This window comes from Limnobacter sp. 130 (genome assembly GCF_902506325.1).
Taxonomy (GTDB): domain Bacteria; phylum Pseudomonadota; class Gammaproteobacteria; order Burkholderiales; family Burkholderiaceae_B; genus Limnobacter.
In genome coordinates, this window is the sequence record NZ_LR732333.1 from 113,413 (window position 1) to 171,083 (window position 57,671).

Consider the following 57,671-nt stretch of genomic DNA (forward strand, 5'->3'; position numbering starts at 1 on the left):
GTGGCCATGGCCTTGGTCTGGCTTTGGGCTGTGGATGGGGTAAAGCCCACAGCATGGGACCTTGCAGGCGGAGCGGTCACTTTGCTGGGCATGGCCATTATTGTGGCTGGCCCACGTCATATTGCGTAAAAAAATGGGCGATGAGTACCTTATGATCCGATTTTTTCTAGTGCCAGTTTTCCTGGCCTTGGCTGTGTTTGCCATTTGGTGGTTTTCGCAAACGCCCAGCCACAATCGGCAATGGGCTGACGATGTAGCCCACATGCTGCAGGCCGATGTGAATGGCGACAAGGTCGTGCTGAAGAATGTGCGCAATTTTGAATGGCGCACAGAAACGGATTACACGCCGCGTTGGGAAACACGGGAATACGATTTAAAGCAGTTGCAAACAGCCGACTTGGTGCTGTCGTACTGGATGGGGCCGAAGATCGCCCACACCTTGGTGTCGTTCGGTTTTGCGGATGGGAAGTATCTGACTTTCTCGCTGGAAATTCGAAAAGAAATCGGCGAGAAATTCTCCGCATGGAAAGGTTTTTTTCGGCAGTACGAAGCCATTCTGGTGGCGGCCGATGAAGCGGATATTATTCGCACCCGGAGCAATGCGCGTGGCGAAGATGTTTACATTTACCGCATGGCGATTCCGCCTGAGCAACTGAAAACCTTGTTTTTGGCCTATATCGACCACGCCGAATCACTTGAAAAAACCCCCGAGTTTTACAACACCTTGACCAGCAATTGCACCACGGTGGTGTTTGACATTGCCAAGCGGATTGTGCCCGATTTGCCGCTGGATTATCGCTTGTTGCTCAGCGGTTACTTTGCCGAATACGCGCATGAGCAAGATGGTCTGGTGGAAGGATTTGGCTACGCTGAACTTCAGGAAAAAGGTTACATTGTGCCGCGTGCCAAATCCATGCAGCCCGGCGAAAACTTCTCGGAAGTGATTCGCCGTGGCGTGCCCGGAATGTAGCAAAGCACGCAATCCGATTAATCAGCAACCACCTGCCCAGCGTGGGTCTTTAATGCTGTAGCTGCGCGGTTTCATGTAGTCCACCGGGTCGCGCAGGTAATCCACTTCAGGTGGCTTCGGTAGTTTGGCTACTGCGTCAAGCCAGGTGGTTTCATAGGCTGAAGCACCACCACCAATGCCGGGTGTCCAGGCGTCGTGGTGCGTGGGCAAGGCCACCTTGGGTTTGGTCAGGGCCACATAAGCCAAGGCATCGCGGTAGGCGCTGGTCACCAGGCCAAAACCCACAATCGCATTTAACTGCACATCCACACATTCTGGAAGTTTTGAAAGGGCATTCGCTACCGCTTCGCTTTCCGCATTGCCTGCTTTCATGATGCCGGTGGAGTCGTGCCAGAACCACGCAAAGTCGCCCGCGCGGAAGTGGTAAGCCCAAGTGCCACCGGCAGGTTGACCCACGCCGCCATCATCACGCAGGGTGCCGACAAAGCGCAGTGCCTCGGCCATGCTGGTATTCAGGTAAGTGGGAAAGGTCAATACGTCGGGAATGTACACCAGCGGCATGCCACCACTGAGCAAGTCGGTAGGTTCGGCGGCCGAGTGGGTGTGTTGCACCACATGCACCGGGGCCACGTCTTCCCAAATCTGAATGGCTCGGGTGTTGCCGGCACCGGGGTTGGTTTGGTCACCCAGGTTCAGGCAGGGAAAGTTGTTGGCAATGCCTTCACTGGCCGCACGTTCGCGGGCAATGTCGCACACTGTGCTGCCTGCCACCAGCAGTGCATTGCTAAGGCCCGCCACATAGCCTGCATCGGCCGCGTGGTCAAAGTGCCCGTGGCCAATGAATATGGCTTCGGGCTGAATGGCCGCCAGTTCTTCCCTGCCAATGGGCACATAGTCAGCGTGCAGGCCGACAATTTCCCAAGCGTCCATCAAGAACAAATGGCCTTTCATGCTGACAATAAAGCTCGATACGCCCACCCACCAAAATTTCACCTGCTCTGGGTCCATGGCGTTTGCGCCCAGAATGCGTTCGCGTGTGGCTTGCAGTTCGGCACTGGGTGCGCGGGCCGCAGGCAGGGGTTTGAAGTTACTTGCTTCAAATACATTGGGGCGGGTTTCGCTGGGCGAGGTTCGGCCCGTGGCTGTGGTCTCTGAACCGGAGTCACCGCCCAAGCAGGCTGACAAAAGTGGTGCAAAAAGCAGGGCACAGGCCCACAGGCCTGCACGTGAAATAGAAGGTGTCATTGTTGTGGGTGTTGAATGTGTCTCCAACACCTTGTACTGCCAACAACGTTGTTTTAGATGCCCTTCACCAAGGGTGAGAAAAAGCGAATGATTTTGACCAAGTCTTCTTTGGCCTCGGGCAAAGCAATGTTCATGGTGGGCCAAATGTGAGGCATTCCAGGGCGAGTCAGCAGGGTGATCTGTCCGCCCACTTTGTCCACCGCGTCGCGCAGCAGCACGGAATCATCCAGCAGGCATTCGTTTTCACTGGCGGTTACCATCAGTGGTGGTAGGCCTTTCAGTTTGCCCAACAGGGGCGAGGCCCGCTCGTCGGCCGGGTCATGGCCGCACATGTACAAATTGGCCGCATGCTCGATCATGTGGGCAGACAACATGCTGTCGGTTTTGTCATTGCCTTCAATTGAAGGTGACAGGCGGCGCATGTCGGTGGCGGGGGAAATCAACAGGCCGCCATGGGCAGGCAGTTTGTTTTTAACCGCATGTTGCAGTACCGCCAAGCTTAGGTTGCCGCCAGCAGAATCGCCGGCCACGAAAAGGGGTTCGCCAGCGGGTGTGTCAGCCACCAAGGCTTCAAAGGCCGCAATGCAATCGTCGAGTGGGGCGGGGAAGGGGTTTTCTGGCGCCAGGCGGTAGTCCACCATGAACACCCGAAATCCCAAGGCATTGGCCAAGGCGCCGCAGAAGGGGCGGTACATGGGTGGGTGCCCAGCCACAAAGCCGCCGCCGTGAATGTAGAGCAATGCGCCCTTTGGATTAACCGGAATCAGCCACTCGCCGGGTACGCCGCCCAGTTGCCCTTTGATGTGTTTCAAGCCTTTGGGCACGGGCGCCAGCAAGTTGGATGCGGCGGTCACCATGCGAAACCTGCGTACAAAACCAGCACCATTTCCCCGGTAACTTTTCAGGGCAATGCTTGCAATTTTGTTCATCACTTTGGCTTGAATCGAGGGCATGGTTTTCCTTTTCGAAGGTGGGGTGAGTATTTATAGCACTGCCAGCGCTGCACAGTTTACCTTGAGTTTTCAATGCACTTGATAAATTCGGACAAATCCGGAGTCGATTCGCAAACGCTATTTTCAGGGCTGAAAAAATCGGCACAATAAAAAAAGAGAAAAACCAAACGGAGACACCATGGCGATATTCGACGAAGACATTTTGATCATTGGCGCAGGTTTGTCAGGCATTAGTGCCGCATGCCATTTGAAAAAGGAATGCCCCAACCGAAAGTTCACCATTCTTGAGCGCCGTACCACCATTGGCGGCACTTGGGACTTGTTCCGTTATCCGGGGATCCGATCCGACTCTGACATGTTCAGTTTCGGCTTCAAGTTCAAGCCTTGGAAAAATGCGCACTTTTTCTCGCAGGGCAATGACATTCGCAGTTATGTGCACGAAGCTGCCACAGAAAACAAAGTGTTCGATCACATTCGTTTTCAGCGCAAAGTAAACGATGCCAATTGGGACAGTGAGGCCCAACGCTGGGTAATCAATGCCGTGAATGAAGCCACTGGCGAGCCCGAGCAATACCGTGCCAAATTCATGATGGCCTGTGCAGGTTATTACAACTACGACCAAGGCTACCGCCCCGATTTCCCGGGCGAGAAAAACTTCAAGGGTTTGATTGTTCACCCCCAGCACTGGCCAGAAAACCTGGACTACACCGGCAAGAAAGTGGTGGTGATTGGCAGTGGTGCCACCGCGGTTACGCTGATTCCAAGCATGGCCGACAAGGTTGAGCACATCACCATGTTGCAGCGCTCGCCTTCGTATATTTTCTCGCTGCCCTCGGTGGATGCACTCACCAAGGTGTTGCAAAAAACCTTGCCTTCCAAACTGGCGTACAAGCTGAACCGCACGCGCACCATTGGCTTGGCGCACTTCATGTTCAAGGCCAGCAAAAGCAAGCCCGAGGTGGTGCGCCGCTTTTTGATCGCGATGATGCGCAGGCAACTGAAGGGCTCGAATGTGGACATCAAGCACTTCACACCCAACTACATGCCCTGGGATCAACGCCTGTGCTTGGTGCCCGATGGCGATTTTTTCAAAGCCCTGCGCGGCGGCAAAGCCAGTGTTGCCACAGACACGATCAAGCAATTTGTAGCCAATGGCATTGAATTGAATTCGGGTGAAGTGCTGGAAGCGGACATTGTCGTGACCGCCACTGGTTTGAATGTGCAAATGGTGGGTGGCATGAAAATTTCGCTGGATGACGAGCCAGTCAACCTCAGCGAAAAAATGTTCTACAAAAGCGCCATGTTGCAAGACCTGCCCAATGCCGCTGTGGTGCTGGGTTACACCCATGCATCCTGGACTTTGAAATCCGACCTGGTCAGCGGCTTTGTATGCCGCCTGCTGAACCACATGGACAAAAAAGGCCATGCAGTGGCGGTGGCCAAAACTGCGGATGTGCAGCCTGTTGAAGGTTTCACGGTGCTGGGCGGTTTGAATTCGGGCTACTTGAAGCGTGTGGCAGACCAGTTGCCGCGCCAGGGTGAAACCCACCCGTGGCACAACCGGCAAGATTTTTACCACGACACCAAAACTTTGCTGGAAGACCCGGTGGATGAACCGGGCATGATCTTCGAACCCGCGAAGGTCGAAAAAGCCAAACCAAAGTTGAAGGCGGTGGCTTAAATTTAATTGTCGCTGTCGACCAGGGTGAAGCGCTGGGTCATGCGCTCACCCACCTGTACCATTTCAAAAAACACGTTCATGGGGCGAGTCCAGGCGGTGTGTGCGTCGCCGCTCAGGGGGCGGTAAACCACCACTGGGCTCAAATCGCTTTCCTGAATGGCCTGGCAGATGATTTCATACAGCCCGCCTTTGTAGTGGCGGTAACGTTCGCCGGTTTTCACGCTGTGTGTTTGTTCTGGCACGTGACTCATGGGTGTCTCCTTTGTGGTTCAAAGTCATATTTCTTGAATATTCAAGGTCATATCGTTAAACTGTACGGCTGTCCTTGAAGAATTGAAAGGAGTTCCTGAATGCCTGCAAGCAAGCGAGCAACCGAGGAAACCAGCAAGCCGGTGAGCAAAACCGTGAGCAAGCCCGTTGCCAAAGCAGAGCCGTCTGAAAGTAAAGCGGCACGCCCTGTAGCTACAACCCGTAAACCATCCAAAACTGCGCTTTCACCCTCTGAGGTAACGCCGTTGGCCCTGCTTACGCCCAGCAAGCCTGCGCGTCGCCGCAGGTCGGGTGCTGCCAAGCCCAGAAAACTCAAGGGTGCCACAACCACTTGGCCATTTCCAACAGGCTCACGGCCTTAACCTGCTGAACGCTTCACTATGCTTCTAATCGATATTTTGCGCTTACTGCTGGAAACAGCCGCCAGCCTGCTGACCTTTTGTCTGTTACTGCGCGCGTTGATGCAGTGGGTGCGTATTCACCCCAGTAACCCCTTGTCGCCTTTTATTTTTTCGATGACCGATTGGTTGGTGAAACCGCTGCGCAAGGGTGTGCCCGGTTATGGTGGCATTGACTGGGCGTCCATTTTCGGTGCTTTTGTGGTCTCGTTTGTGTTGCACATAGTATTGGTGCTGCTCACGGTGGGGCTGTCCAGTGGCGGGCCGGGTGTGGGCTCTTTGATAACGCTGACCATACCCATTGCCATTTTCTGGGTGCTTCGCAATGTCGCTTACCTGCTCATGGGTATTGTGCTGATTCAGGTCATTTTGAGCTGGGTGAATCCGTTCTCGCCGATCGCCTCTATCCTGAACGAGCTTTCCCGCCCGTTTTTGGAGCCGTTGCGCCGGGTTCTGCCCACGATTGGTAACGTGGATTTGTCACCTTTGGCGTTTTTGCTGATTTTGCAAATCGTGATGATGGTGCTGCAAAGTTTGATGCCCGGGTTCTGATCGCGCTGCGCAGTCAATAAAAAAAGCACCCCACGGGGTGCTTTTTTTGTTTCAAGTGCTGGTTGTGAATCAGCGAGTTACCCGAGAAGTGCCACCGCCACTTACAACTCGAACCCGATCACCTGGGCGGAAATCTTCGCCAGCGGCATCCTGAACATAGGCGCGCAAGGTGCCGTTGTCCATTCGAACGGTGATTTCAAGACCTTGGCGCGTGGACGCATTGCGTTCAATGGCTTGGCCTGCTACGCCACCAGCCACTGCACCCACAATGGCACCCACTGCACGGCCGCTACCACCACCGACATTGCTGCCGGCAATACCACCGATGATGCCGCCTGCCGCTGTGCCCACACCGTTGGTGTCGCCTTGAATGGTCACTGTGCGTACGCTTTCCACTGTGCCTTGTTCGATAATTTGGGCGCGACGTGTTTCACCTTCGCGGTACACCTGACCCGAACTGCTTTGGGTGGCACAACCTGCAAGCGCTGAAAGCGCAATCAGGGCCACTGCGCCGGTACTTCTAAAACTGAACTGAATTGACTTGGCCATGACTAGTTTTTCCTTTCAAGTTACCAGGGTTGTTGGCCGAAAGCGGCTGCAAACCTGGATGCGATTTCTTCCCGGCTGTATTGGTAAGTTTGTGGGCCTTTGGCTGCAATTTTCAAAGAACCCATCAAGCTTGCCAGTTTGGCCGCATTGACTACGCCCATGCCTTCTGTAAGGCCATAGAGCAAGCCTCCGCGGTAAGCATCGCCGCAGCCAGTGGGGTCGGCGATCTGTTCTGCTTTAACGCATTGTATGTTGTGTCGTTGACCCTGTGTAAATACCCAGCTGCCTTCCGCGCCGCGTGTGACTACCAGTGCTTCCAGCTTCTCTGCGATTTGTTCCAGACTCAGGCCGGTACGGTCACACAACATTTTGGCTTCATAGTCATTGACCGCTGCGTACGTGGCAAGTTCCAAAAACCGGTCAAGTTCAGGTTTACCGAACATGGGCAGGCCCTGGCCAGGATCAAACAAGAACGGAATACCCGCTGCCGCGAATTGCTCGGCGTGTTGCATCATGCCGTCCCGACCATCGGGGGCAATAATACCCAAAGCGATGTCACCCGCATCGGCAACCTGGTTCAAGTGCGAGTGGCTCATGGCACCGGGGTGAAAAGCGGTAATTTGATTGTCGTCCAGGTCGGTGGTGATGAAAGCCTGTGCGGTAAATTCTTCGCCAATCTGCTTCAGGCAGCTGGTTTCAATGCCCAAAGTTTGCAAGCGTTGAAAGTAACCACCGGCATCGTGCCCAATGGTGGCCATGGGCACAGGTTTGCCGCCCAGCATATTCAGGCTGTAGGCAATGTTGCCGGCGCAGCCACCCCAGTCTTTACGCATGCTGGGTACCAGAAACGCCACGTTCAGAATATGTACCTGGTCAGGCAGAATTTGATCTTTGAAACGGCCTTCAAAAACCATGATGGTGTCGAATGCAATGGAGCCGCAAATTAAAACGCGCTTGGTGTTGGTGGGGGAATTCATGTGAAACAGTCCAGTAGTTAAAAATTGGCTTGGCGTTTATTGTTCGCTTGGGCCTTGGTCGAATAATTCAAGCCGAAAACCGGTTGCGGCGCTTTCGGGCAGTTGGGTGTTCAGCGTGCTCAGGTTCAAGTATGCCAGCACTTCCACTGTTTTTTTACCAGCAATTAACGGGGCTTGGCTGGCTGCGCTTTCATCCCGCAGCTGATAGTCGCTCGGGCTTAGCGATTTGCTGGCCAGTACCAGGCCTTGTGGGTCGAGTAGCTCTACTTTCAGGTGCGGCCACCGGGCTGGCAAGGGGAGCGGGTTGTGCAGTGTCAGGTCAACCCGCAAATTGTGTTCATCGAGCGCTTGCAAGCCGCTGCCCTCTACCTGTAAGGCTTGAGTAGCCGGGCTTGCAAACAGGCGCTGCATGCCTGGTGCGGCGGTGTTAATGTACGCAGCCAATTCTGGTGCCTTTTGCAGCAAGGGCACCCGTTGCCACCACAAAGCCTGAAGACCAAGCATGACAAGCAACGCCACGCAGGCGACTTTCTGGGCCGGGCTGCTGTGCTTGAAATTCAGCAATGGTTTTTTTGGGGCGGTGTTGGCAAACAATTCTTCAGAGCCGGTGCCGTCTCCACCGGTCAAGTTGTGATCGCTGGTGTAGCCGCTGTTGCCTTGCCGGGGACTCAAATCAAGTTTTTGCCATGCCTCAGTGTCAGCCGAGGTGAGGTGTTCAATACCCGAAAACACGGTTTGGCACTGCCCACAGCGCACCTTGCCTTCATGCAGTTGCAGTTGGCCAGAGGTCACTTTGAACAGCGTGTTGCAGTTGGGGCAGCGTGTGGCAAGGCTCATGGCGCTAGTTTAACCTTGCCGGACGAAGGGTTTGCCTTCAGTCGGCGGCTTTTTGGCCATGCAGGCACACCCAACCATCACGTTCAGCCCACACCGCCAGATTGATCCATTGGCGGTAGTGTTCAATTACTTCCTCGGCTTGCCGCGCCAATACACCTGAAAGCACCAGTTGCCCGCCCGCTTCAACATGGTTGCACAACGAAGGTGCCAGTACTTTCAGCGGGTTGGACAGAATATTGGCCACGACCACCGGGAACTGGCGCTTGGCCAAGGGGAAATCGGGCAAACCACAGGGCATTTCAACACCGTTATTGCTGGCGTTGTAGGCGGTGCTGTCTACAGCTTGGGGATCGATATCCACACCAATGGCTTCGGATGCCCCCAATTTAAGCGCAGCAATGCCCAAAATGCCGGAACCGCAACCATAGTCCAGCACGTTTTGGCCTTTCAGCGGAAACTCGCTGAGCCAGCGCAAACACAGGGCCGTGGTAGGGTGCGAGCCCGTGCCAAAAGCAAGGCCGGGGTCGAGTACCAAATTGATTCGGTCGTCAATGTTTTGGGGTTCATGCCAGGAAGGCACGATCCACAGGCGGGCGGAAATGGGAATGGGGTCGAATTGGGATTGCGTTAAACGAACCCAGTCTTCCTGAGGCACTTCGGTGTACTCAATTTCTGCTTTTCCCAGCAACTTGGCGGGGATTTCGCCGAAAATTTGTTCACCTTCGGCCTTGTTGCGAAACAGGGCCACCACATTGTTCAGGTTCCACGCCGCTGATTCAGGTTCCATGCCGGGCTCGCCAAACAAGGGTTGCTCGTCTTCGCTGTCGGCATTGGCGTCTTCAAGGCTGACGGCCAAGGCCCCCAACTCCATGAGCAGGTCCGACACTTCGTCGGCTTGCTCAAAGGGCAGGGTGAGTTTGGCTTGTATCAGCGGTGTGGCCTGTGCAGTCATATTGATTTACTTAAAGCGCGCTTCGAGTTTGTGCTCAAGGTAGTGAATGCTGGTGCCGCCCTCAACAAAGCGGGCGTCTTCCATCAATTCACGGTGCAACGCGGTGTTGGTTTTAATGCCGTCGACCACCAGTTCTGCCAGGGCTTGGCGCATGCGGGCCATGGCCTGCTTGCGGTCTTCGCCATAGGTGATCACTTTGGCGATCATGGAGTCGTAATGGGGTGGAACGTTGTAGCCGCTGTAAACGTGTGAATCGACGCGCACACCAGGGCCTCCCGGTGCGTGCCAATTCTTGATTGGGCCGGGTGAGGGCACAAACTTGAACGGGTCTTCGGCGTTGATTCGGCATTCCATGGCATGGCCACGGAATTCAATGTCGCGTTGGCGGAATCGCAATTTCTGGCCAGCGGCAATGCGAATTTGTTCCTGCACAATGTCAACACCCGTGATCATTTCTGTCACTGGGTGCTCAACCTGAACACGGGTGTTCATTTCAATGAAGTAAAACTCGCCGTTTTCATACAGAAACTCGAACGTGCCTGCGCCACGGTAAGCAATTTTGCGGCAGGCTTCTGCGCAGCGTTCACCAATGCGCTCGATCAGGCGGCGGGGAATGTTCGGTGCCGGCGCTTCTTCAATTACTTTTTGGTGGCGGCGTTGCATGGAGCAATCGCGCTCACCCAGCCACACGGCATTTTTGTGCTCGTCAGCCAGGATTTGAATTTCAATGTGGCGGGGGTTTTCAAGGAATTTTTCCATGTAAACCGCTGGGTTGTTGAACGCTGAACCTGCTTCGGTTTTGGTCATGGTGACCGCATTCAACAGTGCCGCTTCCGTGTGCACCACGCGCATGCCGCGACCACCACCACCGCCGGCAGCCTTGATGATGACCGGGTAGCCAACCTGGCGTGCAATTTTCACGATTTCGCGGGGATCATCGGGCAATTCGCCTTCCGAGCCGGGCACGCAGGGCACGCCAGCAGCGATCATGGCACGCTTGGCGGACACCTTGTCGCCCATCAGCAAAATGGATTCCGAACGTGGGCCGATAAATACGAAGCCGCTTTTCTCTACCCGATCGGCAAAACTGGCGTTCTCGGAGAGAAAACCGTAGCCCGGGTGAATCGCTTCTGAATCAGTGACTTCAGCCGCGCTAATGATGGCTGGAATGTTCAGGTAGCTTTCTTTGGAGCTGGGTGGGCCGATACAAACAGATTCGTCGGCCAGTTTTACATACTTGGCATCCACGTCGGCGGTGGAATACACCGCCACGGTTTTAATGCCCATTTCCTTGCAGGCGCGCAGAATGCGCAGGGCTATTTCGCCGCGATTGGCGATCAGTATTTTTCCAAACATGGTGGCAGCTCCTGTTCTATTCAATCACGAATAGAGCTTGACCAAACTCCACAGGTTGTCCGTTCTCGACCAGAATGGCCTTCACAACACCAGACTTGTCGCACTCAATTTCATTGAGCAGCTTCATGGCTTCAATAATACAAATGGTTTGGCCTTCTTTCACCGTGCTGCCAATTTCAACAAAATTGGACGCGCCCGGGCTGGGCGCACGGTAGAAGGTGCCGACCATGGGCGAGGTCACTTTGTGACCAGCGTCAACGGGGGCGGCGGCGGGCGTTTCCGCGGCAGGTGCTGCTGCGGGGGGCGCCATGGCTGCTGGCGCCTGCTGCATCATTTGCTGCGGCATGGCCATGGTGTATTGAGGCTGGCTTTTGACGATACGTACCTTGCCTTCGCCTTCAGTCACTTCCAGTTCGGAAATATCTGATTCAGCAACCAGGTCGATCAATGTTTTTAACTTTCTGAGGTCCATTTACTTGCTCCATCTAGGGAGGTTGGTTTTATATGGCAGTACCCAACCAAGCGCGAGGTGAATTGAGCCTAACTTCGCTTAGTGTGCACTGAAAATCAATTATTTTCCACCGTGGCGGGCATTGGTGAACCTTGCTTCATGGTTCGCCCAGATTTGGCGTTGCGTGAGCATACCCGATTTTAGCGTTGCAGTGCGTTAGTGATAGTACTCATCTGTATCCTGCCGGCTTCTGTGAGTATTTTATTACCATTTTCGTCCAAAATGACGGTAAATGGTAATCCTCCTTGTTGATTGCCAAGTGCTTTCCCCAATTCTGTGCCTGCCATCCCTGCAAGCACGATCGGGTAATTTACTGGGGTTTTTTGGAGAAATTGATCGACGTTAGAGGGGGAATCGATTGCAATACCAATCAACTCGATATTCTGCGCCTGCAGTTGTGGGTACAACTCGTCAAGTTCGGGCATTTCTTCCACGCAGGGTGGGCACCAGGTCGCCCAGAAGTTAAGCACCACAACCTTGCCTTTCAAGGCGCCCAGGTCGAGTGAGCCGCCCTGTGGGGTGTCAAATGTGTAGCCAGTCAGTGGGTAGTCGGGACCGTTTTGTGGCTTCAGACCAAAATACAGGCCAATGGCCAGGGCGAGAACTGCGGTCACAATCGGGATTAGTTTGTTTTTCATGGTGCTTCTATCAGGCGGGTCAAGCCCGCAATGTCGGTTTGAAAAGGGGTGTCGTCGGGTGCTTGTCTGTTCAGCAAGCCGCGGCGCTGTATTGGGCTGGCCACGCCCAGCTGGAACCAGCGCTGTTTCCAGCGAAAAGCCACAGCGGGGAAGGACTTGCCAGCCAGCAAGGCATCTTCACAGGCGTCGAAGTTGATGTTCTGGTTTAACAACCAATAGTCCACTTCTTTTTCATCGTCGGCAAACGCAATAATGTGCACATCCGAATGGGCGCTGCCTGTGCCGTTCACCGCTGCGCCATACACAATGGGCTCGAATTGCTGAATACCTTGCATGAATTGGAGGGCAACTTCGCGCAATTCGTTCAGTTCGCCAGGCTGGCTGTCGGCTTGAAACAGGGCCTGGTAGGCGCGTAGTTCGTCTTGAATGTCTTGATCTGAGGGAAGGCGTTCGCGGGGAACCCTTTGTTTTCCAAGCAGGGCTTTGATCGCCTGATTGCGTGCGGTGGGGTAGTCGAGGCCCTCCTCGGCGATCAGTCGGGCTGCAGTCATCGCAATTTCAATGCGAAGTTCGTCTTGCGGGGCGAAGAATTCTTCCATACCGGCAGTGTATCCAAATTCACAGGCACTACAATATGGGCTTGTTCTGAAAGGAAGAAAGAATGCACATCCACATCCTCGGGATTTGTGGCACCTTCATGGGCGGTGTTGCCCAGTTGGCCAAGGCCTTGGGCCACACCGTAACGGGCTGCGATGCCAATGTATATCCACCCATGAGCACTCAGCTTACCCAGGCGGGGATCGAGTTGACCGAAGGTTTTGGTGTGGAGCAACTGGCCATCAAGCCCGATTTGTGGGTGGTGGGCAATGTGGTGTCGCGCGGTAATCCGTTGATGGAAGCCATTTTGAACACAGGCTTGCCCTACACCAGTGGTCCCCAGTGGATTGGCGAGCATATTTTGCGCGGCCGAAAGGTGTTGGCCGTGGCGGGTACACATGGCAAAACCAGCACCAGTTCCATGTTGGCCTGGGTGTTGCAACAGGCTGGTTTGAACCCGGGTTTTTTGATTGGCGGCGTACCCGGCGGTTTTGGTGTGTCCGCGACCTTGGGGCAGGGCGACTGCTTTGTGATTGAAGCCGACGAATACGACACCGCGTTTTTCGACAAGCGTTCGAAATTTGTTCACTACCGGCCCGTGGTGGCCGTGCTGAACAACCTGGAGTTCGATCATGCTGATATCTTCCCCGATCTGGCTGCGATCGAAACTCAATTTCACCATTTGGTGCGCACTGTGCCTTCTGAGGGGCGGGTGGTGTGCCCGGCCAACACAGAATCGCTCGAGCGCGTGTTGAAACGCGGTTGCTGGACTCCCGTGGAGCGTTTTTCCGCAGAGGGGGCTGACGCGCCGTGGCAAGCCAGGGTTTTAGGTGCCTCTAAATTTGAGGTGCTAAAAAATGGCGAACTGAAGGGCCTTGTGGAATGGGGCTGGTCAGGTTTGCACAATGTGAACAATGCACTGGCGGTGATCGCTGCTGCCCATGCCATGGGTGTGAAGGTCGCTGATGCCTGCAAGGCCTTGAGTGAATTTCCCGGCGTGAAGCGCCGCATGGAATTGCGCGGTGAAGCAGCGGGCGTGAAGGTGTACGACGATTTTGCACACCACCCCACGGCCATCGCTACCACGCTGGAAGGCGCGAAAGCTCGAATGGCAGAAATTGCTGCAGCGGAAGGCAAACCTGTGGGCCGCCTGATTGCCTTGTTTGAACCGCGGTCCAACACCATGAAAATGGGAACCCTTGCACAGGCCTTGCCAGCTTCTTTCGACGAAGCGAAATTTGTGGTGTGCTACACCGCGGGCATTCAGTGGAATGTGCGCGACACCCTGGGCAGTTTGGGCTCGCGCCTTTTCACCAGCGATGAGTTGAGCGAGGTCATTGATCATGTCGTGGCGCAAGCACAGCCCGGTGATTGGGTGGTTGCCATGAGCAATGGTTCTTTTGGTGGTATTCACCAAAAGTTGATCGACGCCTTGGCCTTGGGAGTACGGGCTTGACGCCTTTCGTTTTCAGCAGCCCCGGTGACTTTGCGCGCACGGGTGGGGTGGCCGATCTGGTGGTGTATCTGCACGGGTTTCGCTCGTCGTCCAAGTCAGTGAAGGCACAAAAAATGATCGATGCCTTCGACCAAGCGGGTTTGAGTAGTCATTTGTGGGTGCCAGATCTGCCCGCGTCGCCTGCGCAGGCGTTGGCCTTGATTGAGCAGCACCTGGATGCCCGCCTGCAAAGCCAGCCCCATATGTCGCTGACCTTCATTGGTAGCTCACTGGGGGGCTATTACGCCACGGTGCTGGCCGAATTGCACACCCAGGCCTCTGTTGTTTTGCTGAACCCGGCCATCAAACCCTATGACGATTTGCAAGATCAAATTGGTAAAAAGAAAGTTTATTTTTCAGACGAAGAAATTGAGTTTGTACCCGCTTACCTGGGCGATTTAAAAGCCATGGAGCAAACCAGGCTGACCGATCCGCAGCGTTACTTTTTGGTCGCAGCCCGCGACGACGAGGTGCTGAACTGTGACACCATGCTGGCGCGTTACCGTGGAGCGCACCAATTGCACTTGTTGGGTTCTGACCATGCCTTGAGCGATTTCGATGAAATTTTGCCCTTTGTGAAATTGGCCGTGGGTTTGCCATGAGCGGTGTTGGTGCTTGGACAAGGCATTGCCCGCCAAGTTGGCCGGTGTGGGCCCGAAACTGGGCGAGCACCCCAGGTTCGCTCACCCAGCGTTTGGTGCGCCTGAACAAGGGGTTTAAAGTAGAGCCTGTTGTGCAGGGCAAGGTGTTGATTAAACACGGGCCGGGCTCAAGGGGACGCAGTGTAACGGGCCAAATGATGCGGCAACGGCTGGTTCGCCTGCATGTGGACAATGCGCCTGTGGTGTTGGCGCAAACATTGGTTGAAACCGATGGCCCTGTGAACGACTGGCATTTTTGGCGGGGTTTGGGCACCCGTTCATTGGGCACGGTGCTGTTTTCCGACCCACAGGTTAAACGTGGTGAACTTTTTTTTGCGCGGTTGCCTTTGCGGCAGCCGTGGGTGCAGCGGCTGCTGACCCCAGCCATGAAAGTCGAAATGAACCGGCATGGTTCCGGCCGTGTGTGGTATGCCCGTTGTGCGCGCTTTTCGCGCAAACCGAATCGAACACCGTTGTGGGTCATGGAGGTTTTCCTGCCCCAACTTGAATACTATCTTTAGGACTGTTGATGAATTTGTATTACGAAGAGGCCGGAGCCTTTAAAGTGGGCCGAGTGCTTCAAGAGCAGGGCAATGCCTATCAGGTGGAAACCTTGCATGGCAAACGCACCAAGGTGAAATCCAACAGTGTGATGCTGAAATTTGATGCGCTGGAATGTGCAGAATTCCACGCGCAGGTAGAGGCTTTGGCCAAAGAGGTGGACACCGAGTTTTTGTGGGAATGTTCGCCTGAAGGTGAGTTTGATTTCATGGCAATGGCCCTGGAGTATTTCGGTGAAAAACCGACCGTGGTGCAACAAGCGGCCACTTTGGCGGCCTTGCACGCGGCACCTATTCACTTTCACCGCAAAGGCAAGGGCATGTACCGTGCCGCTCCGCCCGAAATTTTGCAGGCCGCATTGGCAGGCCTCGAGAAAAAACGCCTGGCCGCCGAGCAACAGCAGGCGTGGGCAGATGCCTTGGTGCGTCGCGAACTGCCCGATGGCTTTGCCAAACAAGCTGCAACCTTGCTGGTTCGTCCTGATAAAAACAGCGCTGAATACAAAGCGTTGATGTTGGCGTGTACCGAGGCGGGTCGATCGCCCGATGTGTTGCTGATTGAGTGCGGCGCATTCAAATCAGTGCACGACATGATGCGAGCCCGCTTTGCCGCCATTTACTTTCCCAAAGGGCCAGAAATTGATTTGCCACCGCCGGAAATGCCCGCCGATTTGGCAGATCTGCCTGTCGCCAATGTGCGTGCTTTTTCCGTGGATGACATTTCAACCACGGAAATTGACGATGCCTTTAGCGTGGTTTGGCTGGATGAAAAACGTGCGCGCATTGGCGTGCACATTGCCGCACCTGCGCTGCTGATTTCTCGCGGAAGCCCTTACGACCGCGTGGCCCGTGAGCGCCTTTCGACCGTGTATGCCCCGGGCGATAAAATCACCATGCTGCCTGATCAGGTTGTGGAATTGGCCACGCTGGCCGAAGGTCGCACTGTACCGTCGGTCAGTATTTACGTTGAAGTGAGCACTGAAACTGGCGAGCTGATCAGTGAGCCCTACAGCGCCATCGAACAAGTGCCCATGGCTGCAAACCTGCGCCACAATCACCTGGACGCAGCCTTGTCCAAAGAAGTTCTGGAAGACCCTGAGTTGAATGAACTTGACGCGGTGGGAGAGTTTTTTCCAGCGTTGAAAATGTTGTGGAAAAGTTCGTGTGTGTTGCGAATGGAACGTGAAATTGTTCGCGGCCAGCCTGAGAAACACACGCGCATTGATTTCAATTTTTATGTGAGTGACGACGGCACGGTTGAAATTCAGCCTCGCCGCCGGGATGCGCCACTTGATTTGTTGGTCGCGGAGTGGATGATCTATGTAAACCGTGAGTGGGGCGGCATGCTTGATGAATGCAAGGTCACCGGCATTTACAGGGTGCAACCACCCATGGGCCGTGTACGCATGTCTACCCATGCAGCGCCGCATGTGGGTTTGGGTGTGCCCCAGTACGCATGGAGTACTTCGCCCTTGCGCAGGTATGTGGATTTGGTGAACCAGCAGCAATTGATTTCACTGCTGCGCCAAGACCCGCCCGTTTACACCGCAACCGACGCTGAATTGCTTTCTGCGGTGAACAGCTTTGATGTCACCTACAAAGCCTATGCCGAATTTCAGCAAAACATGGAACGCTACTGGTGCTTGCGCTGGATTCAGCAAAAAGGGCGAAAGCAGTTTGATGGTGTGGTGGTAAAAGACGAACTGGTCCGTCTGGACGACATTCCCCTGTTTGTTCGTTTGGTGGGTGTCACTTCGCCGGGTCGTGGTGTGCAGGTGGAGGTTGAACTGGATCAGGTGGACGAACTGACCCTGACAGTTTCATGCAAGCTTTTGGCATTGAAGAAAGGCACGCCCACTCGTTTGCTGGACGATGAGGAAGAAGAGGAGGGTGTAGAAACACCCGAAATGCCAGAAGCGCCAGTCGATGTCATCGAAGCCGGGGAATCCGAGGGTGCCAGTGCAGCGGGAGGCCCCCAGGCGTGAATACCCTGCGTGCACCTCTCGGCGACATTAACTTGAAGAAGGCACTGGTGTTGTCGGTGCTCCTTCATGCTTTGTTGTTGCTGGTGCATTTTTCAAAACCGCAGGCAGACACCGCATTCAGTCGTCCGCTGGAAGTGATTCTGGTGAATGCGCAATCGCAGAAAACGCCCAACGACGCAAAGGTGCTGGCGCAGGTGGCGCTTGATGGTGGTGGGCAGGCTGACAAGGGCAGGGCGACCACTTTGCCCGGTCAAGCCGAAGACAAAGTCAACCAGCGCGAGTTGATTGCCAGCCAGGATCGCTTGAAAGAGCTGGAGGCTTTGCAGCGCAATTTGGCGGGTGCAGAATTGCGCACCACACCGCAAAACGAAGTGCTGGACACACGCCCAGGCAACGACCCAAAAAGCCAACGTGCGCTGGAAATCAAAAGGTTGCAGGCGCAAATTGCCGACAACATCAAAAGCTACAACGAGCGGCCCAGAAAACATTTTTTCTCGCCGCGCACCTCGCCCTATGCCTTTGCCATTTACGAAGAAGCGTGGCGTGCCAAGGTGGAGCAAGTGGGCAATCAAAATTATCCCGATGAGCTCAAAGGGCGCATTTACGGCAAGCTGAGGCTAACCGCCTATGTGCGTGCGGATGGTACGCTTGAAGATGTGGAAGTGGATCGTTCTTCGGGGTCTGCTGTGCTTGATCGTGCCGCCTTGCGAATTCTGAGAATGTCCACGCCATTTCCACCTTTCCCTTCGGAAATGAGAAAGAAAGCAGATATTTTGGCGATTACCCGCACCTGGGTGTTCAGCCGTGACACCATCAGCACTGAGTATTAAGCCATGGAGATTCCTTGTTGAATGCGTTGAGTCGTCAAGCAGACCGCTACGTGGTGATCGGAAATCCGATTGCACACAGCATGTCGCCTTTCATTCATGCCGATTTTGCCGCACAGCTTGGTTTGCCCTTGCAATATGAGCGCGTGCTTGCACCGCTGAATGGATTCAGACAAACCGTGGCTGCACTTCAAGCAGCCGGTGTGAAGGGCGCAAATGTCACCGTGCCTTTCAAGCTTGATGCTTTTTCAATCGCCAGCGAGTTGCCCAATACACTGAGCACGGCGGCGATGTTTGCACAGGCTGCCAACACGCTGAAATTTAATGCTGACGGTACTGTGCTGGCTGACAACACCGATGGTGGCGGCTTGTGCCGGGACTTGGTACGACAACTCAAAACACTCGGATTGCGTCTGGATCAGTGTCAGGTGTTGATGGTTGGTGCTGGCGGTGCAGCCAGCGGTTGCGTGGCTGCCTTTCAAGCGGCTGGCATTCAACACCTGACTGTGCTTAACCGCACAGTGTCCAAAGCGCGTGAGTTGGCAGAACGTGCCGAAGCAATTGATTTGCCTGCAGCAGGCGGGGCGCTGGACACGCCGCCCTCGCATTTTGAAATACCGGGCGCTCCGGTGCTTATCGTGAATGCCTCGTCAAGTAGCCTGAAAGGCGATATGCCCGTTCTTCATGCGGATTGGTATGCGCGGGCGGTGTTGGTGTACGACATGATGTACGCTGCAAAACCCACACCGTTTATCCGCTCCCTGCACCACCAGGATTTGGCCTGTAGCGACGGTTTGGGCATGCTGGTTTTTCAGGCACAGTTGGCCTTTGAGGTGTGGACCGGGCAGTCGCCCGATGCACTGGAAACTTTGACCAAAGTTCGGCAAGCCTTGCTTGCCAAAGCAAAACAACAATGACCATGGCTCGCAGAAAATCTTCCAAAGGCGGTAGCAAGCGCAAGTTCAGCCTGAATCCTTTGGTGTGGATGTGGCGGATATTTTTCTGGGGCTTTTGTGCGCTGGTATTGCTTCAACTTTGGTACCTTGCACAAATTGCCGTGTGGACGCATGTGAACCCCAGCAGCACCAGTTTCATGCAAACCCGTTTGGCTGAAATACGCAAGACCGAACCCGGTTTTCAGTTGAAGCACGAGTGGGTACCCTACGACAAAATTTCCCTGAACCTGAAACGTGCAGTGATTGCAGCCGAGGACAGTGGCTTCATGACACACAAGGGCGTTGAAATGGAAGCCATTCAATTGGCAATCAAGCGCAACGAGCGGCGGGGCAGGGTAACGCATGGCGGCTCAACCATTACCCAGCAGTTGGCGAAAAACCTGTTTTTAACCAGCAAGCGCAGCTACATTCGCAAGGGGCAGGAGTTGGTCATTGCATTGATGATTGAGGCTTTGTGGGACAAACGCCGAATCCTCGAGGTGTATTTGAACGTGGTGGAATGGGGCAACGGTGTTTACGGTGCAGAAGCCGGTGCGAAACACCATTATGGTGTCAGTGCCGCTCAATTAAGCAGTTATCAAGCAGCCCGCATGGCGGGCATGTTGCCAGCGCCACGCTATTTTGACAAACGCAGAAACTCACCGTTTCTGGCACGCAAAACCGGTACGCTGCAAAAGCGCATGTACCAGGTTACTGTGCCCAAGTAAAAGCCTGGCGTTTCAGTTCAGCAAGGTTTCCCAAAGCGTTCGAATGGGTTTGCGCATCATCATCAGTGCAGGGTCGCTGGTTCTCGATTTGTCGTGTCCGGCCAGGCGCAAGGCGTGTTGCTTTGCGCGCAACTGCCGGTAAGCATCGGCCACATAGTTGGCCAAATCTGCAGGCAACAAACCAAGTTCTCCTGCCTTCTTCAGCAGCGCAATATTGCCCTTGTTTTTTGTCAGTTCCGGGTGCTTGTTCGCATAGCCCAGCACCAAAGCCTGCACCATAAACTCCACGTCCACCATGCCACCCAAATCGTGTTTCACATCAAACAGTTCACTGTTGTTGGGGTGTCCCTCCAGCATTTTTTTGCGCATGGTGATCACTTCTTTTTTCACGTCATTCCAGTCGCGGGGCAGTTGTAAAATTTCTTCCCGCAGCGTTTCAAACTTTTTACCTATTTCAGCATCGCCCACGCAGAAACGCGCTCGGGTCAAGGCCTGGTGTTCCCAAAACCAAGCACCCACGCCACCTTCACGGCGCTGGTAGTCTTCAAACGATTCCACACTGCTCACGAGCAAACCCGCCTCGCCATTGGGGCGCAAGCGAAAGTCAGTTTCAAACAAAGTGCCTGCGGCGGTTTGGGTGGTCAGCCAGCGGTTCATGCGCTTGGCCAATTGGGCATACAAATCGGGCGCACGGTCGTCATCGTCTTCGAACAGAAAAATAAGGTCAAGGTCAGAGGAATACCCCAACTCCTTGCCGCCGTGTTTGCCATAAGCCACCACTGCAAAACGCGGTTGTGCCCGGTGCCTTTTGGGAAGCTGATCCCAGGCTCGTTCCAGAATGATTTCAAGTGTGCAATCGGCCAGTTCAGACAACAGGTCCGAAACATGCTCGACTGTCAGCAGGTTTTCAAGGTCTTGTGTCAGTACCCTGAATAGTTGGGCATGGTGTTGTTCACGAATCAGGTCCATTTGCCGTTCAAGATCGGGCTGCCCGTCGGGCAACTTGGCTTGGTCCAGCAGTTCACGCAATTGCTGTTTCCATTGAGCAAAATCGGGGGGCGTCAACAAGGTTCGGCTGTCCAGCAATTCATCGAGCAGCAAGGGGTGCTTGATTAAAAAATTGGCAGCCCATGGGCTTGCGGCAAGCATGCGGCTTACCCGCATGCGGGCAATCGGGTATTCATCCAGAAGGCTTAAGTAAGCTCCCCGGCGCGACACGGTTTCGATCAAGTCGCAGCAGTAACGCCAGCAGGAGTCTGGCGCGGAAGAGGCTCCCGCGGCGGCCAGTAAAGTAGGCATCAGGCGGTCAACTCGCTCCCGGTGTGCGCTGGGCAAAGCCTGGTATCGGCTTGATTCAATCAGGTGTTGGTAGCGGTCTTGCGCCGCTTGCGGGTTGGTGAATCCCTGGGTGAGTGTGTCAGCCCATGGCAGTTCAAGACTGGGTGTTTCTTCGTCTTCCTGCTTGTCGCCAAACACCACGTCAAAATGGCTGGCCACGTAATTCATGTGGCGGTTCAAAGCCTTCATGAAATTGCCCGGATCTTGAAACCCCATGGATCTTGCAATGCGCAGCACCTCGGTGGGGCTGGCGGGCAGGCGGTGGGTTTGGGCGTCGTCTACATATTGCAGGCGATGCTCCAGGTTGCGCAAAAAGCGGTAAGCGGCCACCATTTTGTCGTGGTCTTCTTTGGTAATCAGCCCCAACTCCACGCACACTTCCAGCACATCGACTGTGCGCCGCAGCTGCAGCTTGGGTTCTCGGCCACCGCGAATCAGCTGGAAAGCCTGCGCAGTGAACTCGATTTCACGAATGCCGCCACGCCCGAGTTTCACGTGTACCGAGCCTGGGTGCTGGCTTTCGCGCTTGTTCACCTCGTTGCGGATTTGAACATGCAAGGCGCGCAAAGCACGTATTGAACCGAAGTCCAGGTATTTCCGAAACACAAAAGGCCGAACAATATTGTTCAGGTTGTCCAGGTTTTGCTGAAAGGCTGCGTCTTGCTCTGGGTCGACAGCCCAGTTCACCACGCGGGCCTTGATCCAGGCATAGCGTTCCCATTCACGCCCCTGCACCACAAAATATTCTTCCAGCATGTCCTGGCTTACCACCAGTGGGCCCGAATCGCCGTTGGGGCGAAGGCGCATGTCCACGCGGAACACGAACCCTTCGTCGGTCACCTCTGAAATAATCTTGATAACCCGTTTGCCCACTTGTGTAAAAAATTCGGCATGCGACTGTGTTTTCCCGGTGGGTCCGCCCAGTGTTTCCCCGTCCTGGTTGTACAGAAAAATCAGGTCAATGTCGCTGGACGCATTCAGCTCAAGCCCGCCCAGCTTGCCCATGCCCACCACCATCATGCAGTCGCCATCGGCGGGTTCGCCAAAACGATCCGCCTGCAATTTGTGGCTGAATTTCAGTGCAATTTGCACTGCGGCATCGGCCAGAAACGACAGGGCCTCGGTTACTTCGAACAGGTCGACCTTGCCTTGCAGGTCACGGCGCATGATTTCAATCATGCTGCGCTGTCGAACCAATCGAAGTTCGGCCATCAAGGCCTTTTCATCGCTTAACTCGCGTGCTTTTTCCAGCCAGGTTTCAACGCAGTTTAAAAGATGGTTTTCATCCTGCTCAGTGCTGTCCCATTCCGGGAAGCGATTCAACCAGCGTTTGGCGTATTCAGAGTGAGTGGGCCAAACCCGATGATAGAAATCCAGTGGGTCGTTCATGCGTGTCGTTATAAAGGGAAGCTTGGTTCTACAATAGCGTACTACAGGTGTTGACGATTATCGGGGCGGTATTTCTTGCAGGAAGGAACAAATCAGGCACTGGTGCAACAAGTCACGGGCAACCCCACGCTTCGGCGTGCAGGGGCGGTGTTGTTTTGGGTGTTGATTGCGGTGTATACCCCCCTGTGCATGGCTTTGCTGGCAGTTAAGTGGTTGGTGTTGCCTGAGGTGGATCGTTACCGCCCCGAGATTCAGCAGTTTTTACAAAACCAAACCGGCACCCCAATTGAAATTGGCGAGATACAAGCCAGTTGGCGAGGCTTTGGCCCCTTGCTGGTGGTTCAAAACGTTCGTTTGCCCCAAGCCAATGGTGTCCCCGGGTTTACTGCCGAACAAGTGCAGTTAACCTGGTCTTTGCCCAGTATTCTTGCATTCAACCCCCGCTTGAAAAACCTGGAAGTACAGTCGCCAGAACTCAGTGTGGTGCGCAATTCCCAAGGCATTTTTGAAGTGGCCGGCATTCCCATGCTGGACGACGGAACTGAAGGTAACCCTGGCCTGGACTGGTTGCTGGCACAACAACGCGTGTTGCTGACAAATGGCGTTTTGAACTGGACAGACGCCATGGGACAGTTTCCCCAGGCGCAAGCCATCGAGACTGAGCTGCTCATCGAGAATGGTATAAGTCGCCACCAGGCTGGCCTTACTTTCAAGCTGCCTGTGTTGGCCCAAACACCGGTCAATGCCCGTTTGAACTTTAAAACGCCCTTGCTTGAACGCCAGCTGGGCGATGTGAGCAAATGGAAAGGCAGCTTTTATCTCAATACGCTGGTGGACCAAACTGAACCGCTGGAGTCGGTATTCAAAACTTTTGGCCTGGATGTGGACTTAACCCAGCCACAGGGAAGATTGTGGATTGATTTTGAGGATGGTTTGGTGCAACGCTCACTGCTGGATGCGCGGGTGGGTAAATTGCGTTTTTCCAATCCCGAGGTGGATGCTGCGCCTTTTGACATGACCAACACCAGCGCGCTGATTGAAGTTCAGGGTCAACATGCATTGTTTGAACCGAATGCCATTTCGATTCGACAATTGAAGGGGCAGATCGCCGGTCAAAAGCAGTTCGGCCCCACCGACCTGTCGCTCAGGAAGCAAGCCAGCGCCGACGGGGTTGACTGGGGCATACAAATTCAACAGCTGGACGCGGCGCAGGCGCAGGCTGTGGTGCTGGAATTGGGCCCGCACTTGGGTCAACTTCAGCGGCTTGAAACCCTGAAGTCTTTTGAAGTGGCCGGAATGATCAACCGGGTGGCTTTGGATTGGAGAACCTCAGGGGACAAGCCTCATGAGGAATCCGTGTCGTTCAAGTCCGATGTTGATTTCAGCAAACTCACTGTGCTGTATCGCGACACTTCGCCAAAATCAAATGGCAGAATCACCGGTTTTAAAAACCTCAGCGGCACATTCAAAGGCAGTGACTCCAAGGGAGAATGGACCTTGGGGGGCAGTAATTCTGAGATTTCATTGCCTGAAATATTTGCAGCAGAAACACTCGCTTTCGACGCCATTGAAGGCCGGGGCGCTTGGCGAGATGTGTTCACCGCCAATCAGCCGGCAGAGTTTTCAGTGGAGCAACTGACGGTCAGCAACTCTGATTTGCAGGCGCAAGTTGAAGGCAGTTACCAGTTTCGCCGGAATGAATCGGACGTCATTGACATCAAGGGCACCCTGCCCATGGCCAATATTGAGCGGGTGGCCAATTATCTCCCCTTGGTGATTGGGGCCAGTGCACGGGAATGGCTGGCCGAGAATTTGAAAGCTGGCATGGCAAAGAATGGTCAGTTTGAACTGTCTGGCCGATTAAGCGACTTTCCCTTTGCAGATCCCAAGCACCCCGGTGTGTTCAAGATCGAAGTGCCTTTCGAAAATGGTGAGCTGACCTATGCCCCGGGTTGGCCGGGCATTCAAAAGGTGGACGGCAAGGCCACCTTCATTGGCAAGCGCATGTTGATTCAGGCTGATATTGCTGAAACTTCAGGGGTAAGTCTGAAAGCTGTTCAAGCCAGTATTGACAACCTGGATGCCTGGGAACCACTGCTGGAAATCAAGGGGCAAGGTCAGGGCGAATTGAGCAAAATGGTGGCTTTTGTGAATCAAAGCCCGGTTCGGGAAATTCTGAACGAAGCGCTGATTAATGCCCAGGTTGAGGGCAATGCCAATCTTGATTTGCGCCTGTCCATTCCAATTGCAGCTCCCGAGAAAACCCAGGTGAAAGGAGATTTGCAACTGAAGGGCAACTCCATACGTGTGGTGCGGGGTATGCCGGTGGTCAGCAATGTGGATGGGCTCATCCAGTTTTCCAACAAGGGTTTGTTCATCGACCAACTTCAAGGCCAGGCCTTGGGTGGCCCGGTTGTGGTCAAAGGCACCACCGACGCCAACGGACGAATGGAAATCAGGGCCAATGGCACAGCGCGTGCCAAGGGACTTGCCCAATATTTGAACCCGTTGAGCGAACCTTATTTGGCCGGTAGTGCACCGTATACGGTGGTGGTGGCAACACGCGACAATGGTGTGGCAGTTGATGTCAACAGTCAGTTGCAGGGGTTGGAAGTGAAGTTGCCAGCGCCTTTTGCCAAAAAGGCAGATGCCCGCTTGCCATTCAAGCTGAACCAAACCGCCACTGCGCAGGGCGAACGTTGGCAAGTTGATTTGGGTCTGGATACCAAGCCACTGGCACAGCTGCGTGCCGCAGTTCTTGATGACGGTGGTCAAGCTGGTATTGATTCCTTGCAGTTTGCGATCGGCGCGCCTTTGGCTGCTCCCACTGCTGGCATACAGGGCGATATTCGGGTGCCGACTATTGATTTGGACACGTGGCGCACCATTTTCAACGACATCACCTCGGCATCTGGCAACACGGGCTTGATGGGCGAACTGATGGGTGACCCCACCACCGAAACCAATGTGAAACTGAAAGTTGGAATTCGCACAGAGCGTTTGAATGTGGGCAGCAAATCATTCGAAGGCGTGTCAGTGGCCGCGCGCACCGTTGAAAAGCGATGGCAGTTTGATGTGAAGGCCAAAGGTGTCGATGGTTATCTTTCCTGGATTTCAGACAAACAACGCCCGGATGGCGCTGTGTTGGCGAGATTTAAAACCCTGGTTATTCCGAAAACGCTGGACAGCGGTATCCGTGATTTGGTCGAAGAACCGGCTTCCAGTATTCCAGCCCTAGATGTGCAGGTGGACAATTTCAGTTTGAATGACCTGGTTTTGGGTAGCCTTAAATTGATCGCGGTGAATCAAAGCCGTGAGGAACAGGCGCGTGCGGTGCTGGGGCAACGCCCAAAAGAATGGAAGCTGGAAGAACTCCGCATAGAAAACCCCGAATCGATTATTCGGGCAAAAGGGGTTTGGCAGTATGGCGAAAACCTGAAGAATCAGCGCACCGACATTGACGTTGACCAAACCGTGAAAAATGCGGGTGGGTTGTTAACCCGACTTGGCATGGCTGGGGTTTTTCAAGGTGGTGAGGGTACGCTGGTTGGGCGATTGCGCTGGGATGATGCCCCCACGAACATTGATTACGGCAGTTTGAGCGGTCAATTCAAGCTGAAAAGCAGCAAAGGGCAGTTTTTGAAGGCGGATCCCGGTGTTGCCAAATTGCTGGGCGTGCTTTCACTGCAAAGTATCCCGCGCCGTTTTGCACTTGATTTCAAAGACGTGTTTTCAGAAGGTTTTGCGTACGACACCATGGAAGCTGATGTGACCCTGAAAGAGGGCATTGCCAGCACCCAGAACTTCAAAATGACCGGGCCCAGCGCCACCGTGTTGATGGATGGCAAGCTGGACCTTGAAAGTGAAACCCAAAACCTGAATGTGGTTGTGTTGCCTGATCTGAATCCAACGGGTGGTTCGCTGATTTATTCCGTGATCGCGGCCAACCCCGCGGTGGGTATTGCGTCATTGATTGCCGATTTTGTACTGAAAGACCCGCTGTCAAAGATTTTCTCGTTTCAGTACAAAGTAAGTGGTCCATGGGTGGCCCCGGTCATTGAACGGGTTCGAAAGGGCGACCCTGTAACGCCGCCCACCAATGACTCCAACACAAGGAATTAGCATGAGCAAGCCCATGATGGTTGCCAGCCTGCAAATGATTGCCACCCCCGACCTTGAGCGCAATCTGGATATTGCGCAACGCCTGATCGGGCAGGCGGCAAAGCAGGGCGCACGCATGGTGTTGTTGCCTGAATATTTTTGCCTGATGGGTCACAAAGACACGGACAAGCTCGCGATCGCTGAGCCCTTCGGCAGTGGCCCCATTCAGCAGTTCCTGGCTGATCAGGCCGCAGTCCGAAATTTGCACATTGTGGCGGGCACCTTGCCAATTTCCAGCCCGGTGGATGGCCGCGTGTACAACACCAGCCTGGTGTTCAACCCGCAGGGCGAATGCACAGCACGCTACGACAAAATTCACCTGTTTTGTTTCACCAAAGGGCAGGAAAGTTACGATGAGGCCCGTGTGTTGCTGCCGGGGAACACGCCAGTGGTGGCGGATGTGGATGGCTTCAAAATCGGTCTTTCAGTGTGTTACGACCTGCGATTTCCCGAGCTTTACCGCGCCATGGGCAAAGTTGATCTAATCGTGATGCCCGCTGCATTCACCTACACCACCGGCCGGGCGCACTGGGAGGTGCTCATGCGTGCCCGCGCCATTGAAAACCAGTGTTATGTGCTGGCCTGTGGCCAAGGCGGCCTGCACGAGAACGGACGCCGCACCTGGGGCCATTCCATGTTGGTGAACCCGTGGGGCGAGGTTGAGAATGTGCTGGAAGAAGGCGAGGGGGTTGTGCTGGGTCAGCTCGACCCTGCTAAGATAGTTGATGTGCGAAACAGCTTGCCCGCGCTTACGCACCGCGTGCTTTAAAGGATTCAAAATGAAAGTAGTAGACCCCGCCATTTCCAACCTGGCCACCGCTCAAAGCCTGTTGTGGACCCCCTACGGTATCGATGAGGGCCACATTCAAAAGGCCTTTGGTGAAATTTTCTCACACAAGGTAGATTTCGCCGATTTGTACTTCCAGTACGGCTGCATCGAAGGCTGGTCGCTCGACGAAGGCATTGTGAAATCGGGCAGCTACAACATTGAACAAGGTGTGGGCGTGCGTGCCGTGAGCGGCGACAAAACTGCTTTTGCCTATTCCGACGACATTGCATTCAAACCCATTTTGGCAGCTGCCAAATCGGTGCGTGAAATTGCAAGCCTGGGAAAAACCGCCAACCGCAACCTGAAAACAGGCAAAGGTTTTGCGGGTGCTGAAAGCAGGGCGCTGTACAGCCCCTTGAACCCCATTCCAACGCTAACCTCCACTGAAAAAGTGGACCTGCTCAAGCGCCTTGAACAATTCGCCCGCAAACGCGACAAACGCGTAAAGCAGGTCATGGCCAATGTTGTGGGTGCGTACGATGTGGTGCTGGTCGCCCGAAGCGACGGTGTTCTGGCCGCGGATGTACGCCCCTTGGTGCGTGTGAATGTGAGCGTGGTGGTTGAGCAAAAAGGTCGTCGCGAGACCGGATCATCGGGCGCAGGTGGTCGTTATGACTTTGGCCATTTCAACGACGCATTTTTAATGCACCATGCGCACACCGCGGTTGATCAGGCTTTGATCAATCTGGAGGCTCGCCCTGCCCCGGCGGGTACCCAAACCGTGGTGCTGGGTTCTGGCTGGCCCGGCATTTTGCTGCATGAAGCGATTGGCCACGGCCTGGAAGGCGATTTCAACCGCAAGGGCAGCAGTGCATTCTCCGGCATGATTGGTCAGCGTGTGGCGGCCAAAGGCGTCACCATTGTGGACGATGGCACCCTGGCCAGCCGCCGTGGTTCGCTGAATATCGACGATGAAGGCAACAAAACCCAGTGCACAACCTTGATTGAAGACGGTATTTTGAAGGGCTACATTCAAGACATTACCAATGCGCGCCTGATGAAAATGCCGGTGACTGGCAATGGTCGCCGCGAAAGTTTTGCTCATTTGCCCATGCCCCGCATGACCAACACCTACATGCTGAACGGCGATAAAACCCCTGAGGAAATTATTGCCAGTGTCAAAGATGGTGTGTATGCCGTGAACTTTGGCGGTGGCCAGGTAGACATTACCAGCGGCAAATTTGTGTTCTCGGCTTCGCTGGCCTACAAAATTGAAAACGGCAAAATTACCTATCCGCTTAAGGGTGCGACCCTGATCGGCAATGGCCCCGACTCGCTCACCAAAATTTCAATGGTAGGCAACGACATGGCATTGGATGACGGCGTGGGTACCTGTGGCAAAGAAGGTCAAAGTGTACCCGTGGGCGTTGGTCAGCCCACCTTGCGCATCGATGGACTGGTGATGGGCGGTACGCAGTAAACTAGCGTTGGGGTGCGTAGGGGGCGATTGCATCATCCTCTTGCGCCCATTCCGCATGCAAGGCCAAAAGGTTGCCTTGATCTGCGGGTTGTGGGCCTAGAAGCACGCCAATGTCACCCGTTAGTCGGTATAACAGATTGACGTCAATGGCCTGCTTCGACAGAGACCAGGGGCCCAATGGCGTCGCTACCAGCAGGTTGCTCGGACCACGCTCAAGCAAATGGCTGGCGACTTCGAGCGCCTCGAAGCTGTTGTTGTCCAAGGACATGGCCAAACGAGTAACCTCTCTGGCGTTGTGCCGCACTTCATCAGTGCAATTCTCTAGTTTGCGAAGAAAGTCCGCATGACCCTCATTGGGTTCCAGGAAGGTGCTTTTGAGTTGTTGTAAAGCGGACGCGGCAACAGCCTGCGCCTGTGGCAACATCATCCACGATGTGCAGATATTGTTCACCAAGGGAATTAAAATTGCGGTCTGCGCTCTGATTTGCGTGGCCAAGGCCCTGACCGCTTCCACGGTGGGGCGTTGTTGGGCCTGCTGGGGTGCAGGGGCAATATTCAATGGGTTCATTTGAATTGGGTTGATTTCGTTCATGCTCATGAGTGTTAGGTTGGTGTATTGAAATTGAACGCCTGAGTGAACTCAAAGCTGTCAAAGTTCCTTGTTTTTCAGTGGGATGCCAACCACATCCACCTGTGACTTGCTAGAATTCCGTTCAGCGCGCTTGCACAGCGGCCATGAATTGATTACATTTAAAAGATGAACACGATTTTCGCGCACTCTTTTTATGCTTTTTTTGGCTTCTTTGCCTGGTACGGGCAAGCGGCGGAAGAGGGTTGTGCGTAAAAACACATAGTTCAAATGAATCCCAAAACCGCCAGGCCCTAAACCCCTGGCGGTTTTTTTTTGAACCGACACTTTGAACAAAAAGCGCGCCAGCATTCAGGAGAATTGGCATGAACACGGTAACAGACGACTTGAGAATCAAAGAAATTAAAGAACTGATCACCCCGGCGACCTTGATCGCAGACGTGCCCGTTACCCCTGCAATTGCAGACACAGTGGCGGGTTCTCGCAATGCCATGCACAAAATTTTGCATGGTGGCGACGATCGCTTGATCGTGGTGATGGGCCCATGCTCAATTCACGATGTGAAAGCCGCCATGGAATATGCCAACAAGCTGAAGGTGTATCGCGAAAAATACGCGGAAGACCTGGAAATTGTGATGCGCGTGTATTTCGAGAAGCCACGCACCACTGTGGGCTGGAAAGGGCTGATCAACGATCCCAATCTGGATGGTAGCTTCGAGATCAACAAAGGGTTGCGCATGGCCCGTGAAGTGCTGTTGAACATCAACGGCCTTGGTTTGCCAGCGGGTACCGAGTTTCTCGACATGATCACTCCCCAGTACATTGCTGATTTGGTCAGTTGGGGTGCCATTGGCGCCCGCACCACTGAAAGTCAAATTCACCGTGAGTTGTCTTCTGGCCTTAGCTGCCCGGTCGGTTTCAAGAACGGTACCGACGGCAATGTGAAAATTGCCGTGGATGCGATCAAGGCTGCGCAGCACCCACACCACTTCCTGAGTGTCACCAAAGAAGGTCGAAGTGCAATTGTCAGTACCTCTGGCAACGAAGACTGCCACATCATTCTGCGTGGGGGCAAAGGCCCCAACTACGACGCAGCTTCTGTTGAAGCTGCCTCTGCAGACATCGGCAAAGCAGGCCTGGCTGCCCGCATCATGATTGATGCAAGCCACGGTAACAGCAGCAAAGTGCCCAAAAACCAGGTTGGCGTGTGTGAAAACATCGCCGAGCAATTGGCTGCAGGCGACGCACGCATTATGGGTGTCATGGTTGAAAGCCACTTGGTGGAAGGCCGCCAGGATCTGGAACCCGGCAAGCCATTGACCTATGGTCAAAGTATTACCGATGGTTGCATTGGCTGGGACGACAGCCTGCAAGTGCTGGAGACATTGGCCCAAGGTGTGCGCAAACGCAGGCTGGCTCAGGTTGCCTGATATCAGGGTTTAGCTGCCGACAACTGTTGGTTAAGAACAAAGAATCCCGCCGGGTTTAAAACCCCGAGCGGGATTTTTGTTGTGCAGAACGAGTTTTGCTGAGTAATAAGTTGAACTTCTATTGTGCAGAGTTAACAGACTTATCCTTTTGTGACTTTGTGGACTATTCAATATGTATTCAAGTTCTGTTTACACTAGCAACCCTGTGGTCGAACAATTCAACTTTAACAAACAAAATTTGAGCAACTTAAAGCGAGACATTTCTCCCTTGGCCAGTGCAGCTTTGGCGTTGGCCCAAACTGCAAGGGAAATGAAAGCGCATGTAGCAGCCACGACCGGTAAATCCAAAACCTTGTTGTTTGCCCCTCAGGGTGGGTCTATTCAGTCTAAAGATTTGATTAAACTCTTGGGTGATGCCAAAGACACACTCAAGGATTTCGCATCAAAGGCACAAAGCCTTGATCAAGAAGTCGATTTTTTTTCGAATCATCAAGAGGTTTTGTTTCGAGGTAATCTTGCAGGTATACCTCAGGCTGACAAGGTGAATTGGTGCACTGGTCAAGTTGAAAAGATACAGAAACGAGCAAGTAGATTGGGCGCGGATCAGAGCCCCAAGGTGAGTGCGGCAATCAGTAAGCTTAAAGTTGCAGCGCAATACACCCAACGAAATATCCAGTCCGATCTGGACACAAAAGTGATTGCTTTGAACAGAAATCCTCATTGATCTCGAATGATTGACTGTTGTTGGCGCATGTCTTTGCAGAACGGTTGTATCGAGGAACCATATTTGCGTGATTCTCCACGAAGCGCTCCTTAACTGAATCAGGAGCGCTGACCCAATGCAAAATTCGACCTTAAATCTTCATGCCCAGTTGCAACACAGCACTGCCGTGCTGGACGGTTTTATTTCTGATGTTCAAACCTTGAAGAAAGAATCCAGCGAATTGACCAAATCAGTCAATTCGCTGGCTAAGGTATATTTGAAGCAATGCAAGCGTTTTGCTACACCGCCCTGCGTGGCCAATCCCGTACTTCAGAAGCTGGAGAATCTGCATGTATGCAGTAGTCTGGTTCATGATCAGGCTGACAACCTGAAAGTGTGTCTGGATGCTGTGATGAAAAACAGCTACAAACCCGACTTGAAGCGTGCTGACCAAGGCAAGCCTACCAAAGTGTTGGTGCAGGCTGAACAAGAGGCAGCCACTTTCGAGACGCATATTCGCTTGGCTGAAAGTTTGGTCGCCTCAGTTTTGCCGCAGCATGCGGCACCTGCTTGCTACAACGCCTTGTCATCTGAATACCGTAGTTTGGGAAACCTTGTTGATGCTTTTGAAGGAACCCAGGGTTTGATAAACACGAGTATGCGCACGCCGTTGCTCGGCGAATTGAGGGTGGGAACGCTCAAAGCTGCAGCCCTGCACCTGCGTGATCAAGTCGAGGCCCCCAGCGTGCGCCAACGAGTTCCACCAGCAACCTGCAGTCTCTAATTCCATTTTCACAATTTCGGCCAAGCAGGCGGGTTTAATCCACGTTAAGCCCATCTCCCCCAGTACAATCAAAGTCATGTAGCAACTGGTTTACCTGCAGGCACCCCATGACTAGCAAATCAAAAAAAGATCAAAATTCTCAATACCTAGGTAACGTAATTCGCATCAAGGGTGCCCGCCAGCACAACCTGAAAAATGTCGACATCGACATTAAAACTGGTGAAATCACAGTGTTCACTGGTGTGTCGGGTAGCGGTAAAAGTTCGCTGGTGTTCGACACCCTGTACGCCGAGGGTCAACGCCGCTACGTTGAAACCTTCTCGCCTTACGCGCGTCAGTTTCTGGACCGCATGGACAAACCCGATGTAGACAGCATTGAAGGCGTGCTGCCTGCCATTGCAATTGATCAGGCCAACCCCGTGCGCACCTCCCGCAGCACCGTGGGCACGATGACTGAAATCAACGACCACTTGAAGTTGATTTATGCCCGCGCCGCTCACCTGCATTGCCGCCAGTGTGGCCAGTGGGTGCGTGAAGACACCGTGGCCACCATCAAGCAATCGATACTGGACAAAGCGGCTGCCCAAAACGACCCGCGCCTGGTGGTTACCTTCCCGGTGCGTGTGCCTGCAAAATTCACAAACCAGGAAATTGAAGACTTTTTAAGCGCGCAGGGCTACACCCGAATTCACCGTGAAACGCCGATTAAAAAAGGCCGCAGCGTGGTGGAAAAACTGCTGGATGTGGTGCAAGACCGCTTCCGTGTGGCTGGGGTTGAGGAAAGCCGTTTTAGCGACGCTGTGGCAAGTGCTTTGCACCGGGGCAAGGGCAAGGTGAATGTGTTTACCCTGCATGAAGAAGACGGTGCGGAACAGGAGCCTTGGCGCTATTCCGAAGGCCTGCATTGCGCCACTTGCGACCTGGATTATTCAAGCCCACTGCCCAGCCATTTCAGCTTCAACTCCCCCCTGGGAGCCTGCGACACCTGCCGTGGATTTGGAAGGGTGATTGGTATTGATTACGGCTTGGTGATCCCCGATGAAAACAAATCGCTGGAAGAGGGCGCCGTAAAACCCTGGACCACGGAAAGCTTCAAAAGCTGCCAGAAAGATTTGGTGAAGTTCGCCAAGAAGCGCGGCATAGCCACTGACATTGCCTACAAGCACCTGCCCGAAGAACACAAGTTGTGGGTAATAGAAGGTGATGCAAATTTTGACGGCAATTGGGACGGCCACTTGTTCTATGGCGTGGCCCGTTATTTTGAATGGCTTGAAAGCCGCACCTACAAAATGCACGTGCGGGTCATGCTTTCCAAATACCGCAGTTACACACCCTGTGGCGATTGCAATGGCGCACGTTTAAAACCCGATTCCCTGTTGTGGAAATTGCCCAGCGAAACAGCAAAGTACAGCATTCATGAAATCATGCAAATGCCGCTGCTGAAAGTGGCGCAGCTGTTTAAAAACCTGCAACTGCCCGGCGCGTTGGACGAAGCCAGCGATTTGGTGTTGCAAGAAATTCGCACGCGCTTGGGCTTCTTGATTCAAGTGGGTTTGGGTTATTTAACTTTGGACCGGCAAAGCAGAACGCTCAGTGGCGGTGAAGTACAGCGAATCAACTTGACCACTGCGCTGGGCAGTTCATTGGTGAACACCTTGTTTGTGCTGGATGAGCCCTCGGTTGGCCTGCACCCCCGCGACATTGCACGCGTGGCCCAAGCCATGCAGCGCTTGAAAGACGCGGGCAATACTTTGGTTGTTGTTGAACACGACCCGCAGTTGATGAATCAGGCGGACCGGCTGGTGGACATTGGCCCCGGCCCCGGCGAGGCGGGGGGCAACATTGTGTTTGATGGTGCGCCTGCAACAATCGATAAATCAAACTCGCTCACAGCGCGCTACCTGAAAGGCGAGCTGAAAGTGGTGGACAAAATCAAACCGCTCGGTGACTCGAAAGAACACATTGTGCTGACCGGCGTGCGTGCCAACAACCTGCAGAACATTGATTTCAAATTGCCATTGAACAGGCTGGTGGTGCTCACGGGTGTGTCTGGTTCAGGCAAAAGCACTTTGGTGCAAGACGTGCTGGTTCCTGCGATTAAAAAAATCAAGGGCGAGCCCACTGAAGCACCCGGTGAGTTTGATTCTTTGGACGGTGTTGAGCACATTGCGCAACTGGCCTTTGTGGATCAAAGCCCGATTGGCAAAACCACGCGAAGCAACCCGGCCAGTTATGTGGGCGCATTTGATGAACTGCGCAAACTGTTTTCCAAAACAAAAATTGCAGTAGAACGCGATTACAAGCCGGGTTTTTTCAGTTTCAACAGTGGCGATGGCCGCTGCCCCATGTGCGGTGGCAATGGCTTTGAACACGTTGAAATGCAGTTTCTCAGCGATGTGTATTTGCGTTGCGGTGAATGCAATGGCACACGCTATCGCCCGGAAGCGCTGGAAGTAACACTGGAGCGCAAAGGCCAGGTGTTGAACATGGCGCAAGTGCTGGAATTAACAGTAGACCAAGCACTGGATTTGTTCGACAAAGACGCTGCCTTGATGAAGGCACTGCAACCCCTTGCACAAGTGGGTTTGAATTATTTACGCCTTGGCCAACCTGTGCCCACCCTCAGTGGTGGTGAAGCACAACGCCTGAAACTGGCCGGTTTCCTGGCCAATTTGAAACCCACCGCAAGTGGCCAGAAAGTGGCCAAGCGCGGCGACTTGTTTGTGTTTGATGAACCCACCACGGGCCTGCATTTTGATGACGTGGCCAAGTTGATGCGTTCACTGCGTTTGTTACAAGAAGCCGGGCACAGCGTGCTGATTGTGGAGCACAACCTGGACGTAATTTGTGCAGCCGACTGGCTGATTGACCTGGGCCCCGAAGCGGGTGAATACGGTGGTGAACTGGTGGCCCAAGGCACGCCAGAGCAACTTGCAAAAAACAAGGTTAGCCACACGGGTATTGCAATCAAGCAGTACCTTGCGCAAACAAATTTGCTGCATGCAGCTGACTTGAATAAAGGCAGTAACGATCATTTGGTGGCTGAAGCAGCGGCACTGTATGGTTTGAACACAGCAGTCAGCAGGCGCGGGCAGACCGACGGCATTGAAATTCTGCATGCGCGTGAGCACAACCTGAAAAATGTCAGCTTGACCATTCCGCGCGAAAAAATGACCGTGATCACCGGGCCTTCCGGCAGCGGAAAATCCACGCTGGCTTTCGACATTTTGTTTTCTGAAGGGCAGCGCCGCTACCTTGAAAGTTTGAATGCTTACGCGCGCCAGTTTGTGCAGCCTGCTGCCAAGCCCGATGTAGACGCTATTTTTGGCATTCCACCCACAGTGGCCATTGAGCAGCGCACCAGCCGGGGTGGCCGCAAAAGTACGGTTGCAACGGTCACCGAGGTGTACCACTTCCTGCGCCTTATGTTTGTGAAGTTGGGCATTCAGCACTGCCCCACTTGCGAAGTGCCCATTGCCCCGCAAAGCATGGACAGCATGCTGGCGCAAATCATGCAGCACTACAAAGGGCAGGAAATTACCTTGCTGGCCCCACTGGTGCAGGGTCGCAAAGGCATTTACAACGAAATTGCCAAATGGGCTGTAGACCGGGGCTATGAGCGCCTGCGCGTGGACGGCGAATATGTGCCCACCAACCCTTGGCCCAAACTGGCTCGTTATCAGGAACACCACATTGAATTGCCTGTAAAAACCTTGAGCATTCAAGCCAAAGGCGAGAAAGAATTGCGCGAGGTGTTGGCGCTTGCACTGGAGTACGGCAAAGGCACGGTGATGGTGGAGGCACCCGGCAAGAAGGGCGAAACACCTTCCATCCGTTTTTATTCCACCAAACGTGCTTGCCCCAGTTGCGCGCGCAGCTTCCCGGAACTGGACCCACGACTGTTCAGCTACAACAGCAAACACGGTTGGTGTGCCAGCTGCTTTGGGGTGGGCGAGGAAGTGGAAGGCTTCGATGCGGAAACCACCGGCGAAGAAGGCAAGTGGCTTTCCGAACAAGACAAAAGCGCGGAGGAGAATGATGAGGGAACCTACCTGCGCGAGAGTATGGTGTGTGGCGCTTGCAATGGTCAGCGCCTGAACCCCACCGCATTGGCCGTGAAATTCAAGAAAAGCAACATTGCTGAACTGGCCGACCAAACCGTGAGCGACGCACTGCAGTGGGTGGATCAGCTTGAGCTGGACGAACGTGAATCGGTCATTGCGAAAGACATTCGCATTGAAATGGCGGGTCGTTTGAAATTTCTGAAACAGGTTGGGCTGGATTACCTGCACCTGAACCGCAGTGCGCCCACACTCAGTGGCGGCGAAGCGCAGCGCATTCGCCTGGCAAGTCAACTGGGAACCAACTTGCGTGGCGTGTGCTATGTGCTGGATGAACCCACCATTGGCCTGCACACCCGAGACAATCACCGACTGTTGGATGCGCTTGAAGAATTGCGTGCCAAGGGCAATACCTTGGTCATTGTTGAACATGACATTGACACCATGAACCGTGCAGACCGCTTGGTGGACATTGGCCCAGGCGCAGGCAAACTGGGCGGTGAAATTATTTCCCAAGGCTCTGTGGCGGAGGTAACGGCGGACAAGAATTCGCTGACAGGGCGCTATTTGAAAAGCCCGATTCCGCATCTTGCAAGCCCCAAGCGACCCGTTGAAAAAGACACACCGCGCCTGTGTATTAAAAGTGCAAAACTGCACAACATCACCGGTTTGAATGTGGACATTCCACTGGGCCGTTTGGTGGCGATTACGGGTGTTTCTGGCAGTGGCAAATCCACTTTGGCCCGCGATATTTTGCTGGCCAATATGCGCCAATATGTGTTGAATCAAAACAAGAAAGGCAAGCCGGTTCACAACTGGTTCGCTTGCGAATCGATTGAAGGCGCTGAACAAGTGGCGCGCGTGCTGGAAGTGGACCAAACCCCGATTGGTAAAACACCGCGCAGTTGCCCAGCCACGTACATCGGTTTCTGGAACCGCATACGCAATGTGCTGGCCGACACCATTGAGGCCCGCATGCGTGGCTTTGCAGCCAACCGCTTCAGTTTCAATGCAGGGCCAGGCCGCTGCCCGGTGTGCGATGGCCAAGGCATGCAAACCATTGAAATGAACTTCCTGCCCGATGTGAAAGTGGTGTGTGAAGCCTGCCGCGGCAAACGCTTCAACCCTGAAACATTGCAGGTAACCTGGCGCGACAAAACCGCTGCTGAAATTTTGAATATGAGCTGTTCAGAAGCCGCTCCATTCTTTGAGGCTCACCCGGCCATAGCGCAGGCGCTGAATTTGTTGAACGATGTGGGTTTGGGTTACCTGACCATTGGCCAACCCAGCCCCACGCTGAGTGGAGGCGAGGCACAGCGAATCAAACTTGTGACTGAACTGGTGAAGGTGCGCGAAAACAAGGCGGGTGTGCAGATGAGCCCACCCACTTTGTATGTGCTGGATGAACCCACGGTTGGTTTGCACATGAACGATGTGGAAAAGCTGATCGCTGTGTTGCACCGTTTGGTAGATGCAGGCCACACCGTGGTGGTGATTGAACACGACCTGGATTTGATTGCACAAGCGGATTGGGTAATCGACATGGGCCCGGAAGCGGGTATTGGCGGTGGGCAGCTTGTGGCACAGGGCAGCCCACAAGACATGGCCAAAGCCAAGGGAAAGAAGGCTGGCCACACTACCGTAGCCCTGGCGCAGTTTTATACCAATAGAACCTGAATTTCACCAATTGCCGGAGGAACTTTCTGGCCGCATTTGTTCCTTAAATGAAAGGGGATTTTTCCCCTGTCGTTTTGCTAAGAGTTGAGCAAGGGGAATATATGCCGGACAGTCTCTCCGGAGTTGGGAGTTCAGAATCCTTAACTCCTCAAGATATTGTTGCGCAAAGCGCTGCTGGTCTGCCTGTAAGCGGCAGGTCTGAGAGCGATGCTGGCATCTCGAAAGCTGCACTGGCCATTTGGAACAAGCTCAGTGCAGATCTTGTAAAAAATCCTGAGGCAAACTGGAATCAAGCACTGAGTACGGCCGAAGAACTTGCACGCTCTGTTTGCGGCCAAGACCTTGCTGCAGATTTGCAAGCAGATTTGCTCGGCAATTTCAAATTACTTGAGCAAACCTTGAGTGGACTGAAAATTATGCCCACTGATGATCACCCAGACCCTGCCTCTTACATCAAGAACAGGCTTTTGGTATTGAAGCTCAATATCGTCACTGATTCTGAGGATCTCCGAAAACTCCAAAGCCTCAAAACTCCAACCGAATTAACTTGAACTGAACCATCGGAGTACTTCGTCATGACCAATTCAACGACTATATCCACACCTGTGACCACTCGAGGTGCTGGCTCAGATTCTTCCGCGGCACCCCACAAAGACACTTCAATGTCACCCGTTGTCACGTCAGGTTTGGCTGCCACGCAGCTGAATGCCAACTTTGGGAAGGTACCAGGTAAGCAACCCCATGTCATCGACCTGATTAAAGAGTGTTACGAATTCAATGGTAGAGGGGAGATCAGCGACGATTTGTGCAAAGTTATCGATGATCTGGTAGAAAAAGCAGCGTCGCACTGTGAACAAAAACCAGATGAAATCAAACGCACTATTGTTGAAATCATCAAGAACACCAAGCCAGAGCCAGCCAGCGCTTCAACGGCCTCTACCGCGTTGTCTGTTTTATCGCCTGCACTTGCATCCACACCTGAACCGGTGGCGACCGTCCCTGGTGCGCTGTTGGCAGCCTCCAAGGCAAGTACCGAGCCAGCGACCCAGAGAAAGCGGCTTAATGTAGACTTCGTGAATAAGTTACTTAAAAAAAACGAAGTTCTGAATGCTTTGCAGGAAGTTGAGGCTAAGCAGGGTGTGCCGGAAAAACTCATTCAATACAAAAAAGAACTAGAGTCGACAAAGCGCCAAGCATTGTTGGAACAACAAATTGGTGAAGCAACCGCCAATATTGAATCGCTGCCCGATCTGGATACACTTCAGAACGCACTGGTTCATACAGAGTCCAGCGTCAAATTGCTGGTGAAAATCGCATCGTCGGAAAAGAAAAGTCTTGTTGATAACCTGCGAAAAACTGACCTGACCAATCGGGAGCAGGATAAATCAGTCGCAGACCGACGCATTCAGCACTCAACCATTGAGGCTTTTGCCGCTGGCAGAAAGCCTGAGTCTTCCACTGAAGCATCTGTGCACCCCGAAAAGTCATCGGTGCGAAAAATTGAAACCCACTGGTCGAACAGGGTGAGGGATCAGAAAGCCAAGCATGAGGCTGCTGTTCCCGGTTTCAAAAAACTACAGTCTCAATTGGCTGCATCAGTGAACAACATCGTGATACCTGTACTGGAGCCCCAGGCCGAGCTGAACGCCGCCAAGCTGAATGCCCTTGCTGAAAGGGTGAATGCGTTTGAGAAGCTGGAGAAGGAAAAACTGCCAGATCTGGAGTCAAAGCGAAACGATGCAAAAAAAACAGGTGATGTTAAAGAACTCGAATCACTGCTAGGCCAAACCACAGCATGCGAAAAGAATATCAAGACGATTGAAAATCAGAAACGGGAAATTGCGCGACTTCAGCGCATGGTATCGGCGGCGGGTGTTGACTTGATCGCCATCAGGGAATTGAATCTTCAGTTTGGAATTGCGCGTAATAAAGCCAACGTACTGCCTTTTAATCTAGACATGCTTGGAAACGGAGTTGAGTCGCCATCGGTCAACGATGGATTCAGCTTGAATCAGGCTTTGGAATATGGGCGTTCCGGAAGGAGCAATGACGTGATTTCCAGGTCGGTTGCTGTGCGAACTCACCTGGCAGAGTTTGGTTCCAACTTTAATGCGTATGAACACTCAAAAGATCCGACAGTCGACACGGTGCGTGGCGACCGACGTTCATTCCTCAGTGAACTGGGGGGTACTTTGCGTGCGGCGGGTAGTGAGCGTACAAACAAGGTACTCGATTTTCTCAGCACCAAAGAAGGCAGAAAATACATTCATCGACTGTCGGCTTGTAATGTAACAGCCGCAGGTTTTAATGCAGAAACCTTGCAGCTTGATGCGCCGTCTTTGGCCTACAAGGTTGAATCTGGATTCAGCCCACTCAAGAAGTTCATGGTTGGCCGTGCCGGAGTGTATGCGCGAGACCCCGGGGAATATGTGGGTAAGCGCTTGTCATTTTTAAGTCATTTGTCGACCATCCTGCAGAAAGAGATATTCAGGGAAGCACAGCCAGTAACTCTCGAGCATGTCGTCATTACGCCTCAACATGCGGTTGAGGCCTCTTCATTGATTCTTGCCGCATTACCCAATGATTTGTTGGTCGGCAACCATGTTGAGGTGACTCGTTTCATGAAATCGCTGAAACAATATGAAGGCGAGATTCAGCTCTCAGAAAAAAACAAACAGCCAGTCAGTGCCGAGAAGCAACTTTTATTCAAACAGGTGTTGATTGAGTTTCACAACAACGCGGCTTCGTGGGTTGCGAAAAGAGAAGCTGGAGGTGCTGACAAATCGATTTCGGTGGCAAGGAATAACTCAGCGGAAATTGCAGCGAATGGACGCAAAGGTATCTTCCGCAGGGCTTCAACCTCTGTGGGGCATTTTATTAATCTCGCTGGTGGTACTGCAATTCGAGAGGGTTGGTCGTCACTGCAAAATTATTTGTCGAATATTAGCCAGAAGGAGCGCCTGCGTCAGCAGTTTGATCGACCAGAAAACCTTGTACTTATTGCGGATTTGAAGCGTCAGCTGCAGCCACTGACCCAGTCGAAAAACATGACCGATGTGAGTAATGCGCAGGCCCTGATCAAATACCTGGGTGGCAAAAGTTTGACTGTTGAAATGAAGGGCGAATTGAGCCCTCAGCTCAAGAGAATTCTTGTTTCTACAGGTAACTTCTTGAACACGGCGTGGGAACCCCTTTCCAAGGAAAGACCAATGCCGAATGTGATTGGGCTGTCTTCAGTCCAGACCAACAGTATTCCGAATTACGCAACAACACACTTGAGTAAATTTGCGGTGAACACGTCTTCTGAAGCACCGCTTAAACCTGTGGTGCCTTCTTCGGTACCTTTGGTTCGCACTGCTTCAGTACCCCCAGCGGGTGCGCCGCCAGTAGCGTCGAGCAATCAATGGATTTCTAATCTGTGGGGCGGTGTTCTTAATGAGGGCTCAAAAAACCCGACCCAACAACTGACCAAGTTGAAGACTGAGTATCTAGAAGCTTTTCTAGTCAATTATCCAGAGGGAAGTTCTGCCTTCTCGGATCAACAGGTAAAGGCTTATTTTAAAGATCTTGAGTCATTGAATGAAATCGCTGTATTTGCAAATCGGAATGTCAACGACATTCCAGCGCGGATCTTGGAGAAGATGAAGGAGCTAGCGCCGACTTTACTGAATATTAGAAGAGGCGCTGCATTACAAAACCAACTTACACCGCTTGGCGCACGCACACTTCAAAATGTTTCTGGTGACAAAGCAAGGTGCTGGCTTCGGTCGTCGTGGGGGGCTGCTGTAAATGCGCTCCCCAAAGACGAATTCATGGCAAGGGTTGGGTTGGTGGCTCAGTCCATGAACGATGAGTTGGGTTCGCGCAATTTAACTTTCACTGAAATTGGTCAAATCTACGATCAAATCAAGGCGGATCCACTAAACGGTTTACAGACCAAACCAGATCTCGAGTACAAGCAGCGAGCCCTGATGATTTCATTAATGGATCGGGCAGATGATGGCAGCTGGAAGAAGGGCAATACGCTGGCAACGCTGAATCAACTGAAGAAGGGTGAAAATCCGCAAACAGAGGGTGATTTCGGGGTTCTGTTTTTCAAGGCCTTGGAACTTCCATTGATCATTCACAATGGAAGTGACACGGTGCCAGATTTGTATTTGCCGGACAATTACAAAGTGGAGCAACACGGTCACCCGGATACTTGGCCTACCTTGCGATACGATGGGACAGGCGATAAAGGCCACTGGCAGTTTTACGAGAAAGCAGCCGTGGCTTAAGCATTCTGATCAAGAAAACAACATTGGCGCTTAACTTTTCTTTTGACCAATCTTGCTTTCTTTGCCTGCAATCAGGTTGGCAATGTTTTGTTTGTGCCGGTAAATCAGCAGTGCCGACATAATGGTAATTGCTGCCGCTTGTCCGTTAATACCGAACAGCAGCACGTTGTAAAACACGGCAAACAGCGCGGCAATGAGCGCAGCCAGCGATGAATAACGGAAAAAGTAAGCAATCACGACCCAGGTCACTGCGGTGGCAAGGCCTAGTATCCAGTTCAGGCCAAGCAGTACACCCAGTGCGGTGGCAACGCCTTTGCCGCCTTCAAACTTGAAGAAAATCGGGTACAAATGGCCGATGAAAGCGGCCAAGCCTATCCAGGCAATGTCGGTGCGGCTGTAGCCCAACTGGTCTTGAAAGTGAAAGGCCAATGCAACGGCCGCAGTGCCTTTTAGTGCATCCCCAAGCAAAGTAAGAACAGCAGCTTTTTTGTTGCCACTGCGCAGCACGTTGGTGGCGCCGGGGTTTTTTGAGCCATAAGTGCGGGGGTCGGCCAAGCCAACGAATTTGGAAACAACCACTGCGAACGAAATAGAACCAATCAGGTAGGCGATTAGCAGGCCTGCGGCGAAATTAAGCAAAGGTGTCTCCTTGTTATTGGGCTTTGGCGTCGATTTTAGCGACTTTTTGAGCGTGGGTGGCTTTGATTCAGCAAGGTGTGCAGGTGTTCCTTGGCCACATGGGTATAAATTTGCGTCGTTCCAATGTCGGCATGCCCCAAGAGCAGTTGCACCACTCGCAAGTCCGCGCCATGGTTAATCAAATGCGTGGCAAAGGCATGGCGCAACACATGCGGGCTTACTGGGGTTTCAATGCCTGCCTGCAAGGCGAGCCGCTTGATATTTTTCCAGAAACCTTGGCGGGTCATGGGGGTGCCAAAATGGGTTACAAACAAAAAATCACTGGTTTTGCCCTTCAACAATTCACCGCGAGCCTGCTGCAGGTAAAGCTGAATCGCCAACCTTGCGGGTTCGCCCATGGGTACCAAGCGTTCCTTGTTGCCTTTGCCCAGCACCTTCACCGCGCCAACATTCAGGTCAACGGCTCGCAGGGGCATGTTCACCAGTTCACTCACGCGCAGGCCGCTGGCGTACATGAATTCAAGCATGGCTTTGTCGCGCTGCCCTGCGGCATGGCTTAAATCGGGTGCAGCCAGCAGGTTCAGTACTTGTTGTTCGCTCAACGTTTTTGGTATGCGCAGGCCACGTTTCGCGCTTTGTAACTGCGCGCACGGGTTGTCCTCGCGTTGTTTGCTGGTGATTAGCCACAGGTAAAAACGTTTGTAGCTGCTTAGTTTTCGGTTCAGGCTGCTGGGCTTCAATTCCAGCAAATCGTGTACGTGGTTTCGGATGTGTTCGCTGCTGACCTGCAGCAGGTTTTCAGCAAATTGTTCTTCAAGCCAGTTGCCCAGTTGCTGCAAGTCGCTGCGGTAGGCCTGTAGCGTGGCTTTGGCCAATCCTTCTTCAAGCCACAAAGTGGTGCAGAATTCGTCAATCAGATCGGCATTGCTCTTCATTGTGGTGCTGGCAGCATGTGAAAATAAAGGTCATCATACCTTTAGCAGCACCAAGGAGTTCCGTTTTATGTCAATCGCAGATCTTCGAAAAGATTACACCCAAGCCACGTTGAATGAGGCCGATGCATTGGCCAATCCATTCGACTTCTTCAAGCTTTGGTTTGATCAAGCATTGAACGCAGATTTGCCCGAGCCCAACGCCATGACACTGGCCACAGTGAACGCCAAGGGAAGGCCATCGGCGCGTATCGTGTTGATCAAGGGGCTCGATGCGCGTGGCATTACTTTTTTCACCAATTACGAAAGCCGAAAAGGCCAGGAGCTGGCGCAGAATCCGCATGCCGCAATTCTGTTTCACTGGACTGAACTGGAGCGGCAAGTGCGAATCGAGGGCCGGATTGAGAAGTGCAGCCCTGAAGAGTCTGATGCGTATTATCTCTCGCGACCAGCGGGTAGTCGCCTGGGTGCGTGGGCTTCGCCTCAAAGCCAGGTAATCAACTCTCGAGAAGTGCTTGAAGCGCGAGTCAAGCAGGCCCAGGAAGAACAACAGGGCGACCCGCAAACCCGGCCTCCATTTTGGGGCGGTTACCGTCTCGTACCCGATTTTTTTGAGTTCTGGCAAGGGCGGCCGTCGCGACTTCACGATCGCCTGGCTTATACCTTGCAAGGTGATTCTTGGGCAATGTCCCGATTGGCCCCTTGAGGATGAGTACACCCATTCATGGAAAAGAGTAAACCCGGCAAAGCCGCCACACCGCCACTGAAAGTACTGCTGGTTGACGAGGAACCAGGCCGTGCTGCCATACTGGAACGCGCCTTGCTAGATGCTGGTTATGTGTTGGTGTCCCGCCTTAGTTCAGCCGATCGGTTGGCTGAACACGTGGCGGTGTCTCAACCCGACATCGTGATTGTGGACATCGACTCACCCGATCGCGATTGCCTGGAAAACATGGCGGTTTTGTCGCGAAGCAATCCCAAGCCTGTGATCATGTTTTCTGATGAAGACAATGAGGACACGATCGCCAGCGCGATCAAGGCTGGTGTAAGTGCCTACGTGGCCGACGGCATGAACCCGGATCGGGTTCGCCCCATTGTGCAGGTGGCCGTGGCGCGTTTTCGTGAATTTCAGGCGTTGAGAAACGAGTTGCAGAAAACCCGTGATCAGCTGGCGGACCGCAAGTTGATTGACAAAGCCAAAGGCCTGTTGATGAAGCACCGCAAATTCAATGAAGACGAGGCCTACCACGCCATGCGAAAGCTTGCCATGGAGCGCAACCAGCGCCTGGTAGACACAGCCCGCAATGTGATTGAGGTGTTTGAAATGTTGGGCGGAGGTGGTTTGTAATGCAACAGGAAATTCGCATTGGCGTCATCGCACTCACCGACTCCGCTCCATTCGTGGTGGCCCAGAAAATGGGTTTTTTCGAGGCCGAACATTTGTCTGTAGATCTGGTCAGGCAGGCATCCTGGGCCACGCTGCGCGACAAGCTGGCTTATGGCGAAATTGAAGCCGCTCACATGCTCTCGCCCATGGCGATCGCCTTGCAACTGGGTTTGGGGGGCTCTCCCAAAAAAGACGTATTGGCACCGCTGGTGTTGAATCGAAGCGGCAATGCCATCACGGTTAGCAAGCCTTTGGCCGCGATGATTGCCGGGCTTGTTGAAGGTGAAACGCTGGGTTCAAAATTGCGTGCAGCAAAATCCCGGGAAGAACGTTCCATGGTGTTTGGCACGGTGTTTCCGTTTTCCATGCACACTTTGCAGCTTCGCCGCTGGTTGCGTTCGAATGATGTAGACCCGGATCAGGATGTACGTTTTGAAGTGGTCCCGCCGGTTCGCATGGTGGCCTCGCTTCAAGCTGGTTTGATCGATGCATTTTGTGTGGGCGAGCCCTATAACTCCCTGGCGGTGAATGAGGGGCTTGGCACCATTGTGGCTACCTCCAACAGTTTGTGGCCCAAAGCCCCTGAAAAAGTATTGGGCTGCACGCGCGCCTGGGCGTCTGAGAACCCTGTTGCCCTGAGTGGTTTGATCAAGGCGCTTCGGCACGCCTGCAATTGGCTTGAAGGCGGGGTCGAGAATCGAAGCAAAGCAGCGGGTTGGCTGTCTACTTCGGATTACGTGAATTTACCCGGCTCTGTGCTTGAAATGGCTTTGTTGGCCACCATCAAAGGCGGAGCCGATCCGTTTATTCAGTTTGACGGTGCCGAGTTGACCGAAGACCAGCGCCCGATGTTCGAGTCGCTCGTGGTTGAAACCCTTGCATTAACAAACGCTCGTCCTTCGGACGCTATTCAGTTCGACAGTGGCTTGAGACCCTTCGGTTTTTAGTTCGGAGAGAAGTATGTGGGGCGCACATGTGAGAGTTTTGCGATTCGCCTGGATTGCACATTTGGGTTTTCTGTTTTTTCATTCTGGCGTGCAGGCGGCCACACGCACTGACATCGATCATGCAATTGTGCAGTTGGGCAAAGCAGTGCCCAATATGAAACTTGAAGTTGAGCTGACGAAAACATGGAGCCGGGCCTATGTGTCGGATCGCATCGAGGGTGCTTTGCTTACCATGGACCCCGATTTTTTGAATCGCTTAACGCCCGATGGTGTGTTGTTCGTGATTGCCCATGAGTACGCGCATGTGCACTTGGAGCATCAGAAAAAGCTGGGCATGAAAGCCATGGAATTGGCTGGTATGCCAACTCCCGACATGGCCTTTGATGCGATTGAGCGCAACCCGGCCACCATGGAAAAGCTGCACGCCATGAATCGCCAGTTTGAATTGGATGCTGACGAGGCAGCCACCAAATGGCTGGCCAGCTTGAACATTGTTGCCTGCACCGAGGATGTGCTGCGCAGTATCGACGGTGCTGACATGATGATGCCGGTGGTGCCTTCACACCCCGGTTATTACAGTCGCAGACAGGTCATTTGTCGAAAGTAATGCAGAGCGCTTGTTTAAGAGATGAACTTGCCGGGATCCAGATTCAATGATTTCGCAATGGCTTCAAACTGTGATTTGTCTTCTGGGCGAATGTAGCTGCCAACCATGTTTGAATCGACGTTCTGAAAGCCGCGGTCCCCACGCGCTACATGTTCCAGCAAGGTCCATGCACACAAACCTTGCTGCCTGTTATTCAAAAGCCCTGGGTTTTGAATTTGCTTATTGACCAGGTAAGTTGACAGCGCTTTCCGTGTCTCGACCCGAATCATCGGGATGTCCCGGTCGATTGCATTGCAGCGGAAAATAATTTCCCGGGCCTGTTCGTTTCTTAGTGTATCGCTCGCGATTGCCAGCGTGGCTTTTTTTGCAGGCCGGGCTTGTTCTTCAAGGCTGACCTGGCTTAATACCCTGGTTAATGAACTGGTTGGGCGGGTTGCGCCAGCGGGGGTGGTGTTGTCGATAGTCATGGCGTTGGATGCGTTGAAATGAAAAGGACCACTTAGTGAACGTGTGGTCCTTTCAGTTCCATGCCGTGACAAATTACTTAAACTGCTTGTGCAACCCACTCCACCCAGTGGCGAACATCCACTGTTGCATCGCTTTCCAAATGCCCCAAACAACCAATGTTGGCTGATGCTATGGCTTGCGGTTTGCCCGCCATCAGGTTGGCCAGCTTGCGTTTTTTCAATTCTTTCGACAACTCAGGTTGCAGCACCGAATAAGTACCGGCTGAGCCACAACACAGGTGCGAATCGGCCACGGGTGTTAATTTAAAGCCCAGGGTGGTCAGCACGTTTTCAATTACGCCCTTGATTTGTTGGCCATGCTGCAAGGTACAAGGTGGATGAAAGGCAATGCTGCCAGGGATGCGCTGCTGCTCGATGGCGGCTTTCACCTTGGTGCCCAAGCGCGCTAGCCCGTCTGCATTTTGTTGGGTGATGAACTCGCCAATGTCCAGGGTTTTCTCGCTGACCAGTTTGGCCTTTTCCGCGTACTCTGGATCGTTTTCAAAATGGTGGGCGTATTCACGAACTGTGACGCCGCAGCCTGATGCATTCATCACCAACGCCTCGGCCTCGCCGCTTTGCAGCAAGTTGTACCAAGCGTCGATGTTGGTTTTCATTTGAACCAGACCGCCAAGGTGGTCGTTCAAGTGAAACTTTACGGCGCCACAACAACCCGATTCCTGAATCACCATGCTTTGAATGCCCAATGCATCGAGAATCACGGATGTTGCAGAATCAATCGACGGCATCATGGCGGGCTGCACACAGCCTTTCAGCAAGATCACTTTGCGTGTATGCGCTGTGCTGGCAAAGGGCAGGGTGGGGCGTTTGGCCGGCACTTTTTTCTTGATACTTTCTGGCAGCATGCCACGCACCGCTTTGCCCATGGCCATGCCCGCTGTAAACATGGGGCGGTTGGTCATCAGCATTTTCAGGCTTTCACGGGTCAGCTTTTCAGCCATGGGGCGCTCAACACGCTCATCCACAATTTTGCGGCCAATGTCGATCAACTGGCCGTACTTCACACCGGAAGGACAGGTGGTTTCGCAATTGCGGCAGGTTAAGCAGCGGTCCAGGTGTTGCTGGGTTTTGCGCGTAACTTGCTTGCCTTCCAAGACCTGTTTGATCAGGTAAATGCGACCACGCGGGCTGTCCAGCTCATCGCCCAGAATTTGGTAGGTGGGGCAGGTGGCCGTGCAAAAACCGCAATGTACGCATTTGCGCAGAATTGCATCGGCGGCTTTGCCATCGGGGGTGTCTTTGATCCAGTCGGCGAGTTGGGTATCCATGCGTTCTACTTACAAAATGGGTGACAGGCGGTTGATGCTGAACACACCAGCCGGGTCGAATTGTTCTTTCAGGCGGCGTTGCAGTTTCAGCATGACCGCATCAGGTTGCTGGAATGCGTGCACGCGCGCGGCGTCGTTGCCTGTGCGGTACAGGGTGGCGTGGCCACCCACGCGTTTGGCGGTGGCGCGAATTTGCTCGGCCGTTACGCCAGCATCGGCACGAAGCCAGCGCAGCCCGCTGCCCCATTCGTGCACACTTTGACCATGCATGGCCAAATCAACGGTGGTGGGCGGCACGGCCATGCGCCACAAATCGCCTTCGGCTTTGAAGAATGCATGTTGCTGGTCGCGCACGCTGGTCCAGAAGGCTTGCGCCTGCCGGCTTTCCATTTCCTGCCCGCCCATGTTTTTGGTGGCAGCCTGTACCGCTGCGCTGGCACCGCGCAGGCGAACTGTCAGCTTACCGTTGTCGAAAAACGTGGCAGAAATTGGAAGGGGTTTCGATAGCCATTCATTGCTTTGAGCAATCGCTTTGTTCACATCCATGTCGAACTGCAGTGTGGCTTCGGCGGGCGCAACCGGCATGACCTTGATCGACAATTCGGTTGCAATACCAAGCGTGCCCATGCTGCCGGGAATTACGCGGGCCACGTCATAGCCCGCCACGTTTTTCATGACCACACCGCCAAAGTGCAGCAGTTGACCTTTGCCATCGAGCAGGGTGCAACCCAGCACATAATCTTTCACGCCACCTTTACTCAGGCGTGCGGGTCCGGCAAGGCCGCTGACAATCGCGCCGCCAATGGTGCCGTTGTCACCGAGCCTGGGTGGTTCAAATGCCAGTTCCTGCTTTTCAGCAGCAAGGGCAGCTTCCACTTCAGCCAAGGCAGTGCCCGGCTTCACCGTGATCACCAGTTCCGTGGGTTCATATTCCACAATGCCGGCCCATTGGCGCATGTCCACTTCCTCGCCTTGCAGGGGGCCACCGTAAAAATTCTTGGTGCCGCCGCCCAACGGGCGAAGTTGTGTCTTGTTGCGGGCAGCCAGTTCAACCTGTTTGCACAGGTCATCGATAAAGTCGCTCATGATCTCGTTCTTTTAAAAGCGGGGAAGGTCTGCGAAAGGCACCTGGCCGCCATGCACATGCATGCGACCATATTCCGCGCAACGGTGCAGCGTTGGAATGGCTTTGCCGGGGTTGAGCAAACCGGGTTCGTCGAAGGCTTTCTTCACCGCGAAAAATGCATCCAGTTCAGCACGCGAAAACTGCACGCACATCTGGTTGATTTTCTCGATGCCCACGCCATGTTCACCGGTCACTGTGCCGCCCACTTCCACGCACAGTTCCAGAATTTCTGCGCCGAAATCTTCAGCACGTTTAATTTCTTCAGGCTTGTTCGCATCGAACAAAATCAGTGGGTGCAAATTGCCGTCGCCTGCATGAAATACGTTGGCGCAGCGCATATCGTATTTCTTTTCCATCTCGGTGATGGCGTTCAAGACTTTGGCCAAACTGCGGCGGGGAATGGTGCCGTCCATGCAGTAGTAGTCGGGCGACACGCGGCCAGCAGCCGGAAATGCATTCTTGCGGCCGGCCCAGAATTTCAGGCGTTCGGCTTCGCTTTGCGACACCTTGATGGCGGTGGCACCGCAGCCGTTCAGCACGCGGGTCATTTCCGCAATTTCTTCGGCCACTTCTTCGGGTGTGCCATCGCTTTCCAGCAGCAAAATGGCCTCGGCTTCGGTGTCGTAACCTGCTTTTACAAAGGGCTCCACCATTTGGCTGGCGCGCTTGTCCATCATTTCAAGCCCGGCTGGGATAATGCCTGCGGCGATCACGGCTGCCACTGCATTGCCTGCATTGGCCACGTCGTCGAAGCTGGCCATAATCACCTGCGCCAAAGCGGGCTTGGGTACCAGCTTCACGGTCACTTCTGTAACCACAGCCAGCATGCCTTCTGAACCAATCACCAGGTTCATCAACTCAAGGCCGGGAGCATCGGGTGCTTCGGAGCCGAATTCAACGATTTCGCCTTCGATCGTGATGGCGCGTACCTTCAACACGTTGTGCACCGTGAGGCCGTACTTCAGGCAGTGCACGCCACCGCTGTTTTCGGCCACATTGCCGCCAATGGTGCAGGCAATTTGGCTAGAAGGGTCGGGCGCATAGTACAACTGGTGCTGGGCCACGGCCTCGGAAATGGCCAGGTTGCGCACGCCGGGTTGCACCACCGCACTACGAGATTGCACATCTACTTTTAGAATTTTGTTGAACTTGGCCATACCCAGCAAAATGCCGTGCTTGTGGGGCTGCGCACCGCCGGACAAACCGGTGCCCGCACCGCGTGCCACAACCGGTACGTTTAGTCTGTTGGCCAGCTTCAGTATTTCGATAACCTGTTCTTCGGTGTCGGGCAAGGCCACCACCATGGGCAACTGGCGAAACAGGCTTAAGCCGTCGCATTCATAGGGTTTGGTGTCTTCTACCTCGTGCAACACAGCGTGGGCGGGCAGAATCTGGTTCAAGCCCGCGATCACTTCCGCGCGTTGGGCGGCATTCAGTACAAAGTCTTCAGTGGGCGCATTCATAGGGGTACCTCTTTGACAGCTTTCAAGCATACTCAATTATTGTATGAATGGTAATTGGTGCTTGCCCGAAGCAGTTTTGCTTGTTAGTCAAAAGTGAATTGCCGGTTTGTTTTGCCAACTCGGCATGGGTTACTTGTGTCGCATGTCATTGGTGACTTTTGATCTGAACTTGAAGGGTCACCGCTAGGGTTTTTTACTAACTCGACGCGTGTTACTTGTGCCGCACTGAAAACCGCTTGATCCCTTTCTGAATTTATTCTAGCTCACCGAGCTCGGCAAAAAAGCGGGCCGAGTCTCGGTGTCGGCTTGAAGCCGAACGCTGCGAATAAACTCAAACGGGGCGGTTTCCTTGAAGTGCGTCCCAAGCAATCCCACTGCCGAGTTGGCCTAAACCTCCCGTGCGCGACCACTTGCAGGTTCAGCTCCGAGTCACCGCTGGGTTCAACGCCCAATCGGCGGCGGTTTTTCGATCGCCTCGCCTTCAAGAAAACCTGCCCGTTTGAATTCAACCGCCACGGTCGGCCATGGGCCGGCACCGAGACTCGGCCCGCTCTTTTGCCGAGCGAGGTGAGTCAGGGTGAATCTCAAAAAGGGAAATACAGGTTTTCAGGCGAGAGATTGAAACCCAAGCCGATCGGGCTGTGAACAAGCTGACTGAGTTATCTACACCAGCAAGTGAGCAAAAGCCTGCCTCGTGCTAGCTGGCGGACGTTGCCAATTCGCATCGCGGCCGCGTCACCATGCCGTACTCCCGCTTCTCCAGCAGCGCCGGGTTCTCAGCCAATTGCATGGCGCCTGCAAAGGCAATCATTGCCCCGTTGTCGGTGCAAAGGCTCAGCTCGGGGAAGTAAACTTCCACTCCACGCTTGCGCGCTGCTTTCACCAACTGTTCTCGCAACAATTTGTTTGCGCCCACACCACCGGCAACAACCAATCGTTTGTGATCTTGCTGCAAGCAGGCCGCCAATGCTTTCTTGACCAGCGTTTCAACAATTGCAGCTTGAAAACTGGCAGCCAGGTCGGCTTTGTCGGTGTCGCTGATCACCATGGTTTCAGAAGGTTGCTTAACACCTGCCAATTTCATGGCGGTGGTGAGCACGGCGGTTTTCAAACCAGAAAAGCTGAACATGTAATCGCCGCTGTGCAACATGGGACGGGGCAACTTGAATCGCTCGGGATTGCCGTTTTCTGCCAGTTTCGACAAGGCTGGGCCGCCAGGGTAGGGCAGGCCGATCATTTTTGCGGTTTTGTCAAAGGCCTCGCCAGCGGCATCATCCAATGTTTCGCCAAGCAGGGAATAACGGCCCAACCCTTCAACACCCATTAATTGAGTGTGCCCGCCACTAACAAGCAAAGCAGTAAAGGGGAAGGCTGGTGGGTTGGCAGAAAGCAAAGGCGATAGCAAATGCCCTTCCAGGTGGTGCACGGGAATCACAGGCAAATTGAGACCCATCGCAAGGCTGTATGCAAATGCGCAACCCGCCATCAGGGCGCCCGGCAACCCGGGGCCAGTGGTTACTGCAATTGCGTCCACTTCTTGCAGGGTAATGCCAGCCTGGGCAAAGGTTTCGTCCATCAAGGGAATCAAACGACGAATGTGATCTCGAGAGGCCAGTTCTGGCACCACGCCGCCGTAATCGGTGTGCATTGCAATTTGAGAATACAAGGCTTGCCCTAGAATGCGCCCCTCGGTGGTGCACAGTGCCACACCTGTTTCGTCACAGGAACTTTCAAAACCAAGCACAATTTTGGGAGGGTTTGCAACGGAAGTCACTTCAGGCAGCCAGAACAAAATTAACGCCTCATTTTAGCGTGGCTTCGTTAAGTAATTGAATCTGAAAGGCTTCAAGTGCGAGTAATAGTCAAAACATTTCAAATCGGAGACATTTCATGTTGATCGGAGTCACCAGAGTACTGGGACCCCTGCTGTTGGCGGTTGGGCTTGCGGGTTGTCTGTCGGAAACCGACCCGACAATGGTCGGCAATTCGGGCTCCAGCGGCGGCGGTGGCGTTAGTCCATCTGAAACCGAAATGCCACTGCGGGTGAAAAACCAGCAAATGGCCACTGGCCACGCGGCGCGTGTTGAGCAGGTGGTCATTCCCGCTTTTGATGGCACTGACTTGGCATTGACTGTCTATTTCCCTGAATTGGATGCCGGTGAGGCGACCCCTTTGTTGCTGCACTCCCATGGCTTTGGAGGCACCCGTGCCGCCACGCTTGATTTTGACGAAGCCGCGCAAACATCTGAAATTGGTGTTGACACCCTGCAGGTGGCTTACAACGAAAAACAGCCTGTGGCTGGCCGGGCCGGTTGGTATGTAATTTCCTATGATCAGCGCGGCCATGGCGAAACCGGCGGCAATGTCACGATTCTTGATCCTGATTTCGAAGGCAAAGACTTCAAAACCATCCTTGACTGGGCAGAAGCCAATTTGCCCAACCTGGGCTACCGCAGCAAAGCCGGTGCATTGAACCCAGTGGTGGGCACCATTGGCCGCAGCTATGGTGGAGCGTTTCAATTAATTGGCACCGGGCTTGATTCCCGCATTGATGCCATGGTGCCCAATGGCACCTGGTACGACCTGCGTTACAGCCTGAACCCCGGCGGCGTGCCCAAAACCACCTACCTGAACGGATTGGTGGCGGGGGGCTTGGAAAGCAACCGCGGGCGTTACGACCCCTTCCTGTTTCAGGGGCTTGTCGAGGCCAATACCACGGGCGTGGTTTCCGACGAAATTGTGAAACGATTGGGCTCGCAAGGTTCTATCTCCTATTGCGATTTGTCGGCCAACCTGCCCAGGGGCATGACGCTGAAAACCGATGTGCCCGCGTTTTTTATTCAAGGTGCTACCGATGTGTTGTTCAACCTGAATGAAGCGATTCAAAACTTTGAGTGCTATCGCAAGGTGAATGCAGACGCAAAATTGTTGTTCGTCAAATACGGGCACCTGCTCAATGCCTTGGGCGTTCAGCAAGACCCCAACGCGGCGCTGGAAGGCACCGGTGCCAAATACGCCTTCAATGAAAGCCTGATCTGGCTGAAGACCGCACAAAACTCATGCCCCGCAGCCAATTGGGATGCGTCAACAGGCCGCTGTGTTCTTCCGCTAAAAAACATGATGTTCCAGTTTCTGGCCCAGCATTTGGTGGGCAGCAGGCAAGCCCGCTCGCAGAATTATCTGGGTTTCGACCCAATACCATTGCCTGAAATCGCATCGGTGCTTGAAGACAGCAGAAACGATCCCACTGCGATTGAAGTGAAGTCCAATTCATCGAACCGACCCAAACTAGAAGGTGTGCGTGCAGCTTCAGCGTTCAGTACGCCCACGCAAGTGATCGCGGGTGTGGCGGGCCTGTTTACAGGTTTAACCTCCACACAGGCGGCTCAACTTGCGCAGCCTGTTTATGTGGAACTGAACAATGCCAACGAGAAAGGCTGTTTTGTAGGCACGCCCAAAGCCACCGTGAAAGTGGAGCCTGTTGGCCCAGCTTCGCCCGAGTCGCCCATTGTTTACGTGGGGATTGGACTGAAACGCGCCGATGGCACGCAAACCGTGTTGCACGATCAGGTCACGCCCTTGAAGGGGTATGGCGAGAAAGCCATTGATCTGCCCGGTATTTCTGTTCAGCTCAAGGAAGGGGATTCACTCACCCTGACTATTCAGGGCTACAACCCAGTGTTTGTCAGCAGCTTTAACCGCTTGCCAGTACCCGTTACCGTCAGCGCCAGCGTGGCCTTGCCCAATCGGGTTCAAGATCCTACAGGCTTCTGCGCCCTGTAATCAAACAGCGCACCGTTCTACGCAGAATGGTGCGCTGCACTAGTTGGGTGCCAGCCGCCCAGCCCAATTTCATCCCATTTCAATAAAAACAGCCTCTTTGTGGTGCAAAACCATGTCGAAATGGCTGGCACGACCCTTGCATTGATACGGGTGTAGGTCGTCAACGGCGGCGATCTGCAGGTGGATTGACAGGTCTCCCACGGTTGCGCAAGTGGCCAAGGGAGTTGGACAACGGCGTCCGTGCTGCTTCGTGCAGCCGGGGGCCGTTTTTTTTTTGGGTAAATTGGGATAAATAGTATGCTGATGTCCGTCAAAAAACAGAAGCTGGTGGTAATTGGTAACGGCATGGCCGGTATCCGGGTGGTTGAAGAGCTGATCAAGCTTGCCCCTGAATTGTATGAAATCACCGTGTTTGGCGCAGAGCCGCATCCCAATTACAACCGGATCATGCTTTCGCCAGTATTGGCTGGAGAGCAGAAGTTCGAAGAAACCATACTCAACGACTGGGACTGGTACACCAGCAACAACATTACCTTGCATGTGGGTCGTGAAGTCACTGAAATTGACCGCATAAAACGTGTGGTCAAATGTGCCGATGGCACGGTTGCGCCTTACGATCGTTTGCTGCTGGCCACTGGCTCCAATTCATTCATCCTTCCTGTGCCAGGTTCTACCTTGCCGGGCGTGATCGGGTATCGCGACATTGCAGACACCGAGACCATGCTGGAAGCCGCCAAGCATTACAAAAAGGCTGTGGTCATTGGTGGTGGTTTGCTGGGGCTTGAAGCCGCCAACGGCTTGGCCATTCAAGGCATGGATGTCAGCGTGGTGCATTTACCCACCTGGCTCATGGAGCGCCAGCTAGACCCCACCGCGGCCGGCCTGTTGCAGAAAAGCCTTGAAACCAAAGGCCTGAAATTCTTGCTGGCCAAAAACACCAAGGCCTTGCATGCGGGCCCCGATGGCCGTGTTGCCAAAATTGAGTTTGCCGACGGCGATATTCATGATGCCGATTTGGTGGTCATGGCGGTGGGTATTCGGCCGAACGACAAACTGGCCGCCACAAGTGGCTTGCTGTGTAACCGGGGTGTTGTGGTCAACGACACCATGCAAACCATCACTGATCCCAAAATTTACTCGGTGGGCGAATGTGCCAGCCACCGTGGTGTGGCCTATGGCCTGGTGGCGCCACTGTTCGATCAGGCCAAGGTGTGTGCCAACCACCTGGCCCAGTTCGGCATTGGTCGTTACGAAGGTTCGGTAACCTCCACCAAGTTGAAAGTAACCGGTGTTGATTTGTTCTCTGCGGGTAATTTCATGGGGGGCGAAGGCTGCGAAGAATTGTTGCTCTCCGACCCCATTGGTGGCGTTTACAAAAAACTGGTGATCAAGGAAGACAAGCTGGTGGGTGCTTGCCTGTATGGCGACACGGTCGATGGCTCCTGGTATTTCAAGCTGATGCGTGAAGGCAAGGCCATCAAGGAAATTCGCGAAAAGCTGATGTTTGGCCAGAACAACATTGGCGACACTGGCCATGAAGGTCAAAGCCAGGCCAGCAAAATGGCAGACACCGATGAAGTGTGTGGTTGCAATGGTGTGTGCAAAGGCACCATTGTGCAGGCCATTAAAACCAAGGGTTTGTTCACGATTGAAGAAGTGCGCAAGCACACCAAGGCCAGTGCAAGTTGTGGTTCTTGCACCGGTTTGTGTGAACAGATTTTGATGAGCACCGCAGGTGCCGATTATTCCGCCACGCCTAAAACCAAACCCATGTGCGGCTGTACCGATCATGGTCACCAGGTTGTTCGTGATGCAATTTTCAAGCACCACCTGACCACCAAAGAAGAGGTGTTCGCCACCATGAACTGGCGCACTCCGAATGGTTGTGCAACTTGCCGCCCGGCTGTGAATTATTACCTCATCAGTTCCTGGCCTGGTGAAGCGGTGGATGATCCACAAAGCCGTTTTATCAACGAACGTGCACACGCCAATATTCAGAAAGACAAAACCTATTCAGTGGTGCCGCGCATGTGGGGTGGCGAAACCACTGCCGCTGAATTGCGTCGCATTGCCGATGTGGTCGACAAATACAACATTCCCACCGTGAAAGTAACTGGTGGTCAACGTATCGATTTGCTGGGTGTGAAAAAAGAAGATTTGCAAGACGTTTGGAAAGACCTCGACATGCCCAGTGGCCATGCTTATGCCAAAGGTTTGCGCACGGTAAAAACCTGTGTGGGCAGCGAATGGTGCCGTTTTGGTACACAAGACAGCACCCAGATGGGCAAAGACCTGGAGCGTGGTTTATTCAAAATGTACGCACCCCACAAAGTAAAGCTGGCTGTGTCGGGTTGCCCGCGAAACTGTGCAGAAAGTGGCATTAAAGATGTGGGCGTGATCGGTGTCGATTCCGGTTGGGAAATCTATGTGGGTGGCAACGGTGGCATTAAAACCGAAGTGGCCCAGTTCCTGTGCCGCGTGAAAACTTCCGATGAGGTGATGTCAGTCAGTGGCGCTTTCTTGCAGTTGTACAGAAAAGAAGGCTGGTACCTGGAGCGCACGGTGCACTACCTGGAACGCGTTGGTCTGGAACATGTGAAAGCAAAAGTAATTGATGACCTCGCCAACCGCGATGCCCTGTGGGCCGAGCTACAAGCTGCACTGGCCATTGAAGAAG

The 57,671-nt window shown here is 53.6% G+C and carries 48 protein-coding genes (2 of these 48 only partly in view); 27 read left to right on the forward strand and 21 right to left on the reverse strand.

Going from position 1 to position 57,671, the window contains the following annotated elements; genetic code table 11:
• Together FRIGORI9N_RS14535 and FRIGORI9N_RS14540 are read left to right on the forward strand one after the other, a co-directional pair.
• On the forward strand, positions 1-129 hold the 3' end of the coding sequence (locus FRIGORI9N_RS14535; protein ID WP_159572631.1) for a YnfA family protein. The gene continues 201 nt to the left of window position 1, outside the view; 129 of the gene's 330 nt are visible here — the last part of the coding sequence; its start codon lies off the left edge, out of view; its stop codon occupies positions 127-129.
• 22 nt (positions 130-151) lie between these two features.
• The gene (locus tag FRIGORI9N_RS14540) at positions 152-970 is read left to right on the forward strand and encodes a DUF4105 domain-containing protein (RefSeq protein ID WP_236550917.1); all 819 of its coding nucleotides are present in this window, start codon (positions 152-154) and stop codon (positions 968-970) included.
• 21 nt (positions 971-991) lie between these two features.
• On the opposite strand, the gene FRIGORI9N_RS14545 is transcribed toward FRIGORI9N_RS14540, so the two are convergent.
• Together FRIGORI9N_RS14545 and FRIGORI9N_RS14550 are read right to left on the reverse strand one after the other, a co-directional pair.
• Complete coding sequence (locus tag FRIGORI9N_RS14545) at positions 992-2,215, reverse strand: MBL fold metallo-hydrolase (RefSeq protein WP_159572635.1); 1,224 nt, start codon at positions 2,213-2,215, stop codon at positions 992-994.
• A 53-nt stretch (positions 2,216-2,268) separates the two neighbouring features.
• Positions 2,269-3,168 (reverse strand): alpha/beta hydrolase, encoded by a 900-nt coding sequence (locus FRIGORI9N_RS14550; protein ID WP_159572637.1) that lies wholly within the window; start codon positions 3,166-3,168, stop codon positions 2,269-2,271.
• A gap of 178 nt (positions 3,169-3,346) precedes the next feature.
• Between FRIGORI9N_RS14550 and FRIGORI9N_RS14555 the strand changes: the two genes are divergently transcribed.
• Entirely contained in the window at positions 3,347-4,849 is a 1,503-nt protein-coding gene (locus FRIGORI9N_RS14555) for an NAD(P)/FAD-dependent oxidoreductase (RefSeq protein WP_159572639.1), read from the forward strand.
• Between the two features lie 2 nt (positions 4,850-4,851).
• On the opposite strand, the gene FRIGORI9N_RS14560 is transcribed toward FRIGORI9N_RS14555, so the two are convergent.
• A complete protein-coding gene (locus tag FRIGORI9N_RS14560; protein ID WP_159572641.1) occupies positions 4,852-5,100 on the reverse strand; it encodes a DUF1653 domain-containing protein in 249 nt (82 codons plus the stop codon).
• Between the two features lie 99 nt (positions 5,101-5,199).
• Here FRIGORI9N_RS14560 and FRIGORI9N_RS14565 point away from each other — a divergent pair, with 99 nt between their 5' ends.
• On the forward strand, positions 5,200-5,481 hold the full coding sequence (locus tag FRIGORI9N_RS14565) for a hypothetical protein (protein ID WP_159572643.1): 282 nt from the start codon (positions 5,200-5,202) through the stop codon (positions 5,479-5,481).
• An 18-nt stretch (positions 5,482-5,499) separates the two neighbouring features.
• Entirely contained in the window at positions 5,500-6,069 is a 570-nt protein-coding gene (locus FRIGORI9N_RS14570; RefSeq protein WP_159572645.1) for a YggT family protein, read from the forward strand.
• Positions 6,070-6,138: 69 nt separating this feature from the next.
• On the opposite strand, the gene FRIGORI9N_RS14575 is transcribed toward FRIGORI9N_RS14570, so the two are convergent.
• The 8 genes from FRIGORI9N_RS14575 to FRIGORI9N_RS14610 all read right to left on the reverse strand — a co-directional run bounded on the left by FRIGORI9N_RS14575 (position 6,139) and on the right by FRIGORI9N_RS14610 (position 12,488).
• Positions 6,139-6,618: a glycine zipper 2TM domain-containing protein gene (locus FRIGORI9N_RS14575; protein ID WP_159572647.1), complete on the reverse strand. Its 480-nt coding sequence runs from the start codon at positions 6,616-6,618 to the stop codon at positions 6,139-6,141.
• Between the two features lie 20 nt (positions 6,619-6,638).
• Positions 6,639-7,595, reverse strand: coding sequence for a carbohydrate kinase family protein (locus FRIGORI9N_RS14580; RefSeq protein WP_159572649.1), 957 nt, complete (start codon positions 7,593-7,595; stop codon positions 6,639-6,641).
• A 36-nt stretch (positions 7,596-7,631) separates the two neighbouring features.
• Positions 7,632-8,432 (reverse strand): zinc-ribbon and DUF3426 domain-containing protein, encoded by an 801-nt coding sequence (locus FRIGORI9N_RS15495; RefSeq protein WP_159572651.1) that lies wholly within the window; start codon positions 8,430-8,432, stop codon positions 7,632-7,634.
• A 37-nt stretch (positions 8,433-8,469) separates the two neighbouring features.
• The gene (gene prmA / locus FRIGORI9N_RS14590) at positions 8,470-9,384 is read right to left on the reverse strand and encodes a 50S ribosomal protein L11 methyltransferase (RefSeq protein WP_159572653.1); all 915 of its coding nucleotides are present in this window, start codon (positions 9,382-9,384) and stop codon (positions 8,470-8,472) included.
• Positions 9,385-9,390: 6 nt separating this feature from the next.
• Entirely contained in the window at positions 9,391-10,740 is a 1,350-nt protein-coding gene (gene accC, locus FRIGORI9N_RS14595) for an acetyl-CoA carboxylase biotin carboxylase subunit (RefSeq protein WP_159572655.1), read from the reverse strand.
• A gap of 16 nt (positions 10,741-10,756) precedes the next feature.
• On the reverse strand, positions 10,757-11,212 hold the full coding sequence (accB, locus tag FRIGORI9N_RS14600; protein ID WP_159572657.1) for an acetyl-CoA carboxylase biotin carboxyl carrier protein: 456 nt from the start codon (positions 11,210-11,212) through the stop codon (positions 10,757-10,759).
• A 179-nt stretch (positions 11,213-11,391) separates the two neighbouring features.
• A complete protein-coding gene (locus FRIGORI9N_RS14605) occupies positions 11,392-11,889 on the reverse strand; it encodes a TlpA disulfide reductase family protein (RefSeq protein WP_159572659.1) in 498 nt (165 codons plus the stop codon).
• Complete coding sequence (locus FRIGORI9N_RS14610) at positions 11,886-12,488, reverse strand: hypothetical protein (RefSeq protein WP_159572661.1); 603 nt, start codon at positions 12,486-12,488, stop codon at positions 11,886-11,888. The genes FRIGORI9N_RS14605 and FRIGORI9N_RS14610 overlap by 4 nt, the downstream gene beginning before the upstream one ends.
• 62 nt (positions 12,489-12,550) lie before the next feature.
• On the opposite strand from FRIGORI9N_RS14610, the gene mpl reads away from it, so the two are divergent.
• From mpl to mtgA, 7 genes are read left to right on the forward strand one after another with little or no spacing between them, the layout of a single operon-like run.
• On the forward strand, positions 12,551-13,942 hold the full coding sequence (gene mpl, locus FRIGORI9N_RS14615) for a UDP-N-acetylmuramate:L-alanyl-gamma-D-glutamyl-meso-diaminopimelate ligase (protein ID WP_159572663.1): 1,392 nt from the start codon (positions 12,551-12,553) through the stop codon (positions 13,940-13,942).
• Complete coding sequence (locus FRIGORI9N_RS14620; RefSeq protein ID WP_201301510.1) at positions 13,939-14,583, forward strand: YqiA/YcfP family alpha/beta fold hydrolase; 645 nt, start codon at positions 13,939-13,941, stop codon at positions 14,581-14,583. The genes mpl and FRIGORI9N_RS14620 overlap by 4 nt, the downstream gene beginning before the upstream one ends.
• Complete coding sequence (locus FRIGORI9N_RS14625) at positions 14,580-15,143, forward strand: chorismate lyase (RefSeq protein ID WP_159572665.1); 564 nt, start codon at positions 14,580-14,582, stop codon at positions 15,141-15,143. The genes FRIGORI9N_RS14620 and FRIGORI9N_RS14625 overlap by 4 nt, the downstream gene beginning before the upstream one ends.
• A gap of 8 nt (positions 15,144-15,151) precedes the next feature.
• The gene (locus FRIGORI9N_RS14630; protein ID WP_159572667.1) at positions 15,152-17,167 is read left to right on the forward strand and encodes a ribonuclease catalytic domain-containing protein; all 2,016 of its coding nucleotides are present in this window, start codon (positions 15,152-15,154) and stop codon (positions 17,165-17,167) included.
• Complete coding sequence (locus FRIGORI9N_RS14635; RefSeq protein WP_159572669.1) at positions 17,164-17,997, forward strand: energy transducer TonB; 834 nt, start codon at positions 17,164-17,166, stop codon at positions 17,995-17,997. The genes FRIGORI9N_RS14630 and FRIGORI9N_RS14635 overlap by 4 nt, the downstream gene beginning before the upstream one ends.
• Before the next feature lie 14 nt (positions 17,998-18,011).
• Positions 18,012-18,911: a shikimate dehydrogenase gene (gene aroE / locus FRIGORI9N_RS14640; protein ID WP_236550918.1), complete on the forward strand. Its 900-nt coding sequence runs from the start codon at positions 18,012-18,014 to the stop codon at positions 18,909-18,911.
• A complete protein-coding gene (mtgA, locus tag FRIGORI9N_RS14645; RefSeq protein WP_159572671.1) occupies positions 18,908-19,657 on the forward strand; it encodes a monofunctional biosynthetic peptidoglycan transglycosylase in 750 nt (249 codons plus the stop codon). Before aroE ends, mtgA begins: the two co-directional genes overlap by 4 nt.
• A gap of 12 nt (positions 19,658-19,669) precedes the next feature.
• On the opposite strand, the gene glnE is transcribed toward mtgA, so the two are convergent.
• Positions 19,670-22,384: a bifunctional [glutamate--ammonia ligase]-adenylyl-L-tyrosine phosphorylase/[glutamate--ammonia-ligase] adenylyltransferase gene (gene glnE, locus FRIGORI9N_RS14650; RefSeq protein ID WP_159572673.1), complete on the reverse strand. Its 2,715-nt coding sequence runs from the start codon at positions 22,382-22,384 to the stop codon at positions 19,670-19,672.
• A 75-nt stretch (positions 22,385-22,459) separates the two neighbouring features.
• Here glnE and FRIGORI9N_RS14655 point away from each other — a divergent pair, with 75 nt between their 5' ends.
• The 3 genes from FRIGORI9N_RS14655 to tldD are packed head-to-tail and all read left to right on the forward strand — an operon-like array spanning position 22,460 to position 28,794.
• On the forward strand, positions 22,460-26,506 hold the full coding sequence (locus FRIGORI9N_RS14655; protein ID WP_159572675.1) for a YhdP family protein: 4,047 nt from the start codon (positions 22,460-22,462) through the stop codon (positions 26,504-26,506).
• A gap of 1 nt (position 26,507) precedes the next feature.
• Positions 26,508-27,314: a carbon-nitrogen hydrolase family protein gene (locus FRIGORI9N_RS14660; protein ID WP_371717406.1), complete on the forward strand. Its 807-nt coding sequence runs from the start codon at positions 26,508-26,510 to the stop codon at positions 27,312-27,314.
• Positions 27,315-27,324: 10 nt separating this feature from the next.
• A complete protein-coding gene (gene tldD / locus FRIGORI9N_RS14665) occupies positions 27,325-28,794 on the forward strand; it encodes a metalloprotease TldD (protein ID WP_159572679.1) in 1,470 nt (489 codons plus the stop codon).
• Between the two features lies 1 nt (position 28,795).
• On the opposite strand, the gene FRIGORI9N_RS14670 is transcribed toward tldD, so the two are convergent.
• Both FRIGORI9N_RS14670 and FRIGORI9N_RS14675 read right to left on the reverse strand, forming a co-directional pair.
• Complete coding sequence (locus tag FRIGORI9N_RS14670) at positions 28,796-29,392, reverse strand: hypothetical protein (protein ID WP_159572681.1); 597 nt, start codon at positions 29,390-29,392, stop codon at positions 28,796-28,798.
• A 51-nt stretch (positions 29,393-29,443) separates the two neighbouring features.
• Complete coding sequence (locus FRIGORI9N_RS14675) at positions 29,444-29,734, reverse strand: hypothetical protein (RefSeq protein WP_159572683.1); 291 nt, start codon at positions 29,732-29,734, stop codon at positions 29,444-29,446.
• Positions 29,735-29,748: 14 nt separating this feature from the next.
• Here FRIGORI9N_RS14675 and aroG point away from each other — a divergent pair, with 14 nt between their 5' ends.
• The 6 genes from aroG to FRIGORI9N_RS14705 all read left to right on the forward strand — a co-directional run bounded on the left by aroG (position 29,749) and on the right by FRIGORI9N_RS14705 (position 42,315).
• Positions 29,749-30,813 carry a 3-deoxy-7-phosphoheptulonate synthase AroG gene (gene aroG / locus FRIGORI9N_RS14680; protein WP_159572685.1) on the forward strand — a complete coding sequence of 355 codons (1,065 nt, stop codon included), beginning with the start codon at positions 29,749-29,751 and terminating at the stop codon, positions 30,811-30,813.
• A gap of 172 nt (positions 30,814-30,985) precedes the next feature.
• Positions 30,986-31,537, forward strand: coding sequence for a hypothetical protein (locus tag FRIGORI9N_RS14685; RefSeq protein ID WP_159572687.1), 552 nt, complete (start codon positions 30,986-30,988; stop codon positions 31,535-31,537).
• Positions 31,538-31,652: 115 nt separating this feature from the next.
• Positions 31,653-32,300: a hypothetical protein gene (locus FRIGORI9N_RS14690; RefSeq protein ID WP_159572689.1), complete on the forward strand. Its 648-nt coding sequence runs from the start codon at positions 31,653-31,655 to the stop codon at positions 32,298-32,300.
• 107 nt (positions 32,301-32,407) lie between these two features.
• Positions 32,408-38,038, forward strand: coding sequence for an excinuclease ABC subunit UvrA (gene uvrA / locus FRIGORI9N_RS14695; RefSeq protein ID WP_159572691.1), 5,631 nt, complete (start codon positions 32,408-32,410; stop codon positions 38,036-38,038).
• Between the two features lie 47 nt (positions 38,039-38,085).
• On the forward strand, positions 38,086-38,589 hold the full coding sequence (locus FRIGORI9N_RS14700) for a hypothetical protein (RefSeq protein ID WP_159572693.1): 504 nt from the start codon (positions 38,086-38,088) through the stop codon (positions 38,587-38,589).
• A 111-nt stretch (positions 38,590-38,700) separates the two neighbouring features.
• Positions 38,701-42,315: a hypothetical protein gene (locus FRIGORI9N_RS14705; protein WP_159572695.1), complete on the forward strand. Its 3,615-nt coding sequence runs from the start codon at positions 38,701-38,703 to the stop codon at positions 42,313-42,315.
• Positions 42,316-42,345: 30 nt separating this feature from the next.
• On the opposite strand, the gene plsY is transcribed toward FRIGORI9N_RS14705, so the two are convergent.
• Together plsY and xerD are read right to left on the reverse strand one after the other, a co-directional pair.
• Entirely contained in the window at positions 42,346-42,954 is a 609-nt protein-coding gene (gene plsY, locus FRIGORI9N_RS14710; RefSeq protein ID WP_159572697.1) for a glycerol-3-phosphate 1-O-acyltransferase PlsY, read from the reverse strand.
• 35 nt (positions 42,955-42,989) lie between these two features.
• Positions 42,990-43,889, reverse strand: a complete 900-nt coding sequence (xerD, locus tag FRIGORI9N_RS14715; protein WP_159572699.1) for a site-specific tyrosine recombinase XerD — start codon at positions 43,887-43,889, stop codon at positions 42,990-42,992.
• Positions 43,890-43,956: 67 nt separating this feature from the next.
• Between xerD and pdxH the strand changes: the two genes are divergently transcribed.
• From pdxH to FRIGORI9N_RS14735, 4 genes are read left to right on the forward strand one after another with little or no spacing between them, the layout of a single operon-like run.
• Positions 43,957-44,592: a pyridoxamine 5'-phosphate oxidase gene (gene pdxH / locus FRIGORI9N_RS14720; protein WP_159572701.1), complete on the forward strand. Its 636-nt coding sequence runs from the start codon at positions 43,957-43,959 to the stop codon at positions 44,590-44,592.
• Between the two features lie 18 nt (positions 44,593-44,610).
• Positions 44,611-45,234, forward strand: a complete 624-nt coding sequence (locus FRIGORI9N_RS14725) for an ANTAR domain-containing response regulator (RefSeq protein ID WP_159572703.1) — start codon at positions 44,611-44,613, stop codon at positions 45,232-45,234.
• The gene (locus FRIGORI9N_RS14730) at positions 45,234-46,220 is read left to right on the forward strand and encodes a CmpA/NrtA family ABC transporter substrate-binding protein (RefSeq protein ID WP_159572705.1); all 987 of its coding nucleotides are present in this window, start codon (positions 45,234-45,236) and stop codon (positions 46,218-46,220) included. The genes FRIGORI9N_RS14725 and FRIGORI9N_RS14730 overlap by 1 nt, the downstream gene beginning before the upstream one ends.
• A 13-nt stretch (positions 46,221-46,233) precedes the next feature.
• Positions 46,234-46,827, forward strand: coding sequence for a M48 family metalloprotease (locus FRIGORI9N_RS14735; protein ID WP_159572707.1), 594 nt, complete (start codon positions 46,234-46,236; stop codon positions 46,825-46,827).
• Positions 46,828-46,841: 14 nt separating this feature from the next.
• Here FRIGORI9N_RS14735 and FRIGORI9N_RS14740 read toward each other — a convergent pair whose 3' ends face one another.
• The 5 genes from FRIGORI9N_RS14740 to tsaD all read right to left on the reverse strand — a co-directional run bounded on the left by FRIGORI9N_RS14740 (position 46,842) and on the right by tsaD (position 52,958).
• Positions 46,842-47,294 (reverse strand): hypothetical protein, encoded by a 453-nt coding sequence (locus FRIGORI9N_RS14740; RefSeq protein WP_159572709.1) that lies wholly within the window; start codon positions 47,292-47,294, stop codon positions 46,842-46,844.
• A gap of 77 nt (positions 47,295-47,371) precedes the next feature.
• The gene (glcF, locus tag FRIGORI9N_RS14745) at positions 47,372-48,622 is read right to left on the reverse strand and encodes a glycolate oxidase subunit GlcF (RefSeq protein WP_159572711.1); all 1,251 of its coding nucleotides are present in this window, start codon (positions 48,620-48,622) and stop codon (positions 47,372-47,374) included.
• A gap of 9 nt (positions 48,623-48,631) precedes the next feature.
• Positions 48,632-49,708 (reverse strand): glycolate oxidase subunit GlcE, encoded by a 1,077-nt coding sequence (gene glcE / locus FRIGORI9N_RS14750; protein ID WP_159572713.1) that lies wholly within the window; start codon positions 49,706-49,708, stop codon positions 48,632-48,634.
• A gap of 12 nt (positions 49,709-49,720) precedes the next feature.
• Positions 49,721-51,211 (reverse strand): FAD-linked oxidase C-terminal domain-containing protein, encoded by a 1,491-nt coding sequence (locus FRIGORI9N_RS14755; protein WP_159572715.1) that lies wholly within the window; start codon positions 51,209-51,211, stop codon positions 49,721-49,723.
• 697 nt (positions 51,212-51,908) lie between these two features.
• Entirely contained in the window at positions 51,909-52,958 is a 1,050-nt protein-coding gene (gene tsaD, locus FRIGORI9N_RS14760) for a tRNA (adenosine(37)-N6)-threonylcarbamoyltransferase complex transferase subunit TsaD (RefSeq protein ID WP_236550929.1), read from the reverse strand.
• 143 nt (positions 52,959-53,101) lie between these two features.
• Here tsaD and FRIGORI9N_RS14765 point away from each other — a divergent pair, with 143 nt between their 5' ends.
• Both FRIGORI9N_RS14765 and nirB read left to right on the forward strand, forming a co-directional pair.
• On the forward strand, positions 53,102-54,994 hold the full coding sequence (locus FRIGORI9N_RS14765) for an alpha/beta hydrolase (RefSeq protein ID WP_159572716.1): 1,893 nt from the start codon (positions 53,102-53,104) through the stop codon (positions 54,992-54,994).
• A gap of 297 nt (positions 54,995-55,291) precedes the next feature.
• Positions 55,292-57,671, forward strand: partial view of a nitrite reductase large subunit NirB gene (gene nirB / locus FRIGORI9N_RS14770; protein ID WP_159572717.1) — the 5' portion only. The gene runs 77 nt beyond the window's last position; only the first 2,380 of its 2,457 coding nucleotides appear in the window; the start codon lies at positions 55,292-55,294; the stop codon falls past the right edge of the window.

Excerpts from the sequence above, each read along its gene's own strand:
- FRIGORI9N_RS14540 (WP_236550917.1), top strand. The coding sequence starts at position 152 with ATGATCCGATTTTTTCTAGTGCCAGTTTTCCTGGCCTTGGCTGTGTTT.
- FRIGORI9N_RS14545 (WP_159572635.1), bottom strand. The coding sequence starts at position 2,215 with ATGACACCTTCTATTTCACGTGCAGGCCTGTGGGCCTGTGCCCTGCTT.
- FRIGORI9N_RS14550 (WP_159572637.1), bottom strand. The coding sequence starts at position 3,168 with ATGCCCTCGATTCAAGCCAAAGTGATGAACAAAATTGCAAGCATTGCC.
- FRIGORI9N_RS14555 (WP_159572639.1), top strand. The coding sequence starts at position 3,347 with ATGGCGATATTCGACGAAGACATTTTGATCATTGGCGCAGGTTTGTCA.
- FRIGORI9N_RS14560 (WP_159572641.1), bottom strand. The coding sequence starts at position 5,100 with ATGAGTCACGTGCCAGAACAAACACACAGCGTGAAAACCGGCGAACGT.
- FRIGORI9N_RS14565 (WP_159572643.1), top strand. The coding sequence starts at position 5,200 with ATGCCTGCAAGCAAGCGAGCAACCGAGGAAACCAGCAAGCCGGTGAGC.
- FRIGORI9N_RS14570 (WP_159572645.1), top strand. The coding sequence starts at position 5,500 with ATGCTTCTAATCGATATTTTGCGCTTACTGCTGGAAACAGCCGCCAGC.
- FRIGORI9N_RS14575 (WP_159572647.1), bottom strand. The coding sequence starts at position 6,618 with ATGGCCAAGTCAATTCAGTTCAGTTTTAGAAGTACCGGCGCAGTGGCC.
- FRIGORI9N_RS14580 (WP_159572649.1), bottom strand. The coding sequence starts at position 7,595 with ATGAATTCCCCCACCAACACCAAGCGCGTTTTAATTTGCGGCTCCATT.
- FRIGORI9N_RS15495 (WP_159572651.1), bottom strand. The coding sequence starts at position 8,432 with ATGAGCCTTGCCACACGCTGCCCCAACTGCAACACGCTGTTCAAAGTG.
- prmA (WP_159572653.1), bottom strand. The coding sequence starts at position 9,384 with ATGACTGCACAGGCCACACCGCTGATACAAGCCAAACTCACCCTGCCC.
- accC (WP_159572655.1), bottom strand. The coding sequence starts at position 10,740 with ATGTTTGGAAAAATACTGATCGCCAATCGCGGCGAAATAGCCCTGCGC.
- accB (WP_159572657.1), bottom strand. The coding sequence starts at position 11,212 with ATGGACCTCAGAAAGTTAAAAACATTGATCGACCTGGTTGCTGAATCA.
- FRIGORI9N_RS14605 (WP_159572659.1), bottom strand. The coding sequence starts at position 11,889 with ATGAAAAACAAACTAATCCCGATTGTGACCGCAGTTCTCGCCCTGGCC.
- FRIGORI9N_RS14610 (WP_159572661.1), bottom strand. The coding sequence starts at position 12,488 with ATGGAAGAATTCTTCGCCCCGCAAGACGAACTTCGCATTGAAATTGCG.
- mpl (WP_159572663.1), top strand. The coding sequence starts at position 12,551 with ATGCACATCCACATCCTCGGGATTTGTGGCACCTTCATGGGCGGTGTT.
- FRIGORI9N_RS14625 (WP_159572665.1), top strand. The coding sequence starts at position 14,580 with ATGAGCGGTGTTGGTGCTTGGACAAGGCATTGCCCGCCAAGTTGGCCG.
- FRIGORI9N_RS14630 (WP_159572667.1), top strand. The coding sequence starts at position 15,152 with ATGAATTTGTATTACGAAGAGGCCGGAGCCTTTAAAGTGGGCCGAGTG.
- mtgA (WP_159572671.1), top strand. The coding sequence starts at position 18,908 with ATGACCATGGCTCGCAGAAAATCTTCCAAAGGCGGTAGCAAGCGCAAG.
- glnE (WP_159572673.1), bottom strand. The coding sequence starts at position 22,384 with ATGAACGACCCACTGGATTTCTATCATCGGGTTTGGCCCACTCACTCT.
- FRIGORI9N_RS14660 (WP_371717406.1), top strand. The coding sequence starts at position 26,508 with ATGAGCAAGCCCATGATGGTTGCCAGCCTGCAAATGATTGCCACCCCC.
- tldD (WP_159572679.1), top strand. The coding sequence starts at position 27,325 with ATGAAAGTAGTAGACCCCGCCATTTCCAACCTGGCCACCGCTCAAAGC.
- FRIGORI9N_RS14670 (WP_159572681.1), bottom strand. The coding sequence starts at position 29,392 with ATGAGCATGAACGAAATCAACCCAATTCAAATGAACCCATTGAATATT.
- FRIGORI9N_RS14675 (WP_159572683.1), bottom strand. The coding sequence starts at position 29,734 with ATGCTGGCGCGCTTTTTGTTCAAAGTGTCGGTTCAAAAAAAAACCGCC.
- aroG (WP_159572685.1), top strand. The coding sequence starts at position 29,749 with ATGAACACGGTAACAGACGACTTGAGAATCAAAGAAATTAAAGAACTG.
- FRIGORI9N_RS14685 (WP_159572687.1), top strand. The coding sequence starts at position 30,986 with ATGTATTCAAGTTCTGTTTACACTAGCAACCCTGTGGTCGAACAATTC.
- FRIGORI9N_RS14690 (WP_159572689.1), top strand. The coding sequence starts at position 31,653 with ATGCAAAATTCGACCTTAAATCTTCATGCCCAGTTGCAACACAGCACT.
- uvrA (WP_159572691.1), top strand. The coding sequence starts at position 32,408 with ATGACTAGCAAATCAAAAAAAGATCAAAATTCTCAATACCTAGGTAAC.
- FRIGORI9N_RS14700 (WP_159572693.1), top strand. The coding sequence starts at position 38,086 with ATGAAAGGGGATTTTTCCCCTGTCGTTTTGCTAAGAGTTGAGCAAGGG.
- FRIGORI9N_RS14705 (WP_159572695.1), top strand. The coding sequence starts at position 38,701 with ATGTCACCCGTTGTCACGTCAGGTTTGGCTGCCACGCAGCTGAATGCC.
- xerD (WP_159572699.1), bottom strand. The coding sequence starts at position 43,889 with ATGAAGAGCAATGCCGATCTGATTGACGAATTCTGCACCACTTTGTGG.
- pdxH (WP_159572701.1), top strand. The coding sequence starts at position 43,957 with ATGTCAATCGCAGATCTTCGAAAAGATTACACCCAAGCCACGTTGAAT.
- FRIGORI9N_RS14725 (WP_159572703.1), top strand. The coding sequence starts at position 44,611 with ATGGAAAAGAGTAAACCCGGCAAAGCCGCCACACCGCCACTGAAAGTA.
- FRIGORI9N_RS14730 (WP_159572705.1), top strand. The coding sequence starts at position 45,234 with ATGCAACAGGAAATTCGCATTGGCGTCATCGCACTCACCGACTCCGCT.
- FRIGORI9N_RS14735 (WP_159572707.1), top strand. The coding sequence starts at position 46,234 with ATGTGGGGCGCACATGTGAGAGTTTTGCGATTCGCCTGGATTGCACAT.
- FRIGORI9N_RS14740 (WP_159572709.1), bottom strand. The coding sequence starts at position 47,294 with ATGACTATCGACAACACCACCCCCGCTGGCGCAACCCGCCCAACCAGT.
- glcF (WP_159572711.1), bottom strand. The coding sequence starts at position 48,622 with ATGGATACCCAACTCGCCGACTGGATCAAAGACACCCCCGATGGCAAA.
- glcE (WP_159572713.1), bottom strand. The coding sequence starts at position 49,708 with ATGAGCGACTTTATCGATGACCTGTGCAAACAGGTTGAACTGGCTGCC.
- FRIGORI9N_RS14755 (WP_159572715.1), bottom strand. The coding sequence starts at position 51,211 with ATGAATGCGCCCACTGAAGACTTTGTACTGAATGCCGCCCAACGCGCG.
- FRIGORI9N_RS14765 (WP_159572716.1), top strand. The coding sequence starts at position 53,102 with ATGTTGATCGGAGTCACCAGAGTACTGGGACCCCTGCTGTTGGCGGTT.